The organism is Reichenbachiella sp. MSK19-1 (genome assembly GCF_003590315.1).
Classification (GTDB): Bacteria; Bacteroidota; Bacteroidia; order Cytophagales; family Cyclobacteriaceae; genus Reichenbachiella; species Reichenbachiella agariperforans.
The window spans coordinates 807401-865071 of record NZ_MIER01000002.1; the positions used below are offsets into that span (position 1 = coordinate 807401).

Sequence of the window (57671 nt, forward strand, 5' to 3'; positions counted from 1 at the left end):
TCGAGGAACTCTTTGATCTGATCGACCATGTCCTCAGGCGTTTCATCGTACTCTCCAAACTCGTTGGGTAGTCCGGCGTTAGGGTGTGCGCTGATGTTGAAGGTTGACTTACTTGATAGCGTACTGAGGTAAGGTTTCAATTCTCTCGCGCCGAGTGCACAGTTGAGACCTACACTGAGGAGGTCTAAGTGTGATACAGAGATCAAAAAGGCCTCTGTGTTTTGGCCTGATAGGATTCTACCACTTGCATCAGTGATTGTACCTGATACCATGATCGGTATCTTGATGCCGCGCGCTTCGGCTATGCGGTCGATAGCCATCAGTGCTGCTTTGGAGTTGAGGGTGTCGGTGATGGTTTCCACGAGTAGGAGGTCTGCACCTCCGTCAAGTAGAGCCTTGGCCTGCTCGGTAAATGCCTCCAACAATTGATCGTAAGTGATGGCTCTAAACCCTGGATTATTTACGTCTGGAGACATAGATGCCAGCCGGTTGGTAGGTCCCATAGATCCTACGACAAAGCGTGGTTTGCTGGGGTCTTTGGCTGTGAATTCATCGGTTACTTCTTTGGCGATTTTGGCAGATTCGTAGTTGATACGGTAGACCCAGTCTTCTAGCTGATAATCAGCCTGTGCCACCCATGTACTCCCAAAGGTGTTGGTCTCTATGATGTCTGCACCAGCTTCGAGATAGTCAGAGCAGATGGCTTTGATGATGTCTGGCCGGGTGATGGATAGCAAATCATTGTTGCCTTTGAGAGGGACGGGATGATCTTTTAGTTCTTCGTTTCTGAAGTCTTTTTCTTCCAATTGATACCGCTGAATCATGGTCCCCATGGCTCCATCCAATATCAATATTCTGCTCTTGAGAATATCTCTAATGTTCATATCTATAGTTTAATCAACTACTTACCTAGAAAAATATCGTTCGATGAATACCTATCTTATATCCAGATATTCGCATCTAGAATGGGAGTTGGCACAACATCCAATATTGCGGCTATGGATATGTTGCCAAGATGTCTTCGGGCCCAGTCCCTCGATCTTTCTTGATAAGTGCTGCAAAGATAGGGCTTTTTGATAGAGTATCAAGGCAATGAGCTAAAAGCCCAAAGGTGTTTTGGTGCAGTTTAGTGAGGTTGATGAATTGTCCCTTTGTTTTGGGAGAATTCGTAATTCTTGGTGCAATTCAGCGCTGGTTTTTGAGGAATTTTATTTTATGACAAAAAGCAGGCTGTTGTCTGTTTATATCTCTTCTTTCCAGACCTGCCTACGGTTACCTTTGTATTCAATAGATGATCGAAAAAGTCATTAAAGTATACCGAACTATTCACTTAAACTTTTCAATATGGATAAAGCCAAAACTAAAATTGTTATCATGTTAATAGCTTACACAGTTGTCATGTTGGCCTTTATGCAAGTGTAAGATTTGTTCAAATGACATGAGGGAAATTCACCAATCAAGGTGAGGATCGGTTCTTATTCTAATGATAAATGATTATCCTTAGTGTAGGAATCGATCTTTTTATATAGAAAGAAATGGAGAAGATATCAAAGTTGAAAGTGGAACGCGTGGTACAAGAGACCCATGATGCAATAACTGTTTTTTTCAAACAACCGCTGTTCTGGAAGCTGAAGTATTCGGCAGGACAGTACTTGACTGCTCTAGTGGAAATAGGTGGTCAGATGGAGCGCAGGTGTTTTTCTCTCAATAGTGCCCCAGGTATAGAGGAAGAATTGAGTATCACGGTCAAGAGGTTGAACGATGGAGATGTGTCTAGCCAATTGTTTGAGACGGTCAAGGTAGGAAATAGGATCAAAGTACTGCATCCGCAGGGAGAATTCACTGTTACTCCTGATCCTGAGAACAAACGCCATATACTTTTGTTTGGAGGGGGGAGTGGAATCGCACCACTCATGTCTATTCTAAAGACTGTTTTAAATCTGGAACCAAAGAGTATTGTCTCGTTGTTTTATGGTAATCGTGACGAAGAGTCTATTATCTACAATGAGGAACTGAAGGATCTCAAGTTTGATTTTAAGGATCGATTGAATCTGGTACATATTCTGGAAGACCCTGGGACAAAGCAGTCCTATCGAAAGGGTCGAGTAGAACGAGGGCAAGTCCCTGAGTTGCTAAAACTTGTCCCTAAATTCCCTTTTGGACATACCTATTGTTATATCTGCGGCCCCTCTGGTATGATGATAGAAGCAGAGGCAGGTCTGCTCATGTCTGGAGTGCCTCGTTCTAATATTTTTATAGAACGCTATAGCCAGCAGGTATCCATACATGAGGCACGGGCTAAGGTGGCTTTGGTTCAGAATCGAGATATTCGACTGATTCATGGAGGTGCCACGAATATGATTACGGTAAAAGCCAACCGAAGTATCTTAAATGCAGCATTGGATGAGGGGCTGGATCTGCCCTATGTCTGCAAAGATGGTATCTGCGGGGGCTGCAAGGCAGTATGTGAATCTGGCGAAGTGTATATGCCAAAAGATCATGTCCTGGACGAGTCAGAAGTCGCCCAAAACATGATCTTATCTTGTGTCAGTTATCCGGTCACCAACAATGTAGTAGTACGGATACTGGATGATCCCAAGTGATGCTATAGAATCATGGAATTCAGATTTAAGACTTCTTTACGATAATGTAAGTAACAGAGACTTGATCTGTGACCACCATGTCTGAGGGTTGGTAGCTGGAGGTGTTGCTGTCTGCCATGCTTCTCACCATATCAAACTCCATTGTTTTGGCCATGGGTTGTGCATTGTTTGCATAATGACTGATCTCCTTTACCCCTTTGATTTCATAGCCTGCTTGTAGAGACAGTATTTCCGCTTGTTCGAGTGCATCTTTTATTGCTGCTTTGAGGAGTACGGTTCTGGTGAGTTCTTTTTGTGCCTCTGATAATTCGAAGGAAATCGAGAGGTTTGGTGCAGACTCTTTTGCTGTCGTGGTATTGAGCACATTCAGAAGTTTTTTGACATCATAGGCGAATTTGACAACTAGGGTTTGACTCGCGATGTATTCTTCACCACTGACTTTTCCTTGGTTGTAGATTTTGCTTTCTCGGATGTTGAACTGTGACGTTTTGATTTCCTCTTCTTTAAAGCCCGATTTTTTGAGTTGACCGATGAGACTGTTGACTCTCGTATTCATGGTTTCTACAGCAGTGTCATAGTTCTTTTCATTGGCAGAGATTCGGTAGGTGAACACGGCTATTTGCGGATTGGTCGCTACTTCTGATTGACCTGTTACCTGTATGATTGATTCGGTTTGTGCCTGAGCCATCAGCCCGATGCTGAGACACAGGAGGGTAGTGAGTATATGTTTCATGATAATGTGTTTTTATTATGTGAGTTTAAACGCAAGAACCGTTCCTAAATGTTACCAGTCTCTTTTGGTGAGCAATAAGTATGAAATACCTATGAATGCTAAAATCCACGCTACAGCATAGTTCAATTCTGTCATACTGATATGGGTTTGGACTTCTTCTGGGTTGAGCAGGTTGATAGGGCTTTGGATCAGGTTGTCCAGTGCATTAATAGGGAGCAGCTGTATCAATAGCCCCTCTCCATCTAGAAATACCCAGCCAAAGAACGGTTCGAAAATGATGCTGTAAGCCAAGACAAACATGACGCTCATGACTGATTTTTTGATCCAAAAAGAAGCAGCCATCGCAAAGCACAAGTAACCGAAAATCTCGATGAAGTATGCCCCCACAAAACTGAGTTTAGAAAAAATAAGCTCGGTCTGGTTCTCAGAGTATTGGAATCCAAAATATAGACTAATCAGGAATAGTGCGATAGTAGCTATCGTCGCAAGGGCAGTGATCAGGATGAGTTTGGATACTAGAAAACGTGCTGGGCTTAACCCATCAATGATGTTTTGGCGCAGGGTACGAAACGTCACTTCGTTGCTAATATTAAAGATGATAATAACGGCGAGTAGCAGACGTACAAATGACCCAATATAGCTCATGTTGTGCCAGATGCCAGGGAACTCATAGATCGTGATCTGCGGAAAATCCTGAATCTCCTGATTGGAAGTGAACTCATAACTAGCATTCATCAGGATGGATCCTGTAGATAGTATGACGTAGGTAGCACCTATGTAGATCAGTAGCAGTATCCAAAAGGTCATGTTGGATTTGTTTTTGATCCATTCGAGTTTGATGAGATTAAGCATGACTGGCGAGTATTTTTAAAAATTCTTGTTCTAGGTTTCCTTGTTTGCGCAGGATGTGTGTGGGCGTGATGTGGTGCTCCTGCAGGTGCTGCATAATATAGCTGGTAGAGACCTCATGCTCGACTTCTAGTCGGTAGAACGAGCCGTCACGATTGATTGCCAGGACACCTTTGATGTTGCGGAGTACCTCTTCGAGTTGTGTCATATCGTCAGCACCTACCTCTATGGTGATTTTTTCTCCTTCGATCTGCTGTATGCTGCCTTGGTGGAGGAGTTTACCTTCTTTGAGTATCCCAAAATGACTACAGACCTTTTGTACCTCAGAGAGCAAGTGGCTGGCTAGGACGATGGTCTTGCCTGAGTCGGCGATTTTTTGGATAATCTCACGAATCTCTACGATGCCCGCTGGGTCGAGACCATTGGTCGGTTCGTCGAGGATAAGGACTTCTGGGTCTGCGAGGAGTGCCGATGCGATAGCGAGGCGTTGCTTCATCCCGAGCGAGTAGGTCTGGAATTTGTCGTGCTTTCGCGGGAGAAGTCCGACGGTTTCTAGAACGATGTTGATACGGTCATCGCTACAGTTTTTGATTTGAGCGACAGCTTTTAGGTTCTCCACCGCTGTGAGATAGGGGTAGAAACTGGGTTGTTCTAGGATAGCGCCTATCTTTTGTCTAGATGTAGCGCTGGGTTGCTGGCCAAACCAAGAGAACTCGCCTGCGCTGGGGTGGAGTACGCCTAGGATCATCGCTAAGGTAGTAGTCTTGCCACTGCCGTTGGGACCGAGCAGACCGAACACCTGTCCGGAACTGATCTCTAGGCTCAGTTGGTTGACTGCAGTCCTAGAACCAAAATGTTTTGTGAGATTTTTTGTCTGGAGAATGGACATCTATGCGTTTTTTACGTTTAGTTGTTGTGTTAGCTAAATTATTACAAGCGCAAGGAACAATTCATGGTTTGAATTGATTAAATCTAAAAAAGGAGGAATAATGAGTGAATTGAAGTGTGAAGATGGTGTCTGCGAGGTGCCTTCTCAAACAACAAAGCCATCAGCTACTATAATTCAAAACCCAATAGATAAGCCCAAACTGTTATATTTTGGCGACCCGATGTGTTCGTGGTGTTGGGGTGTAGCCAATCATTTGGATGCTCTGATAGAGGAGTTTAGCGATAAACTGTCGTTCGAGTTGGTCTTGGGAGGTTTGCGTCCAGGTGGTGGAGAAGAGTGGAATGAGGAGTTTAGAAACATGCTCCGTACACACTGGGAGCATGTACATGAAGCCTCCGGTCAGCCTTTTGATTATAGTTTTTTCGAGAGGGATGCTTTTGAGTATGATACAGAGCCTCCCGCTCGTGCAGTGAGAGTGGTGCGAGATATCGCACCAGACAAGGAGTGGGAGTTTTATAAGTTACTACAGGAGATGTTCTACGCTGAGAACCAAAATATACTGGATCCAGTGGTTTTGGAACGCGCCTGTACCGAACTAGAAATAGACTACTTGGCATTTGAGCCACTGTTTGAATCAGAGGGGTACAAGCGACTGGTCTATCAGGATTTTATCCGCTCACAGCAGTTGGGGGTGCGTGGCTTTCCTGCCATCGTGATCCAAAAAGGAGAAGAATATATCGCCGTGACTATGGGCTATTCGGATTTGAAAACCATGAAACAACGAACGGTTCAGATATTGGCGGATTGATTTTGCCAGTGATCGAAAAAAGATAGAAATTACAGAGGCTCTTAGGAGTCTCTTTTTTTTGAACCAAAACAATCTATAATATGGATATTGAAAATATGGATGTAGAAAAATCCATTTCACAACTATACGAATTAGGTGTGAATTATGCGCCTAAGTTGGTGGGGGCTATTCTTGTATTGATCATCGGATCATGGGTGATCAAAGCTCTAGTGTCTGCTTTATCCTCTCTCATGGACAAGCGTGACTTGGATCCGTCATTAAAAACCTTTATCAAGAGTTTTTTACGTATCGTTTTACGGATTATGCTGATCATCAGTGTGCTTGGTATGGTGGGAGTGGAAATGACTTCTTTCATTGCGCTGTTAGGCGCAGCGGGTGTTGCCATTGGTCTGGCACTGTCGGGTACCTTGCAGAATTTTGCAGGGGGAGTCATGATTTTGCTATTCAAACCATATAGAGTGGGAGACTTTATCGATGCGCAAGGCTACATGGGTACGGTCAAGGAGATTCAGATCTTCAATACCATCCTAAAGACGCCAGATAATAAAACGATCATCATCCCCAATGGTGGACTAGCTACTGGCTCGATGACCAATTTCTCTACTGAGCCTCGTCGTAGGATTGATTTTGCCTATGGGATAGGGTATGGTGATAGCGTAGACAAGGGCCGTGAGGTGCTCCTCGGGCTAGCGAATGCGGATACTCGTATTATCCAAGAAGAAGGTCTTGCACCGCAGGTGATGCTGGACTCACTCGGCGATAGCTCGGTCAACCTGAAGCTGCGTGTCTGGGTAGAGTCAGGTGACTATTGGAACGTTTTTTTTGAAATGAACGAAAACGTCTACAATTCATTCAATGCACAGGGACTCAATATTCCATTCCCACAAATGGATGTGCATGTGCATAATAAGTAAGGGGTATTTAGATTTTTACAATAGACAACTGTCTAAAACCATGGTGCATCGATCCATGGTAGTTTAGTAAAGACCTTAGCTGCTAGCTATTTACCTAGCAGCTAAGGTCTTTTTTTTATAGAGTAGTGTCTTCTTCAGACTCCTCTACGGGAACAATTACCCTGTGAGCTCCCCCTATCATGAAATAACCCACAGCTCCATTGCTAATGTTGGTGCGTAGGTTGGCAGGAGGGCCTGCAAATGGATCGACATCTCCGAAAGCTTCTGCCTCTAAGTCGTAAATAAAGAGGGTCGCCTCCTTACTAATGGAATAGATCTCAAGGACAGCTTCATCATGAAGAAAGAAAGGTCTATCTGACGAAGTGACGCTCACATCCAGTTGATATTCTCCATCAAAAAAGCGATCATGTGTGGTGTCACCATTGCTGATACTGTCTCCGGCAAGGGATCCCTTTAGATAATCTACGAGGTAGTATCCGTCACCTAAGCCTAGAGAGTCTTGGAAACTGAAGGTGATCCGATAAGTATCCTCATCGTAGGTCTCGTCATCAAATATGCTTTCGAAATCCGCTATTTCTGCAAAGGGATTTTCGATCTGTGGGCATACACGCATCTGTTCTCTCGCGGTGTAGGTCTCTCCATCTAGGAGGATAGTGAGTGTGTAGTAGTTGCCTAGTCTTGGTTGCCAATCATCAGATAGGTAGTATTTACCATCTTCTTGCTGAACCAGCTGTATATCTTCTACTTCATCATTTAGGGTTACTATGGCATCCGTGACATGATCTATCTCTTGCTCACCGAGGTAGTTGACTGTGCGGCTCAGTTCTATGTACTGTGGTTCGTCCAGGTCTGTGATCCACGCCTCTACGGCCAGTTTGGGATTCTCCGCATTCAAGTCTAAATCTATTCTGTCGTAGAAACATGACGTCATGGTCCATGCCAGTACTAGTGCTATGATTGTGTTTTTGATATTGCTCATGGGATTAAAATCTAACGTTGTAGGTTAATGAAGGAATGATTCCGAATATGGCACTCTTTTCTGCATAGGTTACGGTAGGGTTGTCTGCTTCTTGTTTGAAACTGATCGTGAAGGCATTTTTCCTATTGTATAGGTTGTAGACACTAAATACCCATTCTGATTGAAACCGTCTGTTATCATTCTTTTTACTCTTCAAAGTCACAGATGCATCCAATCTATGGTAATCGGGTAGACGCTCACCGTTTCGTTCGGAGTAGACAGGTACTGCAGCACCACCGTAGTAGTAGCGGCCGGTTGGGAAGGTCACTGCGCCCCCTGTAGAGTAGACAAAGCTACCTCCTATGGATATGTAGGGCGTGATATCGTACACACCTACGATAGAGAGATCATGCGGCTTGTCAAATTTGGCATTATACCAGTTGCCTTCGTTGATCGTGGGTATCTTCTTCTCCGCTTTGGATAGCGTATAGCCTATCCAACCAGTCAACTTGCCTACATTTTTTCGGAGCAAAAACTCTACACCATAGGCTTTCGCATCTCCAACTCTGAGTTCGCCTTCCAGGTTTTCGTTGAAGAGCAATTCTGCGTGATCCTTAAAATCAATAGAGTTTTGGAGGTCTTTGTAGTATACCTCGATGGATGCCTCGTAGGTGTTTTGCTTGAAGTTTTTGAAGTAGCCTATGGAGAACTGGTCCGCCAACTGTGGTTTGATCTGCTCTGTGCTCGAAAACCAAATATCGAAGGGAGAGGAGAAGTTACCGTTAGAGGCCAACTGTATATATTGTGATGTACGGTTGTAACTCGCCTTAAACGAACTAGAGCTGTTGATTTGATAGCGTGCTGCTACACGTGGTTCTAGGTTCCAGTAGCTGTTATAGGCGCCTTTGTTATGCTGTACCGTATCCGAGATCTCGTAGTTTTCATCAAGGGTATAGACTTCCTGAGGTCCTACGTTTTGAAAATTAGAGAGTCTGAGTCCATAGTCCAGTTTGATTTTTTTGCTGACCACCTGCTCATTACTGATATAGGCTGCCGACTCATAGGACTTGTTCTTTTGAAGATTGTGCGATTCTTTGGTGCCATCTGCTTCGTAGGTTTCGATATTGCCAGGAGCGATGGCGTGCTGTATGGTCTGTACACCAAATTTCAACGTGTTGTTCGGGTTTAGATAGGCGCCAAAGTCCAATTTGATACTATGCTCTTGCAAATCAGAATCCCATAAAAATTGGGAGACTTCTTCACTGAAGTTGAGGGCATAGTCGTAGTTGCTGTAGTAGTAGGTCAAATTAGAAAATAACTTTGGGCTGAAGAGGTGGTTCCATCTCATCATGGCAGTAGAGTTTCCCCAGTCTACATTGATATTCATATCACTACCGATATCCGTAGCGATGACATCTCTACCAAAATAACCTGATGCAAACAATCGGTTGTTGTCATTGATACGGTAGTTGGCTTTGGCGTTGAGATCATAGAAATAGAACTGCTGACTACTGTTTACTTCCTTGCCTTGTACCCAATTGGACATTTTGGCAAAGGTGTCTAGGTAGGATCTCCTGCCTGCGACCATGATAGAGCCTTTAGGTGTAATAGGACCTTCCACACCTAGTCGAGTCATCATGGTGCCGATACCTCCTGCTGCTGTCCATCGTTTTGAGTTTCCATCTTTCATCCGAATGTCTAGCACAGAGGACAGACGCCCACCGTATTGTGCGGGGATGGCTCCTTTATAGAGCTTCATGTCCTTGACCGCTTCAGGGTTAAATGCCGAAAAGAAGCCCAAGAGGTGAGAGGCGTTGTAGATAGGTGCCTCGTCTAATAGGACTAGATTTTGGTCGACATTGCCCCCTCGGACATAGAAACCGGAGCCTCCTTCTCCGACTACTTTGACTCCTGGTAGGAGTTGGATCGTCTTGATGATGTCTACCTCACCGAATAGTGCGGGCAGTTTTTTTGCCACATCGATGCTCACTTCGTCGGCGCCCATTTCGGTAGAGGTGACATTGATATCTTCATCTCTTCTGGCCAGTACGACGACTTCTTCCAGAACCTCTTCATTCTCTGATAGTTCGAATTTTTGCGTTTGGTTGGAGGAGAGATCAATGGTGACAACCTGTTCTTGGAAGCCCACGAAACTACAACTAACCTGATAGGTTCCCTCTGGTAGAGTCAGCGAATAGAAGCCATAGACGTTGGTCACCACACCGAGGGTTTGTCCCACGATCCGTATGGTCGCACCGATCAGATCTTCTCCAGTCTGTGCGTCGGACACTTGTCCACTTAGCGTGTATTTGGTTGGATTAACTGTGCGTGACGTCTTCTCTTTTTTCAGAATGAGAATTTGTTTTCCGACGATTTGATAGTCGGTACCTGTCGCATCAGCTATGGCATCCATGACCTCAGTTATATCCAGTTTTTTTGTATAGGACAGCTTGACAGTACGCTGCATGTCCAGCGTACTTTCTTCGTAGGCTACATTCATGTCCGTGTTTGCGATGAGCTCATGTAGTACAGTACCTACTGTCTGGCGTGAGCGGTCTATAGAGACAGTAAGCTGTCCTATATCATCTGCTTGGCTCAGGGCTATGTGGCTTAGACTCATACCCATTAGGCATAAGCACATACTGATGACTCTAACGGATAGTGTTAATTGATTATTCGATTTGAAAAACATGCGATAGTGTTATTTTTTGGCTAGTGTGATGGTATTATTTTGTTGTGTTTTTTGGAGACCGTACAGATTGCAGATCACTTGTATGGATTCTTCGGCTGTCATTCTTTCGAAGGTTGCGGTTAGTCTTTTGCTTAATATGTCTTCATCTGTGATGATGATTTCTAGATCATAGTAGTCACTAAGTATTTTTTGAACATAGTCTAGGTCGTTATTTTCGAAGAGAAGAATACCAGATTTCCAGGCTAGGAAGTTGGGGTCCATACTGGTTTTGACTGGTAGAAGTGTATGAGAAGTCAAGATTGCATGTTCATTCTTGACTAGCTCTATGCTTTGGTCGGGTTTCTGCAGTGTCGAGTAGGCTACTTTTCCGCTGGCCACCGTTAGACTCTCATTCCTTAGGTCTCCATGAGAGTTGATATTAAACGAAGTGCCAAGTACTTGAATCTGTGCGTGGTTGGTCTTGACAATGAAAGGTTTTTGTTCGTCCCTAGTGACCTCAAAGAAAGCTTCTCCGTCTAGGGTAACCTCTCTCGTCTCTCCACTGAAATCTCCATAAGAAATCGATGTGTGCTTGTTGAGCCATACATGTGTACTGTCAGGAAGGTAAGTGGAGTCTGTGAAATTAGTCGTCTCAAAGTGTGTTTGGCCAGTGAGTAGGGCTGTGTTATGCCGCAGAACTGTCCATGCCAGACCTAGCGTTACTGCTAACATAGCGGCCACTTTGTAGATCCATGCATAGCTTGTGTGCTGGCGCTGCGGTGTATCGATCTGAGATAGGATGCCCTGCCAGACTTGCGCTGAGTCAGACTGGATGTGCTGTAGAAACTCCGCATCGTTCAGCTTGCTATCCGCACTCTTTGTTTGCCATAGCACTTTGGCTTGTTCGTATTGGGTCTGGTTGGTCTCGCTTTTATCGAGCCAATCCTGCCACTCTTGTTGTTCTGAGGGAGTCAGTTCTCCTTTAAGTTGTTTGGCGATCAGTTGCCAATGATGATCCTGCATGGGGTCAATAGTATATGGTTTTCATATATCAGTAACCTGATCAGGAGACTACCCTAGTGAAAAGGTGAAAAAAGAGTCAAGATTTTTATAACCAAGAGCCTAGAAGCAAGATTCAAGACATTGATAAGTAAACTATAGGAATAGCATCGCAAATAATAGAGTGAAAAAACCCATGCTGGTAAGGTTCTTTTTGAGTGTTTTTAGGGCTTTACCCATGTGGTATTCTACCGTTTTGAGGGAGATGTCTAGGTGCTGAGCGATCTCTTGATAGGAGAGCTCGTCTTCTCGACTCATCAGGAAGACTGCTTTGGTCTTGTCTGGTAGAGCGGAGAGAGCTAGTGCTATGCCTTCCTTGAGATCGGATGAGTGTATGGCCATGTCTGCCGTGTGGCTGGAAGCTGGATCAGTTAGATGATCGATCTCTATGGTTTCTTGGTTCATGCCTCGTTTGAAATAGGTGTAGCAGCGGTAGCGTACCGCTTGGACGAGATAGGGTCTGAAACTCCCTTCTATATGGAAGCTGCCTCGTTTGTTCCAGATGGAGATAAATACATCCTGAGTGAGCTCTTCGGAGACTTCTTTGTTTTTGGTCAGGGTATAAGCGCAGCGTATCATAGCAGCAAAGTGCTCGTCAAACAATTGGTTGAGTGCATGGACTTCTCCATTGTTTAATTCGTCAATGAGTTTTGATTCAGCAGCGGTAGGCATGCCGCGAAGATATAAGAAGGTAGTCGCATTGTTGTCCATTGTGACATTAACAGTTGTTTACATTATTTATAATGTAGAATAGAAAGGGGAAGGTGTAACGGGAATGAAGGGACTATTATTTTTCGTAGGAGGGGTATGGTTGTCTTTTGTCGTGTATTGGAGATTTCGAAATGAGTTATGATGGGGGCAATTACAGTGATATAGGATTTGTATCAGGACAAGGAACAATAGCACACATGCAAGTCTACCAGTATGAATGCGAGAGTCACGCAGAACGAGTCTGTTTTCGGTTGAGATAGGAGGATTATGATGGAGTCTTTGAATATAGTCCTGTAGTCAGAGTTGATCGAAGGGATGTAGGTAGTCCATATTTGATTTATCCTAATCCTACCACTGGAGGTGTTGCTTGGCAAGGATTTGTTGGTGGCGTGTTGAATGTGACTGTATTCTCTTTGAGCGGCAATCAAGTTTGTGCAGCATCAGGGACTACTGAAGAGGTGCAGGTTCAGATCAGCCAGTGTCTGCAGTATCAGGTCAACGGAAAGTATATTATGCAGTTTCAAAGTCCTACCGATCGTTACCAAACCTTGTTGATTACGGATTAACTCTGATAATAATGTCGTTAGATGGTTAGTTTACTTACCGGCTCATCTTTTTTTTGATCCCAAAAGCGATCACTATGACTAGGCATCCACCTAAAAAAGAAACCACGAGATTGAGGGTCAATAGCCCCGTATGAACTGTCCCGCTAGCCATGATCGATAAGGGGTCAAAGCCCAGTCTACCCAGCGACTTGATTAGGAAGATACTGCCAAATACCCCAGCGATGCTATTGCCCGTCAGTCCAAAGCCGTAGCGAGGCATCAAGTAGCACAGCGAATGTGCACCGATGATGCCACAGATGATGCTGAGTAGTGAGATAGAGGTCTCTGTCATGGGAGAGTTGGAAAGTAATAAGGTTGAAAGTGACACATGGCAAGCAATGGTGTAGGCAGATACCTGTCAAGGGTAGGTCTCTGATGGCTAATGCTTGTAGACTCCTTTGTGATCAATGTCCATAGTCCATGTCATCGATTTTTCCTCCCAGTAGTTTCTTTTGGACGATGGTGTATACGGCCAATAGGATGATCCCGATGATCATCCAGCCCGCGGCGACTGATAGCCCATAGGCTGAAGTAGTCGTGTTGTAGATGGTGAGCGAGTCATTGAGTGTATTGGTAGAAGGTAGGATCACGGGAAATATAGAGGCCAAAGAGGAAGTAATACCCCCTACGATGATCATCGACGAGCTGCAGAATTTCCACCAGTAGGTAGGAGCGAAGAATTGCCCTACGATCCCTGCCAGATACAGTAGTGGAAATATCAGGAACATAGGGTTGTCAGCGAAGTTGCCAAAGGGGCGTGGGTTGATGACATGCCATACTGCTAATGAGAATATGGTGAGTGCAATCAGTACCCAGGTCAGGCGTGAGACGACGCTTTTGAGTTTCTCGTTGATAGACGAGTTGGTCTTGAGACGTATCCAGTTCGCACCATGTATCGCCAGCGTGACCACAGCAATGATGCCGATGATAATAGTGAACCAGTCGATCACACCAGGGTGTGTACCAGAGGGACTAAAGCTGCTGTTCCATAATGGGAGAAAAAAGTAGTGTGCTTCGTAGGTCGAGACGCCATTCTCTACTCCGCCGAGGTTGACACCACGGACGATATTGCCTAGTCCTACACCGAAGAACAGCGCCATGAGTAGACTCGATATCCCGAAGGATTTGTCCCAGATGCTCTTCCATATCGGGTAGTCGAATTGCCCTCGCAGTTCTAGCCCAATCGCTCGAAAGATAATGAACCATAGTACGAGAATCAGCGGTAAATAAAAACCACTGAAAACCGAGGCATAGAATGTAGGAAATGCCATGAAGAGCAGTCCGCCCCCTGCGACGAGCCACACCTCATTCGAATCCCAAAATAGTCCCGCTGCTTTGGCTATTACTACCTTGTCTTTTTCTTCTTTGGCAAAGAATAGATGTATAATACCCGTCCCGAAATCATACCCATCGAGTATGAAAAAAATTGAAAGAACGATCGCAATGATGATATACCAGAAAATCTCCATGATTAGTGTTTTATAGGTTTAGGACCAGCGTGGATCGCTTTTCCGACGAGGAGTAAAAATAGGAGACCGAGCAGCATATACAGCCCGACAAAACCTAGCAAGGTAAACAGCGTGTTGCCAGAGGATACAGTAGGAGAAATCCCCTCTACGGTTCGTAAGAGTCCGTAGACGAGATAGGGTTGCCTACCTAGTTCTGCAACGTACCACCCAGTGATATTGGCGATATATGGAAAAGGGAATAAGAACATGATCACCCAGAGTAGCGGTGCAAAACTGTAAAGTTTTTTGCGCCATAGAAGAAAGGCGGCTAGTGCCATCACACCTATAAATATAGTACCCAGTCCGACCATCATATGGTAGGAGTAGTAGAGTGCGGGGATATTATCGGGGAGTTCTTCCTTGTCGAACTCCTCCATGCCTTTGATCTCTTTGTCCCACTCTTGATAGGTGAGGAAACTGAGAATATTAGGGACGGCTATTTTGTTATCGAGTTTCTTTTCTACCATATTCGGTTGACCTATGAGAACGATCTCCGCACCACCTTCTTCGGTCTCGAAGATTCCTTCCATAGCAGCAAAGGCTGCGGGTTGATATTTGACGACATTTTTGGCATTCCAGTCGCCAGTAGGGAAGGCAACTAACAGACTTGATGTCAGTCCGAATATGACGCCTGTCTTGAGGAATAGTTTGCCGTATTCTTCTTCTGTTTTACTGAGTAGGTAGAATGCTCCGATACTCGCTACGACGAAGGATGAGGTCACGACAGAGGCCATCTGGTTGTGCAGAAAGGCTGGCAATAGCCAAGGGTTGCTAAACAGTGCAGAGAAGTTTTCAAGAACGAACTTGCCATTGGCGAGCACCTCATAGCCTACGGGGTGTTGCATCCATGCATTGGTCGCAAGGATGAAGTAGCCACTTGCCCAAGATCCTAAGAAGACGAGAAAGCCTGTCAGTAAGTGTAGTTTTTGTCCCATCAGTTTCTCTCCGAAAATGAATAATGCCAAAAAAGAAGATTCTAGGAAGAAGGAGAAAGTTCCTTCCATAGCAAGTGTCTGTCCGATGATGCCTCCAGTCAGCTCGGAGAATTTGGCCCAGTTAGTCCCGAACTGAAACTCCATCGGGATGCCTGTTACGACTCCCATGGTGAAATTGATGGCGAAGATTTTCATAAAGAAGCGTGCTGCGTCGTTGTATTGTTCGGTCTTGGTACGCAGATACTGCCACTTGAAGTAGACGATGATGAGCGATAGCCCCATGGTCAACTGAGGAAATAGGTAGTGAAAAGTGATAGTGAATGCAAATTGCAGCCTATCGTAAAATATCATGTCTTCCATGGGCGGGAGGGTATAGGTGATGATTGGGTGAGGTATTCGTGTGCTGGATTTGGATGTTTTGAGTGTGGTGATTGGGACAAAGTGAATTCGGATTTATTGTGTTTTCTGAAGCTAAATGAGGAGCTTCTAATCGGATATAAAGTTAGCAAATCACGCTTATCTCACCACTTTGTGGACGCTAAGTTTTATCGTTTATTCATGATTTGTATCATCTTATCAATCGTCATTCACTGATGCGATATAGGAGTTGTCCGGGTGTGGCGATAATGAGAAAGAGGGAGGTGGTTTCAAAACAACTTCCCTCTTTTTGGGAATCTTACCGTGCGTTGAAACCGCGCAGTTTGATTTGTGTGAGTTTTCGTTTGGTATCTTGAGGGAAGTCGCCCTTCATCATCCAGTCATAGTAGCCTGATTCTGCACGTAGTACCTCTTCGACGGGGCGATTGCGGTGTTTACCAAAGTTGAACACTTCTACACCGTCATTGTTGAATACAAAACGGCCTGCTAGATCCACCATGTTAGACGCGGTGATGTTGTGAAGACTGTCCATATTATTTTCGACGATACCGAGTTTTTTACCTAGTGCATCTACTACCTCTTGCCCATTGTATCGTTCGACTTGTGCCTTGATGACTGCTGCTGTAGCGAGTGTGTCCGCTTCTGCACCATGTGCGCCTTCTAGCTCTTGATCGCAGTAGAACTTGTAGGCTGCGCTAAGTGTTCGCTTTTCCATCATATGAAAAATCTTTTGCGCATCCACAAACTTTCTGTTTGAGGTGTCAAAATCCACCCCCGCTCGCAAAAACTCTTCGACCAAAAGTGGTATGTCAAATTTGAGGCAATTGAAGCCTCCTAAATCTGCTCCTGCTAGGAATGCTTCGAACTCCTTGGCGACTGATTTGAAAGTTGGTGCATCCTTTACGTCTTTGTCGTAGATGCCGTGTATCAAACTGGACTCTATAGGAATGGGGATTTCAGGATTGATTCTTAGTGTTTTGATGATTTGCTCATTGTCTGGGAGGATCTTGACAATTGATATCTCCAAGATGCGGTCTTGTGAAACGCTGGTGCCCGTTGTCTCCAGATCGAATATGGCCAACGGGTTCTTTAATTTTAAATTCATAATTGCTGTCTGTTGGTTAGCTCAGTAGGTTGTCTGCTAGTTCGGATAAGTTGAGGCCACCGAAGTTGCCAGAGCTCATCATGAGCAGGTCATGATTCTTCCAGTTTTGCTTGTTTAGATAGTTTTTTAGTTCGTCACTATCTGTGAAAACCAAAAGATTTTTCTCGTTGAAAAAGGCTTTGAGTTCATCTGTACTTAAGACTGTGTCTCCTTTTGCTTCCAAAGTAGCTTTGTTGTAATAGACGATGGCCGTGTCCGCATATTTCATCTTGTCTGCGTAGTTGGGGAGATATTCTTTGTTGAGACTGCTAAAGGTGTGGAGCTCAAAACAAGCGGTGAGTTTGCGATCGGGGTGTAATTCGTTGACTGCATGCACAGTCGCTTTTACTTTGGATGGCGCATGCGCGAAATCCGAATAGATGGCAGAGCTGTCGTTGGCCTGGACCAGATTGTTTCTTTTCTCAGCTCCCTCGTAGCTTTGAATCGCTTCATAGAACTGCTGATCGGTCACGCCTAACAAGTCTAGTAGCTTTCTTGCACCTTCTAGGTTTTGCATATTGTGCTTTCCGAATACTTTGAGCGGATGCTCACCGTCCAAAATGAATTGGCCATTTTTGACTTTGTATTTCGGTGTTTTGTATGGAATCGCCCGAACGTCATCTCTTTCTTTGCTACCAATGATCATCGCCATACGATCATCCTCGCAGTACAGTAGTGAGCCAGCTTTAGGAGAGCTGTCTGCGAGTAGTTCGAACTGCTCGATGTAGCTATCTGCTGTAGGGTAGACATTGATATGATCCCATTCTGTACCACTGATGAGTGCGATATGATGATCATATTTTAAGAATTTTGGAGACTGATCTAGTGGAGATGTGAAATATTCATCCCCTTCTATAACGATAATCGGGGCATTGGATAGTTGTATGGTATTGTCTATGCCTTTGATTTTGGCACCTAGGAGGTAGTCACATGGCTTGTTGAGGTAGTTGAGTACATGCACAATCATCCCAGTGATGGTAGTTTTGCCATGGCTGCCAGCGATCACGATGCGCTGTTTGTGTTCGCTTTGTGATCTGATAAACTCAGGGTAGGATAGTATGGTGAGTCCCAAATCCTGTGCTTTTTTGAGTTCAGGATTGTCTGTTTTGGCATGCATGCCGACGATGACAGTATCCAGGTCTTTGTGGATGTTGGCTTCATCCCATCCTTCAGCAGGTAGGAGGTCGTTTTGTTGAAGATTAGATAGCGCAGGGTCATAGATTTTGTCATCTGATCCTGTGACTTTCGCACCTGATTTTTTCAAGGCTATGCCTAGGCTGCTCATGACTGCTCCGCCAATCGCGATAATGTGTATGTTGTTGAAGTTACTGTTCATGCTACTAATTCTGTGATATCCAAAAATAAGACAAATACTGAGGCGTACAAATATAAGTTTCGATTCAGTTTAGATGTCCGAGTAGATATTGATGATGAGGTAAAATTACGGCGTTAAGGTGGATAAATTGTTATTAATCGTCATAGTAAGTCAAAGATATCTAGCAAGCATTTGTGTAGGTTTGCCCGTCATAAATTAAAGGTGAAATCTCATTCGATGGATACAAAAGGGTCAGAGGCTGCAACAGGGAATAGAAGCAATACAGGTCGTGGTGCTAAGCGTACAAAAAATGGAATCCATGAACTATCGGTTCAGTTAGGGAAGGTGCCACCACAGGCTGTTGACTTAGAGGAGACGGTACTGGGTGCGCTCATGCTGGAGAAGGATGCGCTGACGGCAGTTATTGATATTCTCAAGCCTGAGAGTTTCTACAAAGAGGCGCATACACATATCTATGAAGCCATCGTGCAGCTGTTTAATAAGTCTGAGCCTGTAGATCTGATGACAGTCACGGCACAGCTCCGAAAAAACGGAACTTTGGAGATCGCAGGGGGAGCCTATCAATTGGCCGAACTCACTACTAGAGTCAACTCTGCTGCGAATATCGAATATCATGCTCGTATCATTACCGAGCAATCCATCAAACGTGAGCTAATTCGGATTTCTTCTCAAATCCAGACGGATGCTTTCGAGGATACACAGGATGTATTTGAGCTGCTGGATAAGACTGAGCAGTCCTTATTTGAGATTTCAGAATCCCATATCAAAAAGAACTATGCGGGTATGCAACAGTTGATGCATGATGCGATCCTCGAGATCGAAGCGCGAAAGGATCAGAAGGATGGACTCACGGGAGTACCGACAGGAATGTCTGATCTAGATCGTGTTACGGCTGGGTGGCAGCCTTCGGATTTGGTGATTATCGCAGCACGTCCTGGTATGGGTAAGACCGCATTTGTGGTGTCGTGTATGCGAAATGCTGCTGTGGATTTTGGTGAAGCTGTAGCGATATTCTCACTGGAGATGTCGGCAATTCAGCTCGTCAATCGTCTCATCTCTGCTGAGGCAGAACTCGAAAGTGATAAAATTAAGAAAGGAAATCTCGCCGATCATGAGTGGGAGCAACTCGTTCATAAAACAGCTAAACTGACCGAGGCACCTATATTTATCGATGATACACCGGGGCTTAGTATATTGGAGTTGAGGGCAAAATGTAGAAGGTTAAAAGCCCAGCATGATATCAAACTCGTGGTGATTGACTATTTGCAGTTGATGTCTGGTGATACCTCCAAGAGTGGTGGTGGCGGAGGTAACCGTGAACAGGAGATAGCATCTATTTCTAGGGCACTCAAAGGGATAGCTAAAGAATTGAATGTACCTGTGCTTGCCCTCTCTCAGCTGAGTAGAGCGGTGGAGACTAGAGGAGGAGATAAACGTCCAATGCTGTCGGATTTGAGGGAATCTGGATCTATCGAGCAGGATGCCGATATGGTGATGTTCCTGTACCGTCCGGAGTACTACGATATTACTGAGGATGAGGATGGATTACCTACCGCAGGCACGGGAGAGGTTATCATCGCCAAACACAGAAATGGTTCACTAGAGAATGTAAAACTGAAATTTATCGGTCGTTTTACCAAGTTTGCCAACCTTGATGGTAATCTGATGGGAGGAGACTATGGCGGAGGATTTCCTTCGGATGGAGCTGCCAGTTTTGACTCATCACCGAGCACCATGACTTTTCAGTCCAAGGCCAACGATGATGAGTCTTCTGATGATTCCGCTCCTTTCTAATTGCCTCTAGCAAATCGAGATTGTTTCTCGAAAGGGTTAAAGGTTAGTACGTTTTTTTGACATCCAAGAAAGCTAAGGAATAGTATATAGACCAAGAAGCTAAGGATGAATTTGATGGATTTTTTTACTGATTTCATAAGAAATATTATTGCTGATTGATCTGTACTTGCACATCTCGTGCCAATCTGTACACGCAGTAATTTCTTTCTTTCAATGCTGCCATCAGTCCTGTTATGAACTGATGGCTCAAAGTTAAAGCAACTTAGGCGAACTCACCAGCCTTGACTTGTGGATATATTTCTGCGTAGGTCATGATCTTATCTTCACTGACCCTACGATAGACATGGTGGCGTTTGATTTTATTGGCTGATTTAATGCCTGTAGCTCCCATGAACTCCACGAAACTGTGAACAGTTTCGTTATGAAATTTGGCGACTCGATTGATCTTGTCAGGTACGTCAAGCCCTTGGATGAGGTCTTTCTTTTGTGTGGCAATACCCGTTGGGCAATTGTTGCTGTGGCATTCTAGTGCTTGGATGCAGCCTAGTGAGAGCATCATGCCACGAGCACTGTAGCAGGCATCTGCGCCCAATGCAAAGAGCCTGAACATGTGGAAACCCGTTAGGATCTTTCCAGAGGCAAAGAGTTTGATGTCCTTTCGTAGGCCATATCCGCGGAGTGTGTCGTTTACGAAAGCTAGTCCGTCTTTGAGTGGCATACCGATGCTGTTGGAGAATTCTAGTGGTGCAGCACCCGTTCCTCCTTCTCCACCATCTACGGTGATAAAGTCAGGCTTGACACCTGTCTGCTGCATCGCGATACAGAGGTCAATGAATTCCAGTTTGTTTCCAATGCATAGTTTGAAACCTATCGGTTTTCCATCAGCGAGTTCTCTTAATTGTTTGATGAATTCCATCATCTCTAACGGGGTGGAGTAAGATTTGTGTCCTGGAGGAGAGTCTACACGTGTGTGAACTTCCACGCCACGTATCGCAGCGATTTCAGGCGTGTTTTTTTCTGCGGGGAGTATACCTCCGTGTCCTGGTTTTGCACCTTGAGAGACTTTTAATTCTATCATCTTGACAGATGCTAGGGCTGCTTTTTCCTTGTATAGTTCTGGGCTGAACGTACCGTCGGCGTTTCTACACCCGAAATAACCCGTCCCAATTTGCCATATCAAATCACCTCCATGTTTGAGATGGTGAGGGCTAATGCTACCTTCTCCCGTATTGTGAGCAAAGCCGCCTTTCTGTGCACCGCCATTGAGTGCCAAAATGGCTCTGTTACTTAGCGAGCCAAAGCTCATCGCTGATACATTGAATATACTGGCACTATAGGGTTGTGTGCAGTCAGGTCCACCGACTAGAGTACGAGGGTGTGGATCTAAATCTTTGTGATCCAAAGGCATGATGGAGTGGTTGGCCCATTCGTACCCGACGCTATAGACATCTAGTTTAGTTCCAAAAGGATTGGTGGATAATGCGCCTTTGGCGCGCTGGTAGACTATGGATCTGTACATACGGTTGATTGGAGTGCCGTCAGTCTCAGATTCAATAAAGTATTGATAGATTTTTGGACGCAAATCCTCCATGATATATCGTGCAACTCCGAGTACAGGGAAGTTTCTTCGTAGTGTGTGTTTCTTTTGGAATAAATCGGAAATGCCAAGTAGAATAACCGGTAGGACGAGAACCAGTATCCAAAGTGTATTGATGTAGTAGTAAGCGCCAATACCTATGGCGACTAAAGTTAGGAATGATACTGCGATGAATTTATTTCTCATGGTGTCTAGCAATAAGGTTTGATGTCTCTCAAATTAGTATAAAATTACCTCACTACGTAATTTCATTAAAATTGGGAGAGAAATAATATTTTTATCAAAATGAATGCAACCCTTCTTTTAATTGGTAGTCATTGGTGTAGAATTTCGAAACTTTTTGGAGCAAGTAACTAATCATAAGGATATCCATTTTGAACTGGTGGAGGCAGTAAGACGGCAAGATCGAACGGCGCAGTTCGAGCTATACCAGCTATATGCTAAGGCCATGTTGAATACGAGCTACAGGATCGTCTATGATCAGATGGAGGCTGAGGATGTGGTGCAAGAGGCTTTTGTCAAGGCATTTGGTAGCATAGATCAGTTTCGGGGAGATGCCTCATTTGGTTCTTGGTTGAAACGCATAGTCGTCAACGGGGCACTGAATGTACTAAAACGGCGAAAGGAACTCATGGATATCAATGATCAAAATGAGGAGGAATGGATCGAAGATCCTGTGAGTTACGATACGTTGGAAGTGAATCAGGTCAAAGCAGCTGTAGCGGAGTTGCCAGATGGGTTTCGTATTGTGTTTACACTCTATATGTTCGAGGGATATGATCACAAAGAAGTAGCATCGATTCTGAATATTACTGAGTCTACGAGTAAATCGCAGTTGAATCGTGCAAAAGTTAAGCTGCGTGAATTGCTCAAAAACATGTATAACTATGAAAGATAAGCTAGAAGATTTTATTCGAGAGCAACGCGACGAGTTTGATGACTTGGAGCCGAGTGAGGCTTTATGGAGAGGGATAGCGGGTAAGCTGGATGGTTCTGAGACTAAGTCAAAGCAGTCTGATCGCTATATGTGGCTTTGGAAAGTCGCAGCGGTGGTATTCGTCTGTCTGAGCATAGGGTTGCTGTCTGAACGTTATTGGACAAGTGGTGTTTCAGAGGAGATAGTAGCGGTGGAAGAGGAACCGTCTGAGGATATTGAGCGTGTCGAGCGTTACTATTCACAACTCATCGCTGAGCGCCGAGCAGAAATAATAATAGTCATGAAGCAGACTGATATAGTCGATGATCAATTGCTGCATGATTTGGATGATTTGGATCAGATGTACCAAGAACTGAAAATGGATCTGGCACAGAATCAGAATAATGAAAAAGTGATCAATGCGATGATTCGCAACCTTCAGCTGAGAGTCGAAATTCTAAATAAGCAATTGAAGATTTTGGATCAATTAATCAAATACGAAGAAAATGAAGCAATTAATATATAATACATTTTTTGGTCTATTACTCACTGTAATAGTGCTGCCAGTGATGGCCAAAAGTAATGTTGAGAAAAAGAAAAGTGTACACAAAGTGTATGAGGTCAAGTCATTTGTGCAACTCAAGATCGAGAACAGTTTTGGTAGAGTTCATATCAATACGACCGAGGGACAAGAGATCGATGTATTGGTAGAGGTGATTGCTAGACGCAAGACAGACGAACGTGCGATGGAACTCCTCGATAGGATCAACGTGGACATCTCCGAGAGTGGTAGCGTTATAGCGTTCAAAACAGATATAGAAGGGAATATTAACAATCGAAACAATGAGGATTTTGAAATAAATTATACAGTGAGTATGCCTAAGGTGAACCCTCTCGATCTTAAAAATAGTTTTGGTGATGCATATCTGGCGAATCTCGATGGTGATGCGAAATTGCGTATCTCTTATGGTAATATCAAAGCTGAGCGACTCAATGGTGAAAGTGATATAAAAGTGTCATTTGGAGAAGGGGATTTTGAATATGTCAAAACAGGTAATATAGAGGTAAAGTATTCAGAAGTAAATTTCGAACAATTAGGGATTGTGAAATTTGAGCAGGGGTTTAGTGAGGTGGGAATAGGCCGTGTGAAGACGATGGATTTGGTGAGTAAGTATGGTCAGCTCGAGATCGATCAAGTAGATGGTATTAAGGGCTATATAGGGTATTCTGATCTGCGAGTGGGTTATTTAGGGGTAGAATTGGATATGGAGGCCGCTTATGTGCCAAGTTTCCAAATAGAAAAGATTGCTAAGAGCTTCAAGAAAGTAAATGTACAGAGTAAATTTAGTAGTATAGAACTGGAGTTCGATGAGGGAGCTAATGGTAGTTTTGAGGCTTTCGTCAAGTATGGAGATATAGACTATTCCAACACACTGATTTCTCTCAATTATAGAAATAACTCAGATAATAAGGCTGAGTATCGTGGTAAAATAGGGAATGGAAAAGGGGGAGTGGTGACGCTATCCAATAGCTATGGAAATATAGAAGTAGACTAAGGAGGGACTAATAATGTCCGCTAAGTTCGAACTCATGCTCAGCAGAGTCGAGTAGTTTTCCTTCGTCACACTTCAATACACGAGCAGGATGGTCTTCGATGAATTTGTGATTGTGAGTAGCCATGAGGACAGAGGTTCCACTTCGGTTTATTTCCTTGAATAGACCGAATATACCGCTAGATACTTCTGGGTCTAGGTTTCCGGTAGGCTCATCCGCAAATAGGATCAAGGGTTCGTTGATCAGGGCTCTGGCGATTACTACCCGTTGTTGTTCTCCTCCTGATAGCTGGTGAGGCATTTTTTCTGCCGCAGCACCGAGACCGACCCGCATCAAAACTTCAGCCAGCCTACCTTTCATTTTTGTTCTGTCTTTCCATCCAGTGGCCCTCATGACGAAAGTCAGATTCTCAGTAACTGTACGATCTGGAAACAACTGGAAGTCCTGGAAGATAATGCCGATTTTTCGACGGAGATAGGGGATGTTTTTACTCTTGATTTTGGTCAAGTCATACCCTGCTACTTCGATGGCTCCTTTGTGGAAAGCAAGGTCAGCATACAGGGTTTTGAGTAGAGATGACTTACCACTGCCTGTTCGTCCGATTAGGTACACAAATTCCCCTTTTTCTATTTTGAAACTAATGTCGCTGAGCACGGTGTGGCTTTCTTGATAAATGTCGGTTTCACTGACTTCTACAACTGGGCGACTATTGAGTTCCATGCATTAGATATTTAAAGGTTGAATCTTTCCGAAGGGGAGGTGTTCGATGATTTTCTGTAATTCGTTTTCCTTACCTTCTAGTCCGTATTTCTCTAATTTTTTGAGTGGACGATCTGCACGAAAATAGGCAATTAGTACAAAATCATCATCTCTCAGTTGGATATAATCTGGGATTTTTGCTTTGCCTTTGATTTTGATGATGTGCATTTCAGAAGGAAGGGGTGTAATCTGAAAGAAAAGAAAAATGGCAAACCAACATCGCACCGCTACGACTATCTACCCTTGCTGCCTTCCGGCCCTGGGGGAGTTCGACAGGAGCTGGTCGTATCGATTTGCCGCTGCAAAACTAGTCGAGTTTTTTCAGTTTACTAATATTCTAGAGAAAAAATATAAAATAGTACCAAGACTGGAAACCTATTCGTTGGAGAAATGTCTTTACCCTGATTTTATCCAAAAAAATCTATCTAATGAAAAATTATTATCCCGTAGCAACGCTTGCTCTTTTAGTCTTTTTATCTTTTCCTGTTTTTGCTTTTCAGCAAATCACAACTGATACAGTAGCGGTAGAAGAACCTCTGCCTGATGCCGTGGTGGTATCTGTGGACACTTTGAACCGAGACTCGAGCAAGCAGGACGCTATAGTAGTCAAGTACTATCAAGCAGTGGATCCTCAGCCTCAGCCAGTAAGTGAACCCGAACCACAACCTGCAAAACCAAAAGAGAAAAAACATAGTGATATCAGAACCATATCTGGATCAGGACATCATGGAGGTGGATATGGAGCATTGGGGATCAAAATATCTTCGTTCAACGACGAGTCACTCACCATGGCAGGTGCTCGCGGAGCTTGGGTGATCAATCGTGCGTTGGCATTCGGAGTGGATCTTTGGGGAGTGATTCCGACCAATGAATATGATGATCTGCCTAGTATGGCTATGGATGATCTGTCTTTGTTAGGTGGTTATGGAGGTTTTCTCTTAGAACCGATTCTGTTCTCTAATCAGGTCATTCATTTGACATTTCCTGTGTCAGCGGGAGCAGGTTGGCTCGGGTATGTGCCTAGTGTCTATGGTGGAGAGAGTTCAGAGATTGTCGATCAGGATGTGTTTTGGTATGTAGAGCCTGGAGCTGCTGTGGAGTTAAACTTGGCCAGATGTTTTAGACTCAATTTTGCAGTATCCAAGCGTTTTACGCAGGACTTGAGATTGATAGGTACTGCCAATGATGAGTTCGACGAGTTGAATTATACTTTGACTATGAAAATCGGGCGGTTTTAACCGCTTCGTTCGCGCGACCTTTCGTCAATAGAAAAAAATAGAATGGTTATCTACCCTCATCAGTATAGAAATTCTGAAAGAATAGATAACCATTTTTTTTATTACCCCCAAAGTGGAGAAGGGTAGTAGCCTTCTTTGACATACTGTTGGATGGATGATGCAGCAAAATCTTTATCCTCTTTGTAGGTCACACCAAACCATTTGGCTGATGAGTGCAGTACGGACACTTCTATCATTCCTTTTTTGATCATCTGATCGATGACAGTAGGAATCTGAAACTCATCTTTGGTGAGGTTATTGGTCTCATGCAGGAAGGTCTCAAATTGGGTTTTCATTTCTTCAAATAGATTGTTTTGAAATCCCCAGAAGTTCATAGAAGCCAAGCCTTCGGTGATTTCGAATTCTGAACCGTCCTCAGCTTGCGCGACTATTTTTCCGTCTTTTTCATGTATCCCATGGGTTTCTTTGATTGAGGCCAGTTTGCCTTCTTGGTCACTGATGGAGATGCCACGCGATACTGTGCCATTAAGCGATAGCGTGTTGTGTAGGTCATAACCTACCATGCTGTACTGTTGATTTTCTTGATGAGTCTGGAGGAACTCAGCCATGGTTTTGAAAGCATCTGCACCATAGTAGTCGTCCGCATTGATCATCGCAAAATTCCCTTTGATATAATCACCAGCACTCATGATCGCATGTGCAGTTCCCCATGGTTTGGTACGGGCAGATTGCACATGGTGTGGAATCATGTCCATGTATAAGTCCTGATAGGCATAGGAAATACGTGTTTGGAGATCGGGTATGTTTTCTATCAAGTTCATGGTTTCTTGTTCCACATCCTTGTTGATGACCAGTACGACTTGGTCAAACCCATTGTTGAGGGCGTCATAGATGCTATACTCCATGATCGTCTCTCCACTTGGCCCCATAGGGGTGACTTGCTTAGCTCCGCCAAATCTACTGCCTCTACCGGCAGCCAGTATCAATAGTGTAGGTTTCATGTATTAGTAGTGTGTTAGAGTTTGAGTAGGCAAGTATAGTGTGTTTGGGAATAAAGAGAAATTGATCGTTAGTATAAGGTAGAGTGTCTGTCATTAGCCTTACTTCCAAAACCTAAATGAGAGAGCCGTGAGAATAGGTCTAATTTTTGTTACTTTGCTGGGATAAAAACTACAGGATATGCGTTTACTGATTTCGACTGGAATAGTGTTGCTGCTCTTAATGTCAATGGAGGCGAAAGCCCAAACGTCACGTGATTCAGAGGATAACTCTAGGTCATCGTCCGAGGCTCAGTTCTCTAACCGAAAGAAGGCTTCCAAAAAAGCTTTTAGGAGAAGAGAGGATCAAGCACTCGAAGAGTACGAGGAGCTGATGAAGAAGAACAGAAAGAAGTATAAGAAACAAGCCAAAGAAATGGAGAAGCCTCAGTATTCTGACCCTTCTTACTTTGGGCATAAAAGACCACCCAAAAAGCGGCCTATCGGAAAAAGAAAAATGTGCAAGGAATGTGGGATCGTCCATTGATTACAGATAGTAAACAGTTATGCAAATAGGTAAATCAATCCTCGTATCTGGCAAAGTTCAGGGGGTGTTTTTTAGAGCTTCCACTTTAGAAGTCGCAATCTCTCTAGGTATTAGGGGGTGGGTTAAAAACCTGGCTGATGGTCGTGTAGAGATCGAGGCACATGGGGAAGACTCTTCAATAGAGCAGTTGGTTGCGTGGTGTGATACGGGATCCGACTTGGCAGAAGTAAACGAAGTATTGACCAAACAGATTGCCTATGATCCTTCTTACAACGGTTTTGAGATTATATACTGAGGTTTAAGAAGCCTTCTTTAGTTTCTTCTGATAAACCACTACTTTTTTCACGCCTTTTCTCGTCAATATTTTGATTTCAAAGTGATCATTGATGATTGCCTTAATGGCGTTTCTAACAAAGGTTAGATTTCTACTGCCATCATTGAATACGGTCAGTTGTAGTATAGCTTTGACGAATGAGGGGTTATAGGTTAAATCATCTATCCAGCTTAGTAGCGTCTCTGTCCACTCGGTAGCATATTTCTCTTCCTGACTAGTTCCATCCCAGATAATCTCCAATTGGTTGTCACAGTTCTTGTATCTATAGGTGACACAGAGGTTGTCGTAGATTCCTTTGATTTCTGTCGTGTTGTGATAGTTGTAGTCGATGATCTTTTGGAAAGTGTCGTCTACTAATCCTAGAGGGTTGAACAGTGCCCCATACTTCTCGATAGTTTTCTTGATGATCAAGTTCGCCAACTCGTCAAAGTGCACTTCTTGAGCAGCTTTTAGAATGACATTCTTATCTTTTTCGAAGCTTTGTTGGAGGAGTTCGTCTGTTATGATGTAATACACTTTTTGATCAACTGTTTAGCGTCCCAAAAATACACATACCCTAGACGAATTAAAAGTTAAGTACTTGTTAATTGTTAGTTATAGAATGTTAACAAGTACTTAATCTAGTGGTTGCGTTTTATCAGGTTAGTGTCTGTAAAATTGCGGTCAAGTGTGATTAGGGCTTAAATGTGATCAATCAGCGAAAGAGAAAGTGCTAAATTGCGGACAATTAAACTATTTACAACTATTCAAAAATTATGAGGAAAACACTTTTACTACTTTTATGTTTATCGTCCATGACAGCTTGGGCTCAAACAGGGGGCATTAAGGGCCAGATGATAGACAAGGAATCAGGCGAAGCATTGATAGGTGCTACGGTCACGATTCAAGGTACCAGTATTGGTGCTGTAGCAGATGTTGAAGGGAACTACGTTCTAAACAATTTAGATTACGGTACTTACACTTTGCTGTTCAACTTTGTGGGGTATACAGAGCAGACGAAAACGATTGAGCTGAACAGTTCATCATTGACAATCGATCCAGTAGAACTTAAATCTTCTTCTGTTGGATTGGAAGAAGTAATGGTTCTTGCTTCCGTTGCAGAAGATAGGAAAACTCCTGTTGCTGTTTCAGTAGTAAAGAAGGATGTAATCATGGAACGAGCTAGTAATCAGGAGTTTCCTGAATTACTAAAAGCAACACCAGGTGTATATGCTACCAAACAAGGTGGTGGATACGGTGATTCTAGAATTAGCCTTAGAGGCTTCAATTCGGAAAATGTTGCTGTCTTGATCAACGGTGTTCCTGTCAATGATATGGAAAGCGGTCAAGTATATTGGTCTAACTGGGCTGGATTGACTGAGGTGACTAGTTTAATGCAGGTTCAAAGAGGATTAGGAGCATCTAAGGTAGCAGTGCCTTCTATTGGTGGAACAATCAATATTTTGACTCAAAGCACAGATAGCCAAAAAGGAGGTAGTGTTTATTATGGTATAGGTAATGACAACTATCAAAAAGCATCTGTTTATGTGTCTACTGGTTTATTAGAAAATGGCTGGGCTGTTTCTTTGTCTGGCTCTAAGACTACTGGCGATGGTTATGTTAACGGGACAGAATTTGAAGGGTATAGCTATTTCTTTAACGTGTCTAAAGTTATCAATGACAAACATTCATTGTCTTTAACAGGCTTTGGTGCTCCACAGCGTCATGGCCAAAGACAGACGAGTCATGACCTAGCGACATACAAGGATAAAGGGATTAAGTACAATAGTGACTGGGGGTATTTAGACGGTCAAGTATTACATGCTGAAGATAATTTTTATCACAAACCTCAGTTCTCTCTTAATCATTACTGGACGATCAACAGTACTACTGACTTATCTACTGCAGTATATGTATCTACTGGAACTGGTGGTGGCGGTGGAACTGCTGGCGCATCTATGGCTAAAACATCTGATGGGCTGTATGATTTCGAAGCTGTTCGTGATGCTAACGTAGAGAACAATGCTACAGGTACAGGGGCACTATCTTATCTGAGAGCTTCTAGAAATGATCATAGATGGTATGGCGTGCTTAGCACTTTGAATAATCAGTTAACGAGTAATTTGACTGTTCAAGGAGGTATAGACCTTAGGTATTACAAAGGGATTCACTTCTCCGAAGTGACGAACTTATTGGGAGCAGACTATGCTTTAGATGATAATGATATCAATAATCCAAATAGAAGATTGGGTGTTGGAGATAAAAGAGATTACTACAATGATGGTATTGTTTTGTGGGAGGGTGTTTTCGCACAAGCGGAGTATTCATTAGACAAATTGACGGCATTTGCTTCTGGAGCTGTATCTAATACGAGCTATCAGAGAATCGACTATTTTCAATATGCACCAGGAGATCAAGAAACTTCATTTCAGAACTTTTTGGGATACCAAATCAAAGGTGGGGCGAACTATAACTTGAACAAAAATCACAATGTGTTTTTAAACGGGGGGTATTTCACTAAGGCACCAGTTTTTGATGCAGTCTTTCAAGATTTTAAGAATGTCATAAATGAAGATGCTGAAATGCAAAAAATTGTGAGTGTTGAGGTAGGGTATGGTTATAGATCTCAAAAATTGAGTGCTAACCTTAATGTCTACTGGACGAATTGGAGAGATAGAACATTGATTGAATCAGTGAGTGATACCACATTTGCTAACCTCCAAGGTGTTAATGCAATTCACCAAGGAATCGAGTTAGATTTTTCATATAAGCCATTTAGTCGTTTGACTTTGACGGGTATGGTTTCATTGGGAGACTGGACTTGGGAGAACGATTTGAAAGATATAGTAATCTATGATGAAGATAGAAATCCAGTAGGAGACCCACTCAATCTTTATATCTCAGGGTTGAAAGTTGGAAACGCAGCGCAAACAACTGCAGCTATAGGTGCTAGGTTCGAAATATTGAAAGGATTTACTGTTGGTGGATTGTTGAACTATTATGGTGACAACTATGCTGACTATGATCCTAACGATATTCAGGATATATCAAGCAAAGTACAATCACCGACTGTTCCAGAGTATTTTAACCTTGATCTGAACACGAACTATACTTTTAGCATGGGGAACCTTGAGACTGTTTTGTACGGAAACGTCAATAATGCTTTGGATGCCGAGTACATCACGGATTGGACTGGATATGGTATCTATATGGGTACAGGTAGACAGTGGACCATCGGAATGAGAGTTAATTTTTAATATTAAAGACGAGAAGAGATGAAGTTTTTAAATAAAGTATACGTAGTAATTCTTGCCTCAGTCTTAGCATTCAGCTGTGACCCGCTTGAAGATGCATATAACGAAATAGAGGAGATAGAAGCATTAGAAGGAAGTGATGAATCGTTTGATTACCAGATGGTAAGTGAAGATTACGGAACGATAGCTAGTACGATTAGAAGCAAATCTGGAGTTACTGAGGAGGATTCAGTTGCAGCTGATTTTATTGAAGACAATGAGGCTTTTAGTACGACTTATGAAGCGAAGAATTATTTGCCGTCATTTGTGGATGACAATTTTGGCCAGTTTGAGAAAGGAACGGCAGTAAAGGTTAATTATAGCTTTTTTGCAGGAGACCTTCCTGACTACAGTGTTTATTTAGATGCGGATAATTATAGAGTGTCTTCAGATGATTATAAAGCCTATAGCTCCGAAGCGGGCGTCAATGGTTTTTTTGACAACTCTGTAGATACTGATGCATATATGTTGGAATTTGTAACTAGTAAAGTGCAAGACCCATCTTCTGGAGATGTTGTGAGTGCTACTTACAATTATGTAGATGTACTTTATAGTGACCTGACTGGAGAAGTTGTTTTCGAAGAGGCGTTTGAAGAAGAAGTAGATGGCTTGGGTGCTTTTACAGCAGTGAGTGTAACAGGTGATCAAGGCTGGGCATGGGATGCCTATGGCGGAGCAACATGGGCTAAAATGTCTGGGTATGCAGGTGGATCTAATGCCAACGAAGATTGGTTGGTGTCAGAAGCAATCGATATGTCAGATGCTGAAGGTGACGTGTCTTTGAAACTTACACATATCTTGAACTATTTGTCTGATGAAACATGGGGTGAAGAGCTTGATATTAAGTTTTCTACCGATTACAGTGGTGATGTCGCTACTGCTACATGGACTAGTTTGGAGTTTGACCAATACCCTGAAGGGAATAGCTGGACTGAGGTAGATGCTGTAGCAGATATTCCAGATGTCCAAGGTGAGGATGAGTTATACATTGCTTTTTATTACACCTCTACGGCTAGTGCTTCTACTACGTGGGAGGTAGTTAGTATCGAGGTAGAAGTAGGAGCTGCTCCAGAGATCAAAGCGATCAATGGATTCTACAGTTACAATGGTTCGGCTTGGTCTTCTATGGAAGATGAAGTGCACTATTTCGGTAGCTATGATTATGCTGCGATGGGAGCGCCAGGTCAGTATAACAACTTTAGCGCTAGTGAACCTTCATACAACTATGTGCCTCAGTATCTATCTCAGAATATAGCGTATGCTCAAGAAGGAGATCAGTACGATGTAGTATTCTATTATTATGATGGAACGGGTAAGACTTTAGCTGAGACTTATACTTACACTGATGGTGTATGGACTGGTACTTTTTATACTGAAATGGTTGAACAGTATGTACATAATGGTACGTCATTCGTGTTTGATCCTTCTGTTGCTTTTACCATGTCTACTGCTGATTACCAGATCATCGTGGATGAAGTCAAAAAGACTAAGCCAGATTTGCTTGATAGCTATGGTACTGCAGAGTTCTATTATGGAGCAGGAGCTTACTACGAAAACTTTGATTTAGGCTATACGAGTAGAGCTAGTGGAGATTACATGCAAGATGAGTTTGTAGGCTTGTCTGCTAGTGAGACTTCTGCGCTGATGATTCAGAGAATGGGCGAAGGAATAGAAGTACTTTTGGAAGTGAAGTATTCTGATGCACAACCTGTTGCTGGAGTAGATGTACTTTACTCTGTCAAGTGTGATTCATATGACGGTACAGATGCTACTTGGCTTACTGTCTTCCAATTGACAGCAGTAGGTGAATTTGAGTTAGTAGAAGGACCTACTAAGCAGTAATACATTAAGATATAATAAATTGAAAGACTGCCCAGCCATGGGCAGTCTTTCTTATTTCAGACCCAATGAAAAAAATCACAACATTAGCAATCCTGTTTTGCGCCTTGGTTCAAGTCGCTTGGGGACAAATTCCGACTGATTACTACACTGGTACAGATGGGTTGACTGGAGAAGAATTGAAGCTGCAGCTACACCGGATCATCAGAGGGCATACCGTCAAGACCTACACAGATTTTAGGGATACGATCCTTCCGGATTTGGATGAAGATCCTGACAATTCTGACAATATCATTTTGTTCTACAAGAACAACTCGATCCCGAAAAGCAACTTCGCGTCTAACAACCAACCTGATTTTTGGAACAGGGAGCATACCTGGCCCAAATCCCACGGGTTTCCTGACGAAGCAGATACTGCGTACACCGATGTGCACAACCTGAGACCTTCGGACGCTACAGTGAATACCTCCAAAAGCAACAAGGACTTTAGCAACGTCGAGCATACAGACGAAAATGCAGAAGGAGAAGCGCCGGATACTTACACCGATTCGGACTTTTGGGAGCCACGCGACGAGATCAAAGGCGATGTGGCACGTATCCTGTTTTATATGGCGACTCGCTACGAGAGTGATGTCTTGGATCTAGAGTTGGTCGATAGAGCGAGTGGATCGTCAGATCCTGAGCTGGGTGTGCTCTATACCCTCATTCGATGGCACGAAGCTGACCCTGTCGATACCTACGAGCAGGAGAGACACGAAGGTGCCTATGGCTATCAAGAGAACAGAAACCCATTTGTGGATCACCCAGAGTGGGTAGCAGCTATATTCGGCTCGGCCACCGATCCTAACCTGATCGTGGACCAAAACAATTTCAACCCTGACTTTGGCAAAGTGGCTCTCGGGTCTTCTTTGGTTCAGTCCTATACGCTGAAGGCATACAATCTCACGGGAGATGTCAGCGTAGCAGTAGCAGCGCCATTCTCTTTGTCATCCAATGGGACAGATTATGCACAGACACTGACACTGGTATCTGATGGAGAGAGTGAGCAGTCGTTTAACGTTTCGGTCAAATACGAACCGGGCAGTGAAGACGAAGAGGCCAGTGCCACGGTGACACATACCACGGATGGCGATACCTATTCGTTTGAGGTGACTGGATCGGAAGGCACACAGGAGTTGATCTCCATCGCTGAGGCGCGTCAAAAAGACGAAGGTGAAATCGTCTATGTGACGGGTATCGTGATCAGTGCTGGAACCAATAGCGCCGACAACAAATTCATCTATGATGGTACGGCTGGTTTGGTCGTCAGGAGTTTTGATGCGGGTAACGAATCGGAAAACTTGGTGCTAGGTGACGAAGTGACGGTGAGCGGTCCACTGACTGATTACAATTCACTCTTAGAGATAGACGGTAGCCCCATTGTGATTGATGTTTTGAATCAAAACGTGGATTTGCCGACTTATCAGGAGGTGACCATCGCTGAGATCGGAGAGGCGTATGAATCAGAACCTGTCATCATTCGCAATGTCACATTTGATGAAGCGGGGGACGAGTTTGCCTATGGCAATTTTACGATCTCTGATGACACGGGTAGCTTGATATTCCGAATCGGCAATGACCTTCATCCTTTGGTGGGGGAGACGATCCCATCGGGTAGCTATGATATTCAGGGCTTCATAGGGCAGTACTTTTCGGACTACCAGCTTTTCGTCAACGGCGTGGATGATCTGATCAAAGTAGCCGAACCAGAAGTGCCTTTTGAATCCATCGCCGAAGTGAGGCTCAAATCGGAGGGGCAGTCTGCCAAAATAAAAGGAATCGTGATCGGTGGTGAAAACAACAGCGAGCACAACCGTGTCGTCTACGATGGCACAGCAGGACTAGTCGTGAGGAGCCTCACGGGTGACCTGTCCGCTCCGCTGACGGTAGGGGATAGCGTAGTGGTGCAAGGCGAGGCGTTGGATTACAACGGACTCTTCGAGCTCGAAGGAAACGATGTGAGCATCACCGTACTCAATACCGACAACACCCTGCCCGACCCGCAGGAGATATCTATCGCCGAGATAGGTGAGGACTATGAGTCCGAACTGATCCATCTCAGCGGTGTGTCTATCGCAGAGTCAGGTGATTTTGGCCAAGGGGAGTACACCCTGATAGATGGCGATCTACAGATCACTTTCAAAATAGGAACCACGACCCATGACCTAGTCGGGACAGCCATCCCTGCGGGGACCTTTGACCTGACAGGCTATGTAGGGGAGAGCTCGGACGGATATGAAGTCTATGCACGGACTGCCGCAGACATCTCCAATGTGAGCGCCGTACTCGGGGCGACTGCCAGCATAGATGACCAGATGCGTATCTACCCAAACCCCGCAGCAGACATGGTGACGATAACCCTGCCGGCGGATTATGCAGAAGACTACTATCAACTGAACCTGTACCAGATGTCTGGTCAGCTGATCTACAGCCGATTCTATCACAGCCAAACGATCGAAGTAGATGTGAGCGAGGTGCACGCAGGTGTATATTGGCTACAGGCCAAATCCGCCGCTCAGGTGTATATGAAGAAACTAGTGATCCACTAACCATCGCTAAACGTCAAAGAAAACCTCGCAGCTCCTGCGAGGTTTTTTTATGCTCCATAAACTCCACTAATCTTAACATCCGCTAAGACTTATGAACCTGAGTTCGACTAATCATTACTATAAGTCATCTTCTATCTGCTTTATTCAAGGTTATCGAAAATTATACTGTTTGAGCGGTAGCGAGTTTATAGGTTTCTAACCTTTTTGCTTCCTTTTTTGGCCATGAAAAAAGAAGCGTTCACCTGCCGTAAGCATGGCCTGACTGGCTTGAAGACAATGTGCGATGAAGGCATATAAGTTGAATAGTAGGAACCCGAAGACTGGGAACACTTCAAGCGGCGGTTTGGCCTTGCGCAAGGTCGGCCTTCCCCTAGCGCAAGGGGGAGCCTGTGCTTGGGCAAGCGCAACGGTCTGCTTGCCCAAGGTAGACCTTCTGCTTGCGCAAGCAGAAACCCGAACCTGTATTACTCTCCTCAAAGCGTTCTGAAAGATGAAAGCTTTTGACCACTACCTAGATATGGGTATATATAGGCTGTACTTTGATCTTAAAGACCCGCTTGCTTGTCGCTACGCTGGGAAAAAGGTATTCTTGAGAAAATCAATGATTGACGAGGTGTCAGTAGCCGTGGTTTTTAAGCGTGTAAAATGAATAGTGTGCAGCTTGGCGGCCTGTTGTTTTAGGCCTTCCGCAGAGTGACTTAAAACCGTTGAAACGAAAAGCATTGTCCCGACACGGTAGGCACTAGGGAGATTTATACACATGTTGCTCATAACACTATGGAAAACATTAAAAACCCACTAGATTAGCTTGATACCAATAATATATATACGCAATTGCGTATAGCGAAATGTTGTGCTTAATTTATGAAGGATACTGCATTACATAAAATCGACCTGATAAAATCTGATTCTCTTAGAGAAATAGCTAAATATTTGCTGGATGGTGGTATTCAGGTTACATTCTTCGGAAAAGCATGATCGAAGGTGTCAGCCGATTGGATTTACTTTGATACAGTACTTAACCTAAAAAGACTAAAACGAAAATTCAAGCTTAAAGACAATATTATAATGCATGAAAACTGTGACCCTAAATCAGGAACTGAAAGAGGTTTTCTTGATAATGAAACAGGTGAAGGTTTAATGGGAAAATTACAATAGAAAAACTATGAATTTCAATTTAATAACCAAGATTATTTATATTATAACAATAGCTTTTTTCATAAGTTGCAATATAAATTCGAAGAAAAATACTGCATCAAAGACAGAGAATGAATACAATCAAAACTCACTTGGAAAGCAAGAAGTAAAAATAACTAATGAAACCACTGATTATCTTTGCGAAGTAGCATCATTCTTAAATGAAAATGACTTCAATGGAGATTATTATGTTAATAATGGTGTCATAAAATGGTGTATGGGAGTGGAAGCAATAGAAATACCAGAAAATTTGATAACTAGACTTTTAAATGAAAAAGTTGAATATGTAGTTCGAGCAAGAGGTGTAATTAAATTTGGTTTCTTCCCTGATAAAAATGGAGAACATGGATTGCTATTAAATACGGAACCAATCAATCCTCTGATAACTTCTGGGAATATAAAACCGAAATATGAAAAACTAGATAAACCAAAATGTTTGAATCTAGATTGGTATTATGAGACTTATAAATAGCATAGATAGATAAAAGATAGAGAAAAACTAAGCACAACAATGTATATACAAAATAGGCGAGACAGTATTAAATTCAACGGTTGTAGCCCGCTGCAATTTTGTAACGGTTTGATAGGTTTGAAGCCCGCAATCGCCTACTTGTAATATACTTACCGTTGTGGGTAATTACCGCTAGATGAAAGAAACACCTAATCGAGTAGACATCTGACGGTCAAATCTGCCTTCCGTAATGCTGGGAAGGTAGAAATCTATAGAAAACGACCATCCAGACCATGATTCTTGAAAAAAGGTGCGCTTACACCCCCAGTTTGGTAGGATAAGGGTGCCTTTTTAGTAAATTAAAGGATAAGACGCAGGGTGCTGTTATTCTTAAGTTGTAAAACTTTAACTAAACAATGAGAGATTTAATAAATACATTTCTTGATACAACAAAGGAAAGAATAAAAAACCCATTTATTGGAGCGTTTTTCTTGTCGTGGATTGCATTTAATTGGAAACCCATTTTAATAATGCTATTCTCATCTGACGGAATTGTAGATAAAATTGAATTTGTTGAAAACGAACATACTAACCTTATATTTAATTTATGGCTACCTCTAGTTTTTGCTACATTTTATGTTGCGTTATTGCCGTACTTAATGTGGTTATTCGATAAAGTTTCTAGTAAAGCTATTTTAGGTAGAAAAGAGAGCTTTGTTGAGCAACAAATATTTGATTTACATTCAAAACAGAAACTCGCGGAACAAGAAAGTTATCTTGAAGATATCAGAGCTAGTTTTAGAGAAACTGCTGACTTGAATAAAAAGATCGAAATTTTGACTAATCAAATTTCTGAAAGAGACTCAACAATTGAACTTCTAAAGTCACAAGTGCTATCTGCTCAAGAGGAGCAAAATACACTTCAAGATTATTTAAGACAGCAGGATAATAGCTCATTATCTAATGAACAGATTAGTAAATTAAAAAAAGAATATGAGGACTTTGAAAAATCTGATTTGTATGAATTTTTCCAAGAAGTGGGGACTGAAATAAGCCAGAGTAATAGTGTTCCTCCCCATATGGGATTAGTCATTGAAAAATTTCGTCATAAGGATATTATTGAAGAAATCAGAAATGAAGAAAATCAAAGTACATATTATGAGTTTACTAAAAAGGGGCAATTCTTTTGGAAGGAATTTATTCTAAGTATAGATTTTACAAGGCAAAAGCCCAAGAATGATGATGATATTCTTTTTTAAATAAAAAATCATGTTCCCCGTTTCCGTCATGCTTTGCATGGTGGAAATCCGTGAAGCAAGCGAGGAAATGGTTAAAACCATTGAAGGTATATTGGAATACCCTTGTTAACCCACGGTTTAAACCATGGGCTATGGTGTGCAATACCAAACATGATAGGATGTATCATAGCCCATGAATTTATTCGTGGGGACATCAGCAACAATGCCGAGCCCAACCATTTCAATGGTTTGAAAATGTATTAAAAAGAAATGCCCATGTCTCATTCATTCAATAAAATATGTATTCACACCATCTGGGCCACAAAGGGGAGGATGCCCTTGATAGCCCACGGTTTAAACCATGGGCTATGGTGTGCAATACCAAACATGATAGGGTGTATCATAGCCCATGAATTTATTCGTGGGGACATCAGCAACAATGCCGAGCCCAACCATTTCAATGGTTTAAAAATGTATTAAAAAGAAATGACCATGTCTCATTCATTCAATAAAATATGGATTCACGCCATCTGGGCCACAAAGGAGAGGAGGCCATTGATTAATCAGTCTATCGAACAAAAAATCCATCGATATATAGCCGAGCAATTAAAAGAACAAGGGTGCCCCGTGCGAATCATAAACGGAATGCCCGACCATATCCATTGTTTGTTTTTATTGAATCCGCAAAAATCTATTGCAGAAGTCATCAAACAAATCAAGGGCAGTAGCTCGCATTTCATCAATCAAAACAATCTAACCGTAGACAAATTTGCATGGCAAACAGGATATGCCGCCTATTCAATATCACAATCAGTATTGGATAAGGCTTTTCATTACATCCGGAATCAAAAGGAGCATCATCAAAAGAAAACATTTCAGCAGGAGTATGATGATTTTTCACAATTGTATGGGATCAATTGTTAAAACCATTGATGATATATTAGAATGCCATTGATCACCCCACGGTTTAAACTGTGGGCTATGGCGTGCAATACCAAACATCATAAGATGTATTATCATAGCCCATGAATTTATTCGTGGGGACATCAAATTCAATACCGAGCCTACCATTATCAAAACACAACACCATCGTCATTGCCCGACCAGGACGAGGTAGGAGGACGCCGCTCGGCGCACCCCCCCCCACTACGAGCAGAGGAGCTGTTGCGCCACCACGGTGCTCACCCATGGGGATAACCCGGTCTCACGCTGGGTCATGACGGGGAGCATAGCGAGGGTTGAAATAAAGATTCAATATCTTTCATCTCCGATCTGTGTTGGCTGCACAAGCTGAAAGCCTGCGCTAGAAGAGGGATAATCATTAGAGGATTTTAAAATGAAATTATGGCAACAGTTAACACCTATTTGTATTTTAATGGCAATTGCGAAGAAGCATTTAATTTTTATAAATCTGTTTTTAACCAAGAGTTCAAGTTTATAGGTCGCTATAAAGATGTTCCAGAAGCAGCGAGACAGAATTTCCCCTTTTGCGAAGATGAACATATCATGCACATTGGGCTACCGATTAGCAGCGAAACAATTTTAATGGGTGCCGACATTATTGATACCAAGGGAGAAGAAAGTCATGCGGCAAAATACTTCTCACTATACGTTAGCACGGATAGTAAAGAAGAAGCTGATAGGTTGTTCGATTCCTTCTCAAAAGAAGGAGAGGTGAAACTTCCTATTTCTGAACAGTTTTGGGGCTCCTATTACGGCATCTGTTTGGATAAATTTGGGATCAATTGGAAGATAAGTTTCAGTTTAGAATAGATAAACGGGAGCATAAAGGTATGCTGGATGATCACTTCAGCGGTACTTTTTCTGAATCAGTCGTGAAATCATCGGAGAGATCAAACCCATTGGAGACGTTGATCCGTATGTAGAGGATCGGCTCCCGTTCGTCTGGTCAGATGAAGGAGACCAAGCACCTATCGTCGTATTGTGCGCGGGTTGGGGAATTAAAAGTACGGTGGGAGGGTTATGGATCAGTAAGGTTTAAAAGTAAAGACATGAAGGGATTAGTTTTTTTATCAATAATTATCAGTGCAATTTTGCCGAGTAAACAATTAGAAGCCAAAGAAATGGATGTAGCAACGTTTGGGAATGGATGTTTCTGGTGTACAGAAGCTATTTTTCAGGATTTGAAGGGAGTGAGTAAAGTGGAGTCGGGCTACTCTGGCGGACAGACGCTAGACCCTACTTACAAAGAAGTATGTACGGGTACGACTGGCCATGCGGAGGTGCTGCAGATCACTTATGATCCAGCAGTGATTTCGTTCGACGAGTTGCTAGAGGTGTTTTGGAAGACGCATGATCCCACGACGCTCAACCGCCAAGGCAATGATGTCGGGACGCAGTACCGTTCGGTGGTGTTCTATCACAGCGACGAGCAAAAGGCATTGGCTGAGAAGTACAAAAAGGAACTCAACGCCTCTGGCGCGTTCAACGACCCGATCGTGACAGAGATCACGGCTTTTGACAAGTTCTACGTGGCAGAAGACTACCACCAAAACTATTTTAACCTTAACGGTTCACAGCCCTATTGCAACTTCGTGATCAAGCCCAAGGTGGAGAAGTTTAGAAAAGTATTCAAGGACAAACTCAAAGACTAAGTGAAGAAAGTAAAGATGATCTGGGACATGCGTGGGGGAGATGCCAAAGGGATGGCAGAGCACCACGCCATCCATCTCAAAGAATATGCAGCCAAGTGGAACATGACGCTACACGAAGCAGGGACAGAAGTCGTCAATGATGCCTATGTAGTGGCCTACATGATCATCGATGAGAGCGACATGATCACCGTGAGAGACAACTTGAGACCGCATCGCGCGGAGTATGCGGAGTAGAGTTTCTACGATACGGTATCGGACATTTCCTAGGCCTCTTGAAGGGAGGCAGAGGGAGTGAGACTTCATGATGATCCTGAGAGACAGGATATCGATTCATTCTTCCATCAAACATCTTGTCTCAAAAGCCTTTCTTCATTATTTTCTATTATTTTCGAGGCAACAACAAACCCGACATTAACAGAGATCAATGTCTGAGAATAGAATTACATTTCTGATCCAGTGCGAGGATAGCAAAGGGATCATCGCCAAGGTCACTACATTTTTTTACGACGAGGGATTCAACATCCTAACCTGTCAGCAGTTCACGGACAACATCGAGGATGCGTATTTCATGCGGGTGAGTCTGGATGCCAAAGACCTAGTGATGTCCAGAGAAGAGCTCTCCGAGAAGTTTCGTCAGGTCGCCGAGCCCTTGAAGTTGGACTGGAGGGTGTATTACTCTGTGGACAAGGCTAACGTAGCGATTTTAGCTTCTAAGACCAGTCACTGTTTGTTTGACCTACTGGAAAAACACAGCGAGGGCAAACTGCACTGCAACATCCCCCTCATCATCAGCAACCACGAGACGGTCAAGTACGTGGCGGATCAATTCAATATTCCTTTTCATCATCTGCCTGTCACAGCAGAAAACTGGGTGGTGCAACAGGAAGAGATGAAAAAACTGCTCAAGGCACACAACACAGAGTTGGTGGTGATGGCGCGTTTCATGCGCATCTTGTCCTCTGACTTTATCAATTCATTCAAAGAGAAAATCATCAACATCCATCATGCCTTTTTGCCTGCTTTTCAAGGTGCCAATCCCTATAAACGTGCCTACGAACGAGGTGTGAAGATGATCGGAGCGACGGCTCACTACGCGACAGATGACCTAGACGAGGGCCCCATCATCGAGCAGGATGTAGAGCGTGTCTCTCATGCCAGTTCGCCCGCAGGGTTGACGCAGATTGGCTCAGAGATCGAACGAAAAGTACTCTCCAAGGCCGTGAAGTTCCACCTAGATCACCGCATCATCGTGACGGGCAACCGCACGATCGTCTTTCCAGAGACGGAGGGGTGATTTAATTATGCTCACAATACCAACTAATCATTATGCACCGACTAACTGTGCTGCTGTTGCTCCTGTGGAGCAGTGCAGCGATTGCTCAAGAGCAACTCCCAGCTATGACCGAAAAAGTCTGGCGAGTTAATTTCATCAACCCCGCTATAGAACTGGAAATCCCAACGGGTCAGCGTTCGACGATTTCCTATGGGGTGGGAGTTGGTTTCACTTCTAATACAGGGTATCTCGGTAGCCGTGGGTTTGTATACGAATTAGCTCCTTTTTTTGACACGCAGTATAAGCTCTTTTATTCGCTCAATCGTCGGTATACCAATGGGAAGTCGATTCGTGGCAATTCGGCCAACTTTATATCTGGTCGCGTGCTGATCGTGGGAAACTCACTTAAATCAAATTTTTACCAATATGATAGGTTGTATTTTGGGTTGGGGCCGACATGGGGGATCCAACGGAGCATAGGCAAGGTGCATGTTCTCTTTGATGTGGGGCCACAGTTTGTGGTCGATATCGAGGGGCGTAATGGTTGGTTTCCGCTGATGCTACAGCTCAACATAGGTCTAAATCTCTAGCGATGAATCGTGTACTAGCAGTAGTCTTGTCAACCGTGCTTTTGGGAGGATGTACGGTGACCAAAGTATCCAAAATCACAGGATGGCCATACTTGGTAGAGTATGAGGATATCTTGGTGGCAAAGATCGAGCCTTTTGATGAGTGGACTTCTTATAAGCTGTTTGAGGAGGTAAAGCAGGAGTTGGATGAGGATTTTGGTACATTGAGTTATCTGCCACAGGTGGAGTATGACTTGAAGGCTGAAGGGATGACGACAAAGGAGATTGCTCAAATCGGCGATGATGTAGCTCTCAGTGCACATGCAGCGGATATATTAGGCGTTACCTACTTTCTGCGGATCACTTATGAGTCTGGGGCGTGTCAGTTTGTCAGTGATTATACCACACCAAATGATGGTACCTATGTGCGGTTTCGGATCGACGTAGTAGACCTAGCAGATTTGACGGTGTCTTCTTCTTTTTTTAGCAAGGCAGACCATATCCCGTTGCCTTTGGGCGGTGGTGTTTGGTTAGATGTGACCACTGTCAATGCGATGATTGGTAAAGCATTGAGACGTGCAGGTCGCCAAATCCGAAAAGAAAAGGTGCACCGTAATTCGAAATGGTCGATAGAGTAATATCTAATATCCGTCGTTTACAAAGTAAAGTTCTTCAAATCCAAGACACATCTTTCATGTTCGAGGAGTTCTTCATGTGCTTGATCCATGATCACTGCGGATACTTCTTTGATTTTGCTTCGGAAGTCTTTCTTGAGTTCTTTTCTCTTGATGGCTTCAAGAAACAACCGGACTTCTTCTTGGGATTCTAGAATTAAAGCCGGGACCTGTGTTGGTTTGTCATCGTCACCTTTGGCGACCATGGTGACGTAGGAGTTGTTGGTCTTCTTGACCGAGCCTTCTTTGACGTTTTCGGCAATGACGCTGATGCCTACTACGAGGGAAGAGTTACCGACATGGACGACAGAGGCTCTGAGGTGTACCAGATCACCTACTTCTACCGGTTCTAGAAAGTCCACATTGTCTACCGATACCGTGACACAGTAGTTGGCGGCATGCTTGCTGGCGCAGGCATAGGCCACTTTATCAATCAAAGACAAGAGAATCCCTCCATGGATTTTCCCTCCAAAATTGGCATAAGAAGGAATCATCAATTCGGTAATAGTAGTCTTCGAAAAACTGACTGTTTTTGCGTTTGGTATGCTCATGATTGTTGCTTTGTATTCACTAGAAGTAGCGAAAATAAGCACATTAGACCGCTAGCGGAACATTCCCTAACCATTTTTTGATTTAATCCCCAAACAAGTGGAGATTTGCGGATGTCAAATCCCAAGGTGCTTCTTATTACCCCTCCTTTTACCCAGCTCAATACGCCCTATCCTGGCACCTGCTATCTCAAAGGATATCTCAATACCCAACAGGTAGCGTCTTATCAAGTAGACTTGGGGATCGAAGTGATCCTGCGTTTGTTCTCTAAGGTAGGATTGAGAGCGATGTTTGACGCAGTGGAGGCTGAGGGACTATTGGATAGGGTGAGTGACAATGCCATGCGGATTTATCAATTGCGCGAGGAGTATATCGCCACGGTGCACCCCGTGATCCGTATGCTACAGCACAAGAATCCCACGCTGGCTTATTCGGTAGCTGAGCGTGAGTTTCTACCAGAGGCGAGCCGTTTTGATCAGTTGGCGGACTTAGAATGGGCCTTTGGCAACATGGGCGTGCAGGACAAAGCGCGGCATTTGGCAACCTTGTACTTAGAGGATCTGGCGGATTTTATCAAAGAGGCTGTGGATCCGCACTTTGGGTTTAGTCGATACGCGGAGCGACTGGGGATGTCGGCTTCTTCGTTCGATGAGATGGCGGAGGCTTTGTCTCAGGAGCCTTCTTTCATTGATGGAATATTGATGGCGCTTTTGGAGGAGAAAATTCAGCATGCTCGACCCAATATGGTCTGTCTATCCGTGCCTTTTCCAGGGAATCTGTACGGCGCACTGCGCTGTGGACAATATATCAAGGCCAATCACCCAGGTGTTCATGTCGTCATGGGCGGAGGGTATCCCAATACTGAGCTGCGGTCGGTCTCCGACCCGCGTGTGTTTGCTGCTATTGATTTCATCACATTAGATGATGGAGAACGACCGATTCATCACCTGATGGGGCATCTCTTTGGGGATAGAAAATTGGAAGACCTCAAAAGAACTTTCTCTCTCGTGGAGGGAAAAGTCGTCTATCACAACGGGAGCAAACAAGGTGATGTGTCTTTTGGTCAGACGGGTACGCCAGACTATAGTGACCTGCCCATCGATCGGTACTTATCTGTCCTAGAGGTAGCGAACCCGATGCATCGTCTCTGGAGTGATGGCCGGTGGAACAAGCTCACTATGGCACATGGATGCTATTGGAAGAAGTGCAGCTTTTGCGATATCTCGCTAGACTATATCAAGAACTATGAACCTGTCAGTGCTTCGATTTTGTGTGACCGAATGGAGGAACAAATGGAGCAGACTGGCGAAACGGGCTTTCACTTCGTAGACGAAGCTGCGCCTCCCGCACTGATGCGGGAGTTAGCACTAGAGATACTGCGCCGAAAGTTGGTCGTGACCTGGTGGACGAACATTCGCTTTGAGAGCCGTTTTACACCCGACCTATGTCGTCTGTTGAAGACCTCTGGCTGTATTGCTGTATCAGGAGGATTAGAAGTAGCCTCCGATCGTCTGCTAGAGAAGATGAAGAAAGGGGTGACGGTCGAGCAGGTCGCTCAGGTCGCAGAGAATTTTACCCAGTCGGGGACCATGGTGCATGCCTATCTGATGTACGGTTTTCCGACGCAGACCGATCAGGAGACGATAGATTCGCTGGAGATGGTGCGTCAGCTGTTTATGCATGGTGTGATTCAGTCGGGTTTTTGGCATCAGTTTTCGATGACGGCACATGCTCCTGCGGGGTTAGAGCCAGAGTCCTTTGGGGTGGAGCGCGTAGGACCCGTGTTCGAGGGATTTGCTAACAATGATCTGCAGCATGTCGATACATCGGGTGCTGATCATGTCCAATACAGCGAGGGATTGAAGAAGTCACTTTTCAACTACATGCATGGGATCTGCTTTGACTATGACTTGCAGGAGTGGTTTGATTTTGAGGTGCCAGGGAGCAGTATCCCAGCACACTATATCGAGCAGGCTTTGGCGGACAACCCAGGGACGTATATCAGTGACTCATCTAGGGTGGTGTGGCTGGCGGCCGTTCCTGTTTTGAGTTTCTATGAGAAGAGAAAAAAAGGAAAGATTACCGTGAGAGCGAGACTGTCCGTGGAGCTTAAATCACATAGCATAGATGTGACCGCCGAAGAAACGGAAGGCAAGTGGCTTCATGCCTTGATAGCGCGTATGTCATGGAGCGCCAAGGAGAAAATTACGTTTGCTGTCCTCAGACAGGAGTACGAAAGGGATTTTGGTCAACCTATCGATCGCTTGATCCATGGACAGGCGTGGCAGGAACTGAAGAATACTGCCTTGCTGATTGTATAAAATGATGCTAGGTTTGGCAAGGTTATTTCTAGAGACTGAGATGATCCGATAGGAGACCGCTATCGTTTTGGACATGATCTCACTAACAAATTGACTATGAAAACGAGACGTAAAACACTACTGTATTTCCTCATAATCACAATGCTAGTATCGGCATGTGGATCAGCCAAAAAACTCTACGAACAGGGAGATTACTATCAGGCAGTGATCAAGTCAGCTGATAAACTACGCAAAAATGCTGATCACAAAAAGACCAAAGAGGCGCTAAAGGTCGCATATCCGTTAGCTGTAGAAGAGCTGCTGGCACAGGTCGCACGCGCCAAAACGGTCAGTCCAGATTTTCAGAATACCGAATCGATTTATCCGCTGGAGAAGCTCAACCACATGTATGATGAGATCAAGCGATCACCAGGAGCACTGCGGGTGATCCCTAATCCGACGAGTTATTATCAGCAACTGGCGCATGTGAAACTGGCCGCTGCGGGAGAGCAGTATGAGGCGGGATTGAAAGAGCTACGTGCAGGGAGTAGGCAGCGTGCCAAAGAGGCCTATGCCTATTTTCAGATGGCGAACAAATATCAGCCTGGATACGAGGATGTGAGACAGAAAATAGAAGAAGCCTACAATCTGTCGATACTGACGGTATTGGTAGAGTTGCAGCCCTTGCAGTCGCAGGCGTATCAGCTCAGCGGCGACTTCTTTTATGATCAGGTGGTGAAGGTATTTCGTGAGATCGAAAGCGATGAATTTATCCGCTTTTATACACCGAACGAAGCGCGTCGAGTGAGGTTAGAGAAGCCGCATCAGGTCTTGACGATGAATTTTGTAGACTTTAGGGTAGGAGATACGCGGACACTAGAGCGTGTCGAGAAAGTCGAGCGAGACAGTGTCGTAGTGGGTACGGTACAGCTGGATGATGGTACGACCAAGAAGGTGTACAACACAGTCTCTGCCAAGCTAACGATACGCAAAATGGAAGTGCTATCTGCGGGACGTCTGCGTATGTCAGTCCAAGATGAATATGCACGCACAATTTTGACGAAAGAGGATTTCGGAGGAGAGTTCGTGTGGTTCAACGAATGGGGGAGCTTCAACGGCGATGAGCGCGCACTGAGCCGTGACCAACTTGCGATCTGCAATGCCAAGATGCTGATGCCTCCACCACCGCAGGATCTCTTTGTGGAGTTTACCAAACCAATCTACAGTCAAGTGCGGACTCACCTGAGACGGTTCTATGATGGCTACTAGGCTTTAGAGATTAGACCCAAGATTTAAGAATGATTCTTGAAAAGAAAAAAATATAAAGACACAGTTTATTGAACAGACTCGGCTGTCTATGCGGTGGTATGATTTTCTTTAGCGGCTTTGTCATTATCTGCTGCGGTTGTGTGATTTTTCTTATTTCCAGATACGGTTTTGTCATTGTTGCGGTCGTTTGTGAGGGACAGGAGTGCTTTTGGAATGACCGAGGATGGTTTTGCAGAGTAGTTTTGAGTTGATCGTTGCCCTCGATAGGAGTGAAGGCAACGATCAGCTATAGTAGGCTTTTGCTGTACTTCTAGAAGACGCACTTAATCCAATCTATCTATGCCAGTACTCACTTATACATGGATTATGGCGCACGATGTAACTAAGTAGAAAGCATATGTAACGTATCGGAAAAGCCTCAGGAGCAGTAGGAGATACCTTTGATTTTCACTGAACCTAGGCATTAGGAAGTATAGCTTTCAATGTGCTTCAGGTCAGTTGCAAATGATTTGAAGGCATTATGACTAAATTTCTATCGGGTATTCGATTTGCGGGATCGGAAAATATAGCAGCTAAACCGTCTCGATTAGTACTCCACTTCTCTACAGGTATTTCTAATCCTGAAGGTAATTCACCTGTTGAAATAGGTGATCTCTCAAGTAAGCAATCGAAGAAGGTAATCGATGCTTTTCTGTCAACATCCCAATCATCATTTGTAATAGCGAGGTTTTGTGGTGGCGTCTGTCTACAAAAGAAACAAACGAGCCAACAAATTTACTTTACTAAAGCAGCATGATTATGATCGAGAAAAAATTGAGCAATGACTCTGAGATGTGGGAAGCTTTCAAAAAGGGGGACGAGAGCGCGTATGAACTCATGTTTCGTGAAAATTATCCTATTTTGATAAACTATGGCTTGAAATTCAACAATGAAGAAGATGAAGTAAAGGACTGTGTTCAGCAGCTCTTTGCTAAGCTGTGGGAGTCTCGTGAGAGGTTAGGGGCTAACAACAATATACGTGGGTATTTGTTAGCGTCGGTTCGGAGGATGATTTTGAGAGAATCGAAGAGAAAACCTTTAATGGTTGAGATTTCAGGACTCAATCATAAGTTTCTTTTGGATGTTTCTGTAGAGAATCAGTATCTGAAGGGGGTGATTAAACAAGAAGATGCTGCAAGAGTTGTTCAATTGCTGAATCTTTTACCACACCGTCAAAAGGAAGCACTATACCTGAGGTTTTATGGAGATCAAAGTTTTGCAGAAATCGCCACGGTGATGGGAATTACCACCAGAGCAGTTTATAAGTTGGTTTACAAAGCGACTGCTCGTCTTGCAGTAGAGTTGAAGCAGCAACAAGAGACAGAAAAGTACAAATTGTCATTGGTAGCGTCTTAATTTCTTTTGTGTAGTGGGGTCAGTTTTGTAGCAATAGGTCTTTTTATCATTAGACTCAAGAAGTTCGATTGAAAATGTTGAATGCTTTGAGCTGGCAAAAGTCATTTTAAGAATGATATGAAGACTAATAGCAAAAACAACACAGGTAAGCACAAAGCAGATAAAATGTGGGAGATGGAAAACCTGCTTTCTCAACTCTCTTTTGAAACTCACCGTGTTACTGATCACGATGTAGACGAAGCATGGAATTCGCTAAGACCGAATGGTTTGAATAATCCTAAAAAGTCTGGTCGTCACCTGTCCAGCACTTATCTGATTGCAGCTACGGTTGTGTTGTTTGTATTGGCTTTTGTTATCTCATCTGTGGTGTGGATGGACTCGTCTCGTCAATTGACTGACAATAAAGGTGTTCAAGTAGAAAAGTCAACCCTGAATGGTCAAAAACTCACCTTTGCACTGCCTGATGGAAGTAAGGTTGTATTAAATGCAGGTTCTACCTTAAAGTACTCGAAGGTTTTTGGACAGGAGAATTTAAGACAGGTGTTTTTAGATGGCGAAGCTTTCTTCGATGTAGTTCATGATCCTAAATCTCCATTCGTCGTAGTGGCGGATAAAACAAAAACCACAGTTTTAGGTACTCAATTCAATGTCAATTCCTATTCTAATAATACCGAAACAAAAATTGCGCTGGTGAAAGGTGCTGTCAATGTGAAAAATACTGATAGTGAGTTAAAACTCACACCAGGTCACATGGTCATTTTTGACAACAGCAATCATAAAACAACAATATCGGCATTTGATTTTGATCAACAGATCGCCTGGAAAGAAGGTGTGTTGGTATGTAATCATGAATCTCTGACTAATCTAACCGTTAGGTTAGAAAGATGGTATGGGGTAACTATAGAAGTAGCACCTGATGCAGCTATTAATTCTAATTGGCGGTATCACGGGAAGTTTAGGGGGAAATCATTAGCCTATATATTGGAGGCTTTGAGCTACCCTGATCATTTTAAATATAGAATAGTGGATAACAAAGTAACGATTTATTAAATGAAGAATACGAGTTAGCAACAGGGTAGCCGATGGGAGTTGTATGACTATAATTCCTAGGCGTGAAGCAATCAAACATGAACTATTATGAACTAATGAAAGTAAATTTATGAAAGCAAAATTACTAGTAATCCCTCTTCGATGTAGGGCGATATTTATTGGTTTATATCTTTTATGCGGACTAATGTCGAGTGCAAATGCATGGGACGGAAAGGCCATCAAGAGCATAGAGGATATATACGTGACGATACAGATGGAGGAAGGCAATTTGGAAGAGACCTTTACGACCATCAGTGAGCAAACAGGGCTCAATTTTCACTATGATCGACAGTTAGCTGTGAGTCGTTCGGTCAAGTCAGAAATGTCCCAAGTTACACTAGGCGAGTGTCTACGATACTTAGCCAAGGAGGCTCAGTTGAATTTTAGAAGAATCAATGAAACGATTCATGTAGAGGATGCCGCGGGTACCAAAGCACAAGTAACAGAGTCTTTTTACGAGCAGGATTTGGTCGTGACAGGTACTGTAAGATCAGAAGACGACGGTACTGGTTTGCCTGGAGTAAACGTTGTAATCAAAGGATCAACAGTAGGGACGGTCACTGATATCGATGGGAATTTTCGAATCAATGTACCTTCAAAAGAGTCTGTATTATATTTTAGTTTTATAGGCTACATCGCTCAAGAAGCTCTAGTAGGGGACCAAGCTGTGATTGATGTTGTCATGAAGCTAGATGTCACCTCTCTAGAAGAGGTGGTCATAGTGGGGTATGGCGAACAGAAAAAAGAGACCGTAGTTGGCGCTGTTTCTCAGACAGATGCCGCTGTACTGGAGCGAGTTGCTGGCGTGCCCAATGTAAGTACCGCCTTGACAGGTAACTTGCCTGGTGTGATCACTACTGCGAGTACAGGGATGCCAGGAGATGAAAACCCTCAAATCGTGATTCGTGGAGTTAGTAGCTGGAATGGTTCTCAACCTCTGATTTTGGTCGATGGGGTAGAGAGACCTGAATATTTCAACACGATGGACGTAGGTTCTGTCGAAAATATTTCTGTACTGAAAGATGCTTCTGCAACAGCGGTTTTTGGCTCTAGAGGGGCTAATGGTGTAGTTATTGTAACGACCAAACGAGGTAGAGAAGGAAAAGCGGAGATTACGGCTAGGGTAAATACAACCGCTAAAATCGTTTCCAAACTACCGGGGACATTGGATTCGTATAGCGCCATTAGGGTAAGAAACCAGGCCATCGAAAACGAATTGTCAAACAATCCTGGTAGTTGGGACTTTATGATACCTCAATCTACTGTGGACAAATATAGATATCCAGCAGATGCAGCCGAAGCTGAACGCTATCCAAATGTAGACTGGCAGAATGAGTTGTTTAAAGACTATGCCATGGCCTACAATGCGAACATAGGTATCAGAGGGGGTACTGAAATCACCAAATACTTTGCGAGCATTGATTACCAAAATGAAGGTGATTTGATGAAAGATGCGAACAACAACCGTGGCTATGATCCAGGGTATAGCTACAACAGACTCAATTTCCGTAGCAACCTGGATTTTCAATTGACGCCTACGACCAAACTCTCTACTAACCTGAGTGGTACCTATGGCGTAAGAAAAACCCCATGGGGTGGTGGAAATGAATACCCATTTTGGATAGCTGCCTATGGCAATGCGCCCGATGCTTTCATTCCTAGATACTCGGACGGGACATGGGGATTTTATGAGCCAAATGTGCAAGGTGGACTCAATTCGGTAAGAATCTTGGCCTTGTCTGGTGTACAATATACGACAAGAGCACAGATGTCAACCAATTTTTCCCTAGAGCAGGATTTAGACTTTGTACTCAAGGGACTGAAATTTACAGGTACGCTGGCTGTTGATAATCAATTTGTCGAAATAGACAGAGGGGTAAATGATCAATACAATGCTGTCCAAGAGAAGTGGATCAATCCTCAAACAGGTCAAACCCTTTATGGACAAAACTTTGATGCAGCTACCCGTTTCGATTTTTATGATCAAGGAGCGTCATGGTCTCCTACAGGAGGATCAGTGGCCGACTGGGAGTCACAGCGCCGTCTTTATTATCAGTTGAGATTGAACTATGACAAGACTATCGCCGAGAAGCACAATGTCGATCTGATGGGACTCATGAGTAGACAAGAGGATGTGCTGGGTAGCCAAATCCCAAGATATAGAGAGGATTGGGTGTTTCGTGCGACCTACAACTATGATGGGAAGTATTCGATAGAGTATAATGGTGCCTACAATGGATCTGAGAAGTTTGGAGTGGATTATCGTTTTGCTTTTTTCTCATCAGGAGGGGTCAACTGGATGTTGTCTGAGGAGAATTTTATGAAGGGAATTCCATTTTTGGACGTATTAAAACTCAGAGCTTCCTATGGTGAAGTAGGTGATGATCAGGTAGCGGGTAGATTTCTTTTTGCAGATACTTGGAACTATCAGTATGAGTCTCAGTTAGGAACTGCAGGTGTAGCAGGTGAGTATAGCCCATACACATGGTACAGACAGACAGAGTTAGGCAACCCTTCTGTACGTTGGGAAACTGTTTACAAATACAATGCGGGTGTGGATTTTGGTTTCTTCAAAGGACTGATCAGTGGTAGTGTGGATGTTTTTCGTGATAGACGAGAGGACATCCTGATAGGTGATGGTCGTGCAGTACCTTTCTATTTTGGGGCTTCCCCACCAGTAGCTAACCTCGGTGAGATGCAAACTCAGGGGTATGAAGTAGTACTCAATATTGAGAAAAACATAACAAACTCCCTGAGAGTGTGGGCCAGCATGAATATGACACATGCCAAAGATGAAATCATTAATCGTGATGATCCGGAGTTGTTGCCAGAGTATCAAAAACAGGCTGGATACCAATTGGGGCAGGCACGTACGCATATCAGTGCAGACTACTATGATACTTGGGATGAACTGTATGCGAGTACGCCACATGACAACAATGATCAGGCGAAGATACCAGGCAATCGTAACATACTGGATTACAATGCAGATGGAATTATCACAGCACAAGATGCAGCCCCTTTTGGGTTTTCGGGTACTCCACAGAATACTTACAGTACGACCGTAGGGTTTGAGTGGAAAGGCTTGAGTGCATTTGTACAGTTTTATGGTGTGACGAATGTAACTCGTCAGGTGGTCTTTACCAGTTTGTCTGGTCAGCTCAATAGGGTATATGAGGAAGGTAGCTACTGGTCTGAAGACAATACCAATGCTGATCAACCTATGCCAAGATGGCTGAGTACACCTAATTACAACACGGGTAGCCGTTACATGTATGATGGTTCTTATTTGCGTTTGAAAAATGCTGAGATCGCATATCGATTCAGTACTGATTGGATCAACAAAATAGGGCTCAGCAGTATGCGTGTATATGTCAATGGCAACAACCTATTGTTATGGACCAAAATGCCAGATGACCGTGAGTCAAACTTTGCCGGTAATGGTTGGGCAGCACAAGGAGCTTATCCTACTGTCAAACGGGTCAACCTAGGACTTAATCTCACATTCTAAAATTTGATTCTGATGAAAAAATATATAAAGAGCTTATTTAAGCATACAGCCTTAATGGTTGGCCTGCTTGCAGGGTTTTCTTGTGAGGAATATTTGGAAAGAACTCCAGAAGCAGTTTTATCTTCTGAAGTTGCATTTAAGAATTTTACCAATTTTCAGGGGTTCACAGAGGAGCTATATCATTGTGTGCCCAATTTTACCAACAGGTATTGGACGAATTCTTTCAATTGGGGAGATGATGAAATACAATCTACAGCACAAAATTTCCATTTTGGAACGAAAATAGAAAACGGTGACTTCTGGGGCTGGCAGACTGAATTTGATGGCTGGAATGCTGGATGGATGGATAGAACAGGAGCATTTACGCCATATGAAAACGTAGATAATAATGATGCTAGAATGTTCAAAGGACTTTGGCCGCTAGCATGGATAGGAATTCGTAAGGCTAATCTGGGATTGGCTAATATGGATTTGATGACCGATGCGACGCAGGAAGAGCGAGATCTAATCGAAGGGCAGTTGTTGTTTTTTAGAGGGTGGTTTCATTTTCAGTTGATCCAGTACTTTGGTGGACTTCCTTATGTAGATGCATTGCTGCCAGCTGATGAGCAGCTTCGTTTGCCACGCTTGAGCTATCAAGAATGTGCCGAAAAAGCGGCAGCTGATTTGAGAATGGCAGCTGATTTACTTCCAGTGCATTGGGATGAAACAGTAGCAGGTAGTAGTACTTCGGGAAAGAATGATTTGCGTATTAACAAGATCATGGCACTAGGTTATTTGGGTAAAAATTTACTTTGGGCGGGTAGCCCATTGATGAATTTCGAATCGACTGGCAGTAGAACTTATAACGCAGACTATTGTCAACGTGCTGCTGTAGCTTTTGCTGAATTGATCGAATTGAGTGAGAGTGGAGAAGCTCCATATTCCTTGGTCAATTTTGAGGACTACAGTTCTCTGTTTTATACTGCGGGTCAAAATTGGGCCTATCCGGGAGCTGATGAGGCGATTTTTAGGTCTCCATATCTCGATGCACACAACTCTACGTATGGTACCGCTACCCAGTATACCCCAGCGATTTTGGCTGGTGGTGATGTCAAGTTTTTGCCAACAGCCAACTATGTCAACTTTTACGGGATGGCCAATGGTTTGCCGCTGCCTGATGATGTCAGCCAGATGGATGCAGCATCAGGGTATGACCCTCAGTTCCCTTGGAGAGACAGAGATCCACGTTTCTATCATGATATTATTTATGATGGTGTTCAGGTGGTACAAGGTTCTACGAATGGCCAAGAGGAACTTCGCTATGCCAACTTGTACTCGGGGGGTAATTACCGAGATGCCAGGACTGGGAGTCGTACAGGGTACCTGAATTATAAGTTTGTTCCTATCACGGTCAATAACTTTGACAATGGACAATCTTACGGTCAGGCCTTGAACATCAATGTACCCTACATGCGTTTGGCAGACATCTACATCATGTATGCCGAAGCAGCGACGATGGGTTATGGATCTGCTACGGGTCAGGCACTTGGAGCTAGTTTGACTGCAGTGGATGCTATCAACAAGATTCGTGATCGTGCTGGTGTAGGAGAGGTCGATGGACAATTTTTGGGTTCAGCGGAGGATTTTCTCGAAGAAGTACGTCGAGAGCGAGCAGTGGAATTGGCGTTTGAGAGACACAGGTTCAATGACTTGCGCAGATGGTTGCTGTTGATCGAAGAGCCTTATACGCTTAAAACTGCACTTTCTTTTGATCGCCCTGCAGCAGGTATGCCTACTGTAGAGGACACAGATGATCCTTCTCAAAATCGTGTGGTCAATCTGGTAGAAAATGTAATCCTAGAAAGGAATTTCACGGAGAAACACTATTGGCTTCCGCTCAAAGTGGCTGATGTGAGTATCTATCCAGAGCTCAATCAAAATCCAGGGTGGTAATACACATGGTTCAAGTACTTATAACTTTAAAGTGAAACAATCATGAATTATATAAAAATAGCAATGGTGCTATGTGCTGTGTGGGGCTTCTTTCCGGCTTTGCTGCAGGCACAAAATACCATGAATACAGAATTGACCGCCAGTATTGTACCTATAAGGGCTCAAAGTGGTGTGGACATAGATTTATACAAGGATAACAATGGTGAAGCAGACAAACTCATAGCTTCGGCAGATACTGTGGCCAACAAGGAAGTGGTTTTGTTGCCAGGCTCGGACGGTTATCCTGTAGAAGTGGCGTTTCGTCAAGTTGGCGAAAAAGACCTTAGTCATGATGTGTCTTTTGTAGATATGCCATCTATTTTGGACAAAAACTACATTATTAATCCGTTAGATAATATGGAGGCTTTTGTAGGGGGATTCAACGGCAACCTTTGGGGGCAAACGGATTACCTCACCTTGATAGATGGAGTGCCTCGCGATATTGGTAGTGTCTTGCCTACAGAAGTAGCCCAAGTCACGTTTCTCAAAGGGGTATCTGCAGTCGCATTGTATGGTAGCATGGGCGCCAGAGGTGTTGTACTCATTACAACCAAGCGTGGCAAGATTCATGGACAGGAGATTACTGTGAGAACCAACGCTGGAGTTCATGTTCCTAAAGCTTACCCACGTTACCTAGGGTCTGCTGAGTACATGGACTTATTTAATGAGGCACGTGTCAATGATGGTTTGGATGAATTATACTCCCAGGAGCAGATTTATTATTCTGCACAGGGTACAGATCCATATAGGTATCCTGATGTGGATTATTATTCTACAGACTATGTTCAGAAGGCATACAGTCGCTATGATGCTACCGTAGAGATCGAAGGTGGCAATGAAAAAACACAGTATTATACCAACATGGGTTTTTACCGTACTGGTACACCGCTCAATTTTGGAGGAGCGACTGAAAACCATGACAAGCGTTTCAACATTCGAGGCAATGTAGATATGAATATTGCCAATTGGCTGACTGCCAAGGTTGATGCTGCTGTGGTTTTTTACAATGGCATAGGGTCTAATACGGATTATTGGGGTGCCGCAGATACGTTAACACCCAATCGATATACTCCCTTAGTACCGATTGACAGGATAGAAGCAAACGACCAAGCGTCTCTTGATTTGGTAGGTGCGAGCCAGAATATCATAAACGGCCAATATTTGCTAGGAGGTACACAGCTGCAGCAGTCCACCCCGATTGGTGCGATTTATGCTGGTGGAACGAATAACTACAATAGCAGACAGTTTCAGTTCAATGCTGGTGCCAATGCAGATTTGGGTGCTGTGGTACAGGGATTGTCTTTGAGTACGACATTTGGCGTGGATTATAATTCTACTTACAATGTCGCTTTCAACAATGAATATGCTGTTTATCAACCCTCTTGGACGAGCTATGCAGGAGACAATAGGATTGCATCATTGACAAAGTATGGCAATGACGCCAGTTCTGGATCACAGGACATAACGGATAGTTGGTACACGCAGACCCTGTCTTTTAATGCACACTTAGATTATCAGAGAACCTTTGACAACAGGCACAACTTCTCAGGAATGTTGCTTGCTTATGGATTTCAACGTTCTATCTCAGCACTCTATCACAAACCTAGCAATGCGAACCTAGGTCTGCATTTAGGGTACAATTTCAAACATAAATATTATGTAGATTTTGATGGAGCTTTGGTACATTCGGCCAAGTTACCAGAGGACAACCGTCAGAGTATTTCTCCTACAGCTACGCTAGGATGGCGTTTGAGCGAGGAGGCTTTTCTGAAGGATGTATCTTTTCTTAGCAATTTGAAACTAAGTGTTTCGGGTGGTATTCTAAATACTGATCTGGATATTCAAAATGTAAATAATGAAGATGACGCATCTGATTACTATCTATATCAGCAAGTTTATAACCAGACCGATGGAGCATGGGTGACTTGGAAGGATGGTTTTTCTAACCAAAGTACAGACTCTCGAAGAGGATCTAACCCTAATTTGGATTATCCACAAAGAAGAGAGTTGAGCTTGGGTCTTGATTTTGCACTTTTTGACAATGCCATAGT

Annotated in this window: 50 protein-coding genes, 1 other RNA gene and 1 riboswitch (2 of these 52 running past the window's edge); of the genes, 30 read left to right on the forward strand and 21 right to left on the reverse strand. The window is 43.6% G+C overall.

Going from position 1 to position 57671, the window contains the following annotated elements; all coding sequences use genetic code 11:
* On the reverse strand, positions 1-884 hold the 5' portion of the coding sequence (locus tag BGP76_RS03510) for a homocysteine S-methyltransferase family protein (RefSeq protein WP_119843613.1). Its footprint begins 109 nt before the window's first position; only the first 884 of its 993 coding nucleotides appear in the window; it begins with the start codon at positions 882-884; the stop codon falls past the left edge of the window.
* Positions 885-932: 48 nt separating this feature from the next.
* A riboswitch (SAM riboswitch) is annotated at positions 933-1055 on the reverse strand.
* Between the two features lie 480 nt (positions 1056-1535).
* On the opposite strand from BGP76_RS03510, the gene BGP76_RS03515 reads away from it, so the two are divergent.
* On the forward strand, positions 1536-2603 hold the full coding sequence (locus BGP76_RS03515; RefSeq protein ID WP_119843614.1) for a ferredoxin--NADP reductase: 1068 nt from the start codon (positions 1536-1538) through the stop codon (positions 2601-2603).
* Positions 2604-2628: 25 nt separating this feature from the next.
* Here the strand turns inward: BGP76_RS03515 and BGP76_RS03520 are convergent, their stop codons facing one another.
* Genes BGP76_RS03520 through BGP76_RS03530 form a run of 3 tightly spaced genes read right to left on the reverse strand, consistent with a single transcriptional unit; the run spans position 2629 to position 5074 of the window.
* Entirely contained in the window at positions 2629-3336 is a 708-nt protein-coding gene (locus BGP76_RS03520; protein WP_119843615.1) for an SIMPL domain-containing protein, read from the reverse strand.
* A 51-nt stretch (positions 3337-3387) separates the two neighbouring features.
* A complete protein-coding gene (locus BGP76_RS03525; protein WP_119843616.1) occupies positions 3388-4188 on the reverse strand; it encodes an ABC transporter permease subunit in 801 nt (266 codons plus the stop codon).
* Positions 4181-5074 (reverse strand): ABC transporter ATP-binding protein, encoded by an 894-nt coding sequence (locus tag BGP76_RS03530; RefSeq protein WP_119843617.1) that lies wholly within the window; start codon positions 5072-5074, stop codon positions 4181-4183. Before BGP76_RS03530 ends, BGP76_RS03525 begins: the two co-directional genes overlap by 8 nt.
* A 100-nt stretch (positions 5075-5174) precedes the next feature.
* Between BGP76_RS03530 and BGP76_RS03535 the strand changes: the two genes are divergently transcribed.
* The gene (locus BGP76_RS03535; RefSeq protein ID WP_119843618.1) at positions 5175-5882 is read left to right on the forward strand and encodes a DsbA family protein; all 708 of its coding nucleotides are present in this window, start codon (positions 5175-5177) and stop codon (positions 5880-5882) included.
* A gap of 80 nt (positions 5883-5962) precedes the next feature.
* A complete protein-coding gene (locus tag BGP76_RS03540; protein ID WP_084190312.1) occupies positions 5963-6796 on the forward strand; it encodes a mechanosensitive ion channel family protein in 834 nt (277 codons plus the stop codon).
* Positions 6797-6911: 115 nt separating this feature from the next.
* Here BGP76_RS03540 and BGP76_RS03545 read toward each other — a convergent pair whose 3' ends face one another.
* The 4 genes from BGP76_RS03545 to BGP76_RS03560 form a co-directional block, all read right to left on the reverse strand.
* Complete coding sequence (locus BGP76_RS03545) at positions 6912-7775, reverse strand: DUF4249 domain-containing protein (RefSeq protein ID WP_119843619.1); 864 nt, start codon at positions 7773-7775, stop codon at positions 6912-6914.
* 4 nt (positions 7776-7779) lie between these two features.
* Positions 7780-10374, reverse strand: coding sequence for a TonB-dependent receptor (locus tag BGP76_RS03550; protein WP_255416051.1), 2595 nt, complete (start codon positions 10372-10374; stop codon positions 7780-7782).
* Positions 10375-10455: 81 nt separating this feature from the next.
* Positions 10456-11448 (reverse strand): FecR family protein, encoded by a 993-nt coding sequence (locus tag BGP76_RS03555; RefSeq protein WP_119843620.1) that lies wholly within the window; start codon positions 11446-11448, stop codon positions 10456-10458.
* 132 nt (positions 11449-11580) lie between these two features.
* Entirely contained in the window at positions 11581-12195 is a 615-nt protein-coding gene (locus BGP76_RS03560) for an RNA polymerase sigma-70 factor (RefSeq protein WP_119843621.1), read from the reverse strand.
* 332 nt (positions 12196-12527) lie between these two features.
* Between BGP76_RS03560 and BGP76_RS03565 the strand changes: the two genes are divergently transcribed.
* Entirely contained in the window at positions 12528-12761 is a 234-nt protein-coding gene (locus BGP76_RS03565) for a T9SS type A sorting domain-containing protein (RefSeq protein ID WP_119843622.1), read from the forward strand.
* 34 nt (positions 12762-12795) lie between these two features.
* Here BGP76_RS03565 and BGP76_RS03570 read toward each other — a convergent pair whose 3' ends face one another.
* The 5 genes from BGP76_RS03570 to murC form a co-directional block, all read right to left on the reverse strand.
* Positions 12796-13092 (reverse strand): hypothetical protein, encoded by a 297-nt coding sequence (locus BGP76_RS03570; RefSeq protein ID WP_119843623.1) that lies wholly within the window; start codon positions 13090-13092, stop codon positions 12796-12798.
* A gap of 112 nt (positions 13093-13204) precedes the next feature.
* Complete coding sequence (gene cydB / locus BGP76_RS03575) at positions 13205-14269, reverse strand: cytochrome d ubiquinol oxidase subunit II (protein WP_119843624.1); 1065 nt, start codon at positions 14267-14269, stop codon at positions 13205-13207.
* Positions 14270-14271: 2 nt separating this feature from the next.
* Complete coding sequence (locus tag BGP76_RS03580; protein WP_073119241.1) at positions 14272-15603, reverse strand: cytochrome ubiquinol oxidase subunit I; 1332 nt, start codon at positions 15601-15603, stop codon at positions 14272-14274.
* A 316-nt stretch (positions 15604-15919) separates the two neighbouring features.
* Positions 15920-16726, reverse strand: a complete 807-nt coding sequence (locus BGP76_RS03585; protein WP_073119240.1) for a 3'-5' exonuclease — start codon at positions 16724-16726, stop codon at positions 15920-15922.
* A gap of 16 nt (positions 16727-16742) precedes the next feature.
* Positions 16743-18101 (reverse strand): UDP-N-acetylmuramate--L-alanine ligase, encoded by a 1359-nt coding sequence (gene murC, locus BGP76_RS03590; RefSeq protein WP_119843625.1) that lies wholly within the window; start codon positions 18099-18101, stop codon positions 16743-16745.
* 216 nt (positions 18102-18317) lie between these two features.
* Here murC and dnaB point away from each other — a divergent pair, with 216 nt between their 5' ends.
* Complete coding sequence (gene dnaB / locus BGP76_RS03595; RefSeq protein WP_073119236.1) at positions 18318-19895, forward strand: replicative DNA helicase; 1578 nt, start codon at positions 18318-18320, stop codon at positions 19893-19895.
* 262 nt (positions 19896-20157) lie between these two features.
* On the opposite strand, the gene BGP76_RS03600 is transcribed toward dnaB, so the two are convergent.
* Complete coding sequence (locus BGP76_RS03600; RefSeq protein ID WP_073119235.1) at positions 20158-21678, reverse strand: FMN-binding glutamate synthase family protein; 1521 nt, start codon at positions 21676-21678, stop codon at positions 20158-20160.
* A gap of 154 nt (positions 21679-21832) precedes the next feature.
* Here BGP76_RS03600 and BGP76_RS03605 point away from each other — a divergent pair, with 154 nt between their 5' ends.
* The 3 genes from BGP76_RS03605 to BGP76_RS03615 are packed head-to-tail and all read left to right on the forward strand — an operon-like array spanning position 21833 to position 23964.
* Positions 21833-22390, forward strand: a complete 558-nt coding sequence (locus BGP76_RS03605; RefSeq protein WP_119844318.1) for an RNA polymerase sigma factor — start codon at positions 21833-21835, stop codon at positions 22388-22390.
* The gene (locus BGP76_RS03610; protein WP_119843626.1) at positions 22380-22934 is read left to right on the forward strand and encodes a hypothetical protein; all 555 of its coding nucleotides are present in this window, start codon (positions 22380-22382) and stop codon (positions 22932-22934) included. The genes BGP76_RS03605 and BGP76_RS03610 overlap by 11 nt, the downstream gene beginning before the upstream one ends.
* A complete protein-coding gene (locus tag BGP76_RS03615; RefSeq protein ID WP_119843627.1) occupies positions 22915-23964 on the forward strand; it encodes a hypothetical protein in 1050 nt (349 codons plus the stop codon). Before BGP76_RS03610 ends, BGP76_RS03615 begins: the two co-directional genes overlap by 20 nt.
* Positions 23965-23971: 7 nt before the next feature.
* On the opposite strand, the gene BGP76_RS03620 is transcribed toward BGP76_RS03615, so the two are convergent.
* The 3 genes from BGP76_RS03620 to ffs all read right to left on the reverse strand — a co-directional run bounded on the left by BGP76_RS03620 (position 23972) and on the right by ffs (position 25021).
* Positions 23972-24682, reverse strand: coding sequence for a cell division ATP-binding protein FtsE (locus BGP76_RS03620; RefSeq protein ID WP_073119230.1), 711 nt, complete (start codon positions 24680-24682; stop codon positions 23972-23974).
* Positions 24683-24685: 3 nt separating this feature from the next.
* Positions 24686-24889 carry a fructose-6-phosphate aldolase gene (locus tag BGP76_RS03625; RefSeq protein ID WP_073119228.1) on the reverse strand — a complete coding sequence of 68 codons (204 nt, stop codon included), beginning with the start codon at positions 24887-24889 and terminating at the stop codon, positions 24686-24688.
* Between the two features lie 34 nt (positions 24890-24923).
* Positions 24924-25021, reverse strand: an RNA gene (gene ffs / locus BGP76_RS03630) — signal recognition particle sRNA small type.
* Between the two features lie 128 nt (positions 25022-25149).
* Between ffs and BGP76_RS03635 the strand changes: the two genes are divergently transcribed.
* Entirely contained in the window at positions 25150-25959 is an 810-nt protein-coding gene (locus tag BGP76_RS03635) for a hypothetical protein (RefSeq protein ID WP_119843628.1), read from the forward strand.
* A 101-nt stretch (positions 25960-26060) separates the two neighbouring features.
* Here BGP76_RS03635 and BGP76_RS03640 read toward each other — a convergent pair whose 3' ends face one another.
* Complete coding sequence (locus BGP76_RS03640) at positions 26061-26960, reverse strand: sugar phosphate nucleotidyltransferase (protein ID WP_119843629.1); 900 nt, start codon at positions 26958-26960, stop codon at positions 26061-26063.
* 178 nt (positions 26961-27138) lie between these two features.
* Here BGP76_RS03640 and BGP76_RS03645 point away from each other — a divergent pair, with 178 nt between their 5' ends.
* Positions 27139-27483 carry a hypothetical protein gene (locus BGP76_RS03645; RefSeq protein ID WP_073119222.1) on the forward strand — a complete coding sequence of 115 codons (345 nt, stop codon included), beginning with the start codon at positions 27139-27141 and terminating at the stop codon, positions 27481-27483.
* Between the two features lie 19 nt (positions 27484-27502).
* The gene (locus tag BGP76_RS03650) at positions 27503-27778 is read left to right on the forward strand and encodes an acylphosphatase (protein WP_119843630.1); all 276 of its coding nucleotides are present in this window, start codon (positions 27503-27505) and stop codon (positions 27776-27778) included.
* Between the two features lie 3 nt (positions 27779-27781).
* On the opposite strand, the gene BGP76_RS03655 is transcribed toward BGP76_RS03650, so the two are convergent.
* Entirely contained in the window at positions 27782-28333 is a 552-nt protein-coding gene (locus tag BGP76_RS03655; protein WP_084190310.1) for a DnaD domain protein, read from the reverse strand.
* 317 nt (positions 28334-28650) lie between these two features.
* Between BGP76_RS03655 and BGP76_RS03660 the strand changes: the two genes are divergently transcribed.
* From BGP76_RS03660 to tnpA, 6 genes are all read left to right on the forward strand, one after another.
* Complete coding sequence (locus BGP76_RS03660) at positions 28651-31053, forward strand: TonB-dependent receptor (protein ID WP_221409839.1); 2403 nt, start codon at positions 28651-28653, stop codon at positions 31051-31053.
* An 18-nt stretch (positions 31054-31071) separates the two neighbouring features.
* Entirely contained in the window at positions 31072-32931 is a 1860-nt protein-coding gene (locus BGP76_RS03665) for a hypothetical protein (RefSeq protein ID WP_119843632.1), read from the forward strand.
* Positions 32932-32996: 65 nt separating this feature from the next.
* Positions 32997-35516 carry an endonuclease gene (locus BGP76_RS03670; protein WP_119843633.1) on the forward strand — a complete coding sequence of 840 codons (2520 nt, stop codon included), beginning with the start codon at positions 32997-32999 and terminating at the stop codon, positions 35514-35516.
* A gap of 1165 nt (positions 35517-36681) precedes the next feature.
* The gene (locus BGP76_RS03680; protein WP_119843635.1) at positions 36682-37185 is read left to right on the forward strand and encodes a hypothetical protein; all 504 of its coding nucleotides are present in this window, start codon (positions 36682-36684) and stop codon (positions 37183-37185) included.
* 395 nt (positions 37186-37580) lie between these two features.
* Complete coding sequence (locus BGP76_RS03685) at positions 37581-38423, forward strand: hypothetical protein (protein ID WP_119843636.1); 843 nt, start codon at positions 37581-37583, stop codon at positions 38421-38423.
* Between the two features lie 471 nt (positions 38424-38894).
* Positions 38895-39326: an IS200/IS605 family transposase gene (gene tnpA / locus BGP76_RS03690; protein WP_119844319.1), complete on the forward strand. Its 432-nt coding sequence runs from the start codon at positions 38895-38897 to the stop codon at positions 39324-39326.
* A gap of 55 nt (positions 39327-39381) precedes the next feature.
* Here tnpA and BGP76_RS20125 read toward each other — a convergent pair whose 3' ends face one another.
* Positions 39382-39591 carry a hypothetical protein gene (locus BGP76_RS20125; RefSeq protein WP_147407364.1) on the reverse strand — a complete coding sequence of 70 codons (210 nt, stop codon included), beginning with the start codon at positions 39589-39591 and terminating at the stop codon, positions 39382-39384.
* A gap of 155 nt (positions 39592-39746) precedes the next feature.
* On the opposite strand from BGP76_RS20125, the gene BGP76_RS03695 reads away from it, so the two are divergent.
* The 6 genes from BGP76_RS03695 (at position 39747) to BGP76_RS03720 (ending at position 43497) form a co-directional block, all read left to right on the forward strand.
* Complete coding sequence (locus BGP76_RS03695) at positions 39747-40175, forward strand: VOC family protein (protein ID WP_119843637.1); 429 nt, start codon at positions 39747-39749, stop codon at positions 40173-40175.
* 239 nt (positions 40176-40414) lie between these two features.
* Positions 40415-41017 (forward strand): peptide-methionine (S)-S-oxide reductase MsrA, encoded by a 603-nt coding sequence (gene msrA / locus BGP76_RS03700; RefSeq protein ID WP_255416052.1) that lies wholly within the window; start codon positions 40415-40417, stop codon positions 41015-41017.
* Positions 41018-41251 carry a hypothetical protein gene (locus BGP76_RS03705; RefSeq protein WP_215976413.1) on the forward strand — a complete coding sequence of 78 codons (234 nt, stop codon included), beginning with the start codon at positions 41018-41020 and terminating at the stop codon, positions 41249-41251.
* Positions 41252-41441: 190 nt separating this feature from the next.
* The gene (gene purU, locus BGP76_RS03710; protein WP_119843639.1) at positions 41442-42311 is read left to right on the forward strand and encodes a formyltetrahydrofolate deformylase; all 870 of its coding nucleotides are present in this window, start codon (positions 41442-41444) and stop codon (positions 42309-42311) included.
* Between the two features lie 32 nt (positions 42312-42343).
* Positions 42344-42880: a hypothetical protein gene (locus BGP76_RS03715; protein WP_119843640.1), complete on the forward strand. Its 537-nt coding sequence runs from the start codon at positions 42344-42346 to the stop codon at positions 42878-42880.
* Between the two features lie 2 nt (positions 42881-42882).
* Complete coding sequence (locus BGP76_RS03720) at positions 42883-43497, forward strand: hypothetical protein (protein WP_119843641.1); 615 nt, start codon at positions 42883-42885, stop codon at positions 43495-43497.
* 17 nt (positions 43498-43514) lie between these two features.
* On the opposite strand, the gene BGP76_RS03725 is transcribed toward BGP76_RS03720, so the two are convergent.
* Positions 43515-44084, reverse strand: coding sequence for an acyl-CoA thioesterase (locus BGP76_RS03725; RefSeq protein WP_119843642.1), 570 nt, complete (start codon positions 44082-44084; stop codon positions 43515-43517).
* A 111-nt stretch (positions 44085-44195) separates the two neighbouring features.
* On the opposite strand from BGP76_RS03725, the gene BGP76_RS03730 reads away from it, so the two are divergent.
* The 7 genes from BGP76_RS03730 to BGP76_RS03765 form a co-directional block, all read left to right on the forward strand.
* On the forward strand, positions 44196-46403 hold the full coding sequence (locus tag BGP76_RS03730; protein ID WP_119843643.1) for a radical SAM protein: 2208 nt from the start codon (positions 44196-44198) through the stop codon (positions 46401-46403).
* A 96-nt stretch (positions 46404-46499) separates the two neighbouring features.
* Positions 46500-47651 carry a hypothetical protein gene (locus tag BGP76_RS03735; RefSeq protein ID WP_119843644.1) on the forward strand — a complete coding sequence of 384 codons (1152 nt, stop codon included), beginning with the start codon at positions 46500-46502 and terminating at the stop codon, positions 47649-47651.
* 798 nt (positions 47652-48449) lie between these two features.
* Complete coding sequence (locus BGP76_RS03745; RefSeq protein ID WP_073119197.1) at positions 48450-49046, forward strand: RNA polymerase sigma factor; 597 nt, start codon at positions 48450-48452, stop codon at positions 49044-49046.
* Between the two features lie 174 nt (positions 49047-49220).
* Complete coding sequence (locus BGP76_RS03750) at positions 49221-50096, forward strand: FecR family protein (RefSeq protein ID WP_158584030.1); 876 nt, start codon at positions 49221-49223, stop codon at positions 50094-50096.
* Positions 50097-50280: 184 nt separating this feature from the next.
* The gene (locus tag BGP76_RS03755) at positions 50281-53646 is read left to right on the forward strand and encodes a TonB-dependent receptor (RefSeq protein WP_119843647.1); all 3366 of its coding nucleotides are present in this window, start codon (positions 50281-50283) and stop codon (positions 53644-53646) included.
* Between the two features lie 12 nt (positions 53647-53658).
* A complete protein-coding gene (locus BGP76_RS03760) occupies positions 53659-55581 on the forward strand; it encodes a RagB/SusD family nutrient uptake outer membrane protein (RefSeq protein ID WP_119843648.1) in 1923 nt (640 codons plus the stop codon).
* A 42-nt stretch (positions 55582-55623) separates the two neighbouring features.
* Positions 55624-57671, forward strand: the 5' portion of a protein-coding gene (locus tag BGP76_RS03765) for a SusC/RagA family TonB-linked outer membrane protein (protein ID WP_119843649.1). 937 nt of this gene lie beyond the right edge of the window; the window shows 2048 of its 2985 coding nt (coding positions 1-2048); the start codon lies at positions 55624-55626; its stop codon lies off the right edge, out of view.

What these genes read in the sequence shown, in the direction of transcription:
- BGP76_RS03515 (WP_119843614.1), top strand. Translation starts at nt 1,536, where the DNA reads ATGGAGAAGATATCAAAGTTGAAAGTGGAACGCGTGGTACAAGAGACC.
- BGP76_RS03520 (WP_119843615.1), bottom strand. Translation starts at nt 3,336, where the DNA reads ATGAAACATATACTCACTACCCTCCTGTGTCTCAGCATCGGGCTGATG.
- BGP76_RS03525 (WP_119843616.1), bottom strand. Translation starts at nt 4,188, where the DNA reads ATGCTTAATCTCATCAAACTCGAATGGATCAAAAACAAATCCAACATG.
- BGP76_RS03530 (WP_119843617.1), bottom strand. Translation starts at nt 5,074, where the DNA reads ATGTCCATTCTCCAGACAAAAAATCTCACAAAACATTTTGGTTCTAGG.
- BGP76_RS03535 (WP_119843618.1), top strand. Translation starts at nt 5,175, where the DNA reads ATGAGTGAATTGAAGTGTGAAGATGGTGTCTGCGAGGTGCCTTCTCAA.
- BGP76_RS03540 (WP_084190312.1), top strand. Translation starts at nt 5,963, where the DNA reads ATGGATATTGAAAATATGGATGTAGAAAAATCCATTTCACAACTATAC.
- BGP76_RS03545 (WP_119843619.1), bottom strand. Translation starts at nt 7,775, where the DNA reads ATGAGCAATATCAAAAACACAATCATAGCACTAGTACTGGCATGGACC.
- BGP76_RS03550 (WP_255416051.1), bottom strand. Translation starts at nt 10,374, where the DNA reads ATGAGTCTAAGCCACATAGCCCTGAGCCAAGCAGATGATATAGGACAG.
- BGP76_RS03555 (WP_119843620.1), bottom strand. Translation starts at nt 11,448, where the DNA reads ATGCAGGATCATCATTGGCAACTGATCGCCAAACAACTTAAAGGAGAA.
- BGP76_RS03560 (WP_119843621.1), bottom strand. Translation starts at nt 12,195, where the DNA reads ATGGACAACAATGCGACTACCTTCTTATATCTTCGCGGCATGCCTACC.
- BGP76_RS03570 (WP_119843623.1), bottom strand. Translation starts at nt 13,092, where the DNA reads ATGACAGAGACCTCTATCTCACTACTCAGCATCATCTGTGGCATCATC.
- cydB (WP_119843624.1), bottom strand. Translation starts at nt 14,269, where the DNA reads ATGGAGATTTTCTGGTATATCATCATTGCGATCGTTCTTTCAATTTTT.
- BGP76_RS03580 (WP_073119241.1), bottom strand. Translation starts at nt 15,603, where the DNA reads ATGGAAGACATGATATTTTACGATAGGCTGCAATTTGCATTCACTATC.
- BGP76_RS03585 (WP_073119240.1), bottom strand. Translation starts at nt 16,726, where the DNA reads ATGAATTTAAAATTAAAGAACCCGTTGGCCATATTCGATCTGGAGACA.
- murC (WP_119843625.1), bottom strand. Translation starts at nt 18,101, where the DNA reads ATGAACAGTAACTTCAACAACATACACATTATCGCGATTGGCGGAGCA.
- dnaB (WP_073119236.1), top strand. Translation starts at nt 18,318, where the DNA reads ATGGATACAAAAGGGTCAGAGGCTGCAACAGGGAATAGAAGCAATACA.
- BGP76_RS03600 (WP_073119235.1), bottom strand. Translation starts at nt 21,678, where the DNA reads ATGAGAAATAAATTCATCGCAGTATCATTCCTAACTTTAGTCGCCATA.
- BGP76_RS03610 (WP_119843626.1), top strand. Translation starts at nt 22,380, where the DNA reads ATGAAAGATAAGCTAGAAGATTTTATTCGAGAGCAACGCGACGAGTTT.
- BGP76_RS03615 (WP_119843627.1), top strand. Translation starts at nt 22,915, where the DNA reads ATGAAGCAATTAATATATAATACATTTTTTGGTCTATTACTCACTGTA.
- BGP76_RS03620 (WP_073119230.1), bottom strand. Translation starts at nt 24,682, where the DNA reads ATGGAACTCAATAGTCGCCCAGTTGTAGAAGTCAGTGAAACCGACATT.
- BGP76_RS03625 (WP_073119228.1), bottom strand. Translation starts at nt 24,889, where the DNA reads ATGCACATCATCAAAATCAAAGGCAAAGCAAAAATCCCAGATTATATC.
- BGP76_RS03635 (WP_119843628.1), top strand. Translation starts at nt 25,150, where the DNA reads ATGAAAAATTATTATCCCGTAGCAACGCTTGCTCTTTTAGTCTTTTTA.
- BGP76_RS03640 (WP_119843629.1), bottom strand. Translation starts at nt 26,960, where the DNA reads ATGAAACCTACACTATTGATACTGGCTGCCGGTAGAGGCAGTAGATTT.
- BGP76_RS03645 (WP_073119222.1), top strand. Translation starts at nt 27,139, where the DNA reads ATGCGTTTACTGATTTCGACTGGAATAGTGTTGCTGCTCTTAATGTCA.
- BGP76_RS03650 (WP_119843630.1), top strand. Translation starts at nt 27,503, where the DNA reads ATGCAAATAGGTAAATCAATCCTCGTATCTGGCAAAGTTCAGGGGGTG.
- BGP76_RS03660 (WP_221409839.1), top strand. Translation starts at nt 28,651, where the DNA reads ATGATAGACAAGGAATCAGGCGAAGCATTGATAGGTGCTACGGTCACG.
- BGP76_RS03665 (WP_119843632.1), top strand. Translation starts at nt 31,072, where the DNA reads ATGAAGTTTTTAAATAAAGTATACGTAGTAATTCTTGCCTCAGTCTTA.
- BGP76_RS03670 (WP_119843633.1), top strand. Translation starts at nt 32,997, where the DNA reads ATGAAAAAAATCACAACATTAGCAATCCTGTTTTGCGCCTTGGTTCAA.
- BGP76_RS03680 (WP_119843635.1), top strand. Translation starts at nt 36,682, where the DNA reads ATGAATTTCAATTTAATAACCAAGATTATTTATATTATAACAATAGCT.
- BGP76_RS03685 (WP_119843636.1), top strand. Translation starts at nt 37,581, where the DNA reads ATGAGAGATTTAATAAATACATTTCTTGATACAACAAAGGAAAGAATA.
- tnpA (WP_119844319.1), top strand. Translation starts at nt 38,895, where the DNA reads ATGTCTCATTCATTCAATAAAATATGGATTCACGCCATCTGGGCCACA.
- BGP76_RS20125 (WP_147407364.1), bottom strand. Translation starts at nt 39,591, where the DNA reads ATGGGTGAGCACCGTGGTGGCGCAACAGCTCCTCTGCTCGTAGTGGGG.
- BGP76_RS03695 (WP_119843637.1), top strand. Translation starts at nt 39,747, where the DNA reads ATGGCAACAGTTAACACCTATTTGTATTTTAATGGCAATTGCGAAGAA.
- msrA (WP_255416052.1), top strand. Translation starts at nt 40,415, where the DNA reads ATGAAGGGATTAGTTTTTTTATCAATAATTATCAGTGCAATTTTGCCG.
- purU (WP_119843639.1), top strand. Translation starts at nt 41,442, where the DNA reads ATGTCTGAGAATAGAATTACATTTCTGATCCAGTGCGAGGATAGCAAA.
- BGP76_RS03715 (WP_119843640.1), top strand. Translation starts at nt 42,344, where the DNA reads ATGCACCGACTAACTGTGCTGCTGTTGCTCCTGTGGAGCAGTGCAGCG.
- BGP76_RS03720 (WP_119843641.1), top strand. Translation starts at nt 42,883, where the DNA reads ATGAATCGTGTACTAGCAGTAGTCTTGTCAACCGTGCTTTTGGGAGGA.
- BGP76_RS03725 (WP_119843642.1), bottom strand. Translation starts at nt 44,084, where the DNA reads ATGAGCATACCAAACGCAAAAACAGTCAGTTTTTCGAAGACTACTATT.
- BGP76_RS03730 (WP_119843643.1), top strand. Translation starts at nt 44,196, where the DNA reads ATGTCAAATCCCAAGGTGCTTCTTATTACCCCTCCTTTTACCCAGCTC.
- BGP76_RS03735 (WP_119843644.1), top strand. Translation starts at nt 46,500, where the DNA reads ATGAAAACGAGACGTAAAACACTACTGTATTTCCTCATAATCACAATG.
- BGP76_RS03745 (WP_073119197.1), top strand. Translation starts at nt 48,450, where the DNA reads ATGATCGAGAAAAAATTGAGCAATGACTCTGAGATGTGGGAAGCTTTC.
- BGP76_RS03750 (WP_158584030.1), top strand. Translation starts at nt 49,221, where the DNA reads ATGGAAAACCTGCTTTCTCAACTCTCTTTTGAAACTCACCGTGTTACT.
- BGP76_RS03755 (WP_119843647.1), top strand. Translation starts at nt 50,281, where the DNA reads ATGTCGAGTGCAAATGCATGGGACGGAAAGGCCATCAAGAGCATAGAG.
- BGP76_RS03760 (WP_119843648.1), top strand. Translation starts at nt 53,659, where the DNA reads ATGAAAAAATATATAAAGAGCTTATTTAAGCATACAGCCTTAATGGTT.